The following is a 57,671-nucleotide window of genomic DNA, read 5'->3' as shown; positions in this document are numbered from 1 at the left end:
GGAAGATGATCTGGCCGAACATGCCGGTGTGCAGAAAGTGGCGAATATCGTCATCGGTCACCACAATGCCCAGATGCTGCGCTTCCGCCAGCTCGATGCGCTGCTGAATCAGCGCCTGGCCGGCGCGCGGCACCATGAACGCGGCATACTGCTCAGGCAGCTGCTGGCGCTGGATCAGCCGGTTGGCCAGCTGCTGCACCTCAGTCATCGTAATTTCGTCTTCTGCCGGGAGAAACCTCCCGATCAATCCGCCGCGGCGAATCGTGGCATAGGTGTCAGCCGACGAAGCCTGATCGTTGAAGATGCCGGGAACCAGGAAGATGACCATCAGAAGGCAGGTGACGGCGATGATGACAATGAAGATTGCCTTCGTGAGGGGGCTGTCTTTCTGCAGGAAGCGAATCATGGATGAGTAACGACCTTTGCTGTCAAAGCGCTCCCGGCCACTTTGAAAATGCGCCCGGGAGGAGAGATATCCTGATGTGGCAGGAACCGTCTTTCAGTATAAACGAGTACGCCTGCTGCAAAGGTCCGATCAGACCGGCCTTCGGCCCGCACATTTTTAAGATTAAGATAAACGCGGCTCAGACCAGCGTGAAGGAGGTAATCTCCGGCGGGCAGAAGAGCCGGAACGGAAGCCCGACCGCGCCGATGCCGCGGTTCACATAAAGCTGCGTCCGCCCCACGCGAAAGAATCCCTCGACATAGTTCTTGCCCAGAGGCGGAAGCTGAAGCGGCGGCAGCAGTGGAATACGGACCTGCCCGCCATGCGTATGCCCGGAGAGCATGAGATCGGCGTTGTACTTTGCCACCTCCGGCAGAATGTCGGGCTCGTGCGCAAGAACGATGACCGGCTCGTTGCCGCTGACAGCAGCTTTGGGGATCGCGACGTCCGGATGCGCCAGTTTTGTGCAGGCCGATCCCAGTCCGGCGAACCAGAGCCGCTGTCCCTGCCGCTCCAGCGGAACCGCCGTATTCATCAGAACGGGAATGGTGTTCGATTCCAGCGCATCGATAACGTACTCGGGACCGACGATGCAGTCGTGGTTTCCCAGCACCGCATAGCGCTGCGGACAGTGAATTTCGCGCAGCAGCGCGGCGCACTCCCATATATGGCGCCGGGCAAAGGAATACGGCAGAGGACCATAGCTGATAAAGTCGCCGGTCAGCACCACCACATCGGGCCGAAGGCGGTTGACGTGCTCCACGATGCGGCGCACAAAAAAGGCCTCGGTGTACTCGGCATAGTGAATGTCGGAGATCTGCACGATGTGCATCCCCCGGAATGCCTCCGGAAGACGGTCGAGGTGTACCGGATGTTCTTCGATGCTGATCTCGTGACGGGAGATCTCACCGGCATACGCACCCATGGCGAGCGCGGAAACACCCGCCAGTTTCAGAAAAGAGCGCCGGGTGAAGTGCTTTTTCTGCGTTGGCGCAGACACATCCATTCATTCATCATATATGTCCGGCCGGGAAGCAGATTCTTCCTGGCAACGCCCGCGTATCTTTTAAAAAACGAAAGGCCGGACGCGTTGTCCGGCCCTCTCTCTGTCTCATTCGCTCTTACCGCGGATAGGAATAGTAGCCGCCGTAGTAGGGATACGGGTAGCCATAAGGACGCGGCCCCGCGTAGTAGGCCGGCCTGCGATGGAGCTGCGGCACATTCGACGCCAGCCGCCGCGCCTCCTGCCAGGAGACCGGCTGCACCGTCACCGGCGTTGCCAGGTGAAAGTCCAGCAGAGCCTCAGCCGGCAGATACAGCCGCGGGCCATTGGTTGCGGCCGAGCCGGCCATACCGGCGGCAGCTCCCACACCGGCGCCAACTGCAGCGCCCGCGCCACGGCCGATGATGCCGCCGATGATTGCGCCGATCGCCGCGCCGCCGACGGTGTTACCCGCGGTATAGCCCGCCTTGTTCGGTCCCTTGCTCGACCAGGTATCCGTCGCCAGCTCATAGTGGTTTGCACCCAGGTTCAGCGCGGTCACCTGCAGCGCAAGCTCGGCATTGCCGCCCAGCTTGCCCGAGCCCGTATTCTTCGCATCCACCACGCTGCCCTGCAGTGTCGCTCCACGCGGAATCGCAAGAACATTGCCCACGTAAACATCGTTGGCCGCCGTCGCCTGGAAGACCGCTCCGTCTTTTATATGAGCCGTATCCAGCGGCTCATCGAGCCGCACCTGCACCAGCGTTCCCACAGGAAGAGTCACCGGTCCGCTGATCGGCTGCTCGGGCGCATTTGAATACCCCTGCGGATTGGGATTGCCATAGTAGCCGGGCTGTGCCGGATACGGCGCGCGCGCAGGCTGATTCGGCTGGTCCGGAGGAGGTGGCGGCGGAGGCTGTCCGGCACTGGCCGGAGCGGGTGGCTGGGTATTCTCGTCCGCCGGAGGAGGCACGCTTCCCTGCTGCGGCTGCGCGGTGTTCTGATCCGCGCCGCCCGCCGCCGTAATGCTGTTCTGAATACCGCTGACTCCGTCCACGCCCGCGGCCAAGGTCTCCGCCTGCTGGCGCTGCTGCTCGGTCTGCACCGTTCCGCTCAGCGTCACCTGTCCGTTCGCCGCGGTGACGGTCACCTGCTGGTTCTGCAGCGACGCATCGTGTGTAATGGCATTGGTGACATCCGCCTGAATATCGGCATCGGTGCGAGTCCCCTGCTGTGCGCCCGCGCCGGAGTTCGCATCCTGCGCAAACCCGGTAACAGCGGCCGGAAACCACAGACAGGCCCCGACGGCCAGCGCGGCAGCTCCCCGTCGAAGACCACGAGAAAGAAATACAGCATTGTGACGGCTATCCATATATGTGCAACCTCTGCGCCTCGTTTCGTTTACCCTCATGCCGTGGATCACGAGGCGCACTCGAAGCGTCATTCTATTGGACACAGGAGCAGCAGAAAAGTTGTAAGCAGAAGGGACAGAAGATACGGGCAGATGCAGCCGGTCAAAAACCCGCCTGCGCCTGCCCGCTCTGAAAAACGCTGCCGGGTTTCGCCCGGCGGCAACCCCTTCGGCTACTGCCCGCGCTGCTGCCGGTAACGATCGATCAGTGTTGTGGTCGAGCTGTCGTGTTTCCCGCTCTCCGAACCCTCCAGCTCGCCGACAATGCGCTTCGCCAGAACCTTGCCCAGCTCCACGCCCCACTGATCGAAGGAGTCGATCTGCCAGATCACGCCCTGGGTAAAGACCGCATGCTCGTACAGCGCAACCAGCCTGCCCAGTGCCTCCGGCGTCAGCTCGTCCAGCAGCAGCGTATTCGACGGCCGGTTGCCCTCGAAGACGCGATGCGGCACCAGCCAGTCCGGCGTGCCTTCCTCCTTCACCTCTTCCGGCGTCTTGCCGAAGGCCAGCGCCTCCGTCTGCGCAAAGACATTCGCCATCAGCAGATCATGATGATTGCCGAGCGGATTCAGCGTCTTCGAAAAGCCGATGAAGTCGCAGGGGATGACGCGCGTGCCCTGGTGAATGAGCTGATAGAACGAGTGCTGACCGTTCGTGCCCGGCTCGCCCCAGTAGATCGGACCGGTGTTGTAGCCGACCCGCTCCCCCGAGAGCGTGACATGCTTGCCGTTGCTCTCCATCGTCAGCTGCTGCAGATACGCCGGGAAGCGCTTCAGATACTGGTCGTACGGCAGCACCGCGACCGTCTGCGCATCGAAAAAGTCGTTGTACCAGAGCGACAGCAGCCCCATCACGACGGGCAGGTTCTTCGCAAACGGAGCCGTGCGGAAGTGCTCGTCCATCTCGTGGAAGCCCGCCAGCATGGCGCGGAAATTCTCCGGCCCCACCGCCAGCATCGTCGACAGCCCGATCGCCGAATCCATCGAGTAGCGGCCGCCCACCCAGTCCCAGAAGCCGAACATGTTCGCCGTATCGATGCCGAACTTCTCGACCTCCTGCGCATTCGTCGAGACCGCGACGAAGTGCTTCGCGACCGCCTTCGGGTCTTTCAGCGTCTCGAGCGACCACGCCCGCGCCGTCTGCGCATTGGTCATCGTCTCGAGCGTGGTAAAGGTCTTCGACGAGATGATGAAGAGCGTCTCCTCCGCGTCCAGGTCCTGCGTCGCCTCGGCAAAATCGGTGCCGTCCACGTTCGAGACAAAGCGGAAGACCATATCGCGGCGGCTGTAGTGACGCAGCGCCTCATAGGCCATCACCGGGCCAAGATCGGAGCCGCCGATACCGATGTTGATGACGTTTTTGATGGTCTTTCCGGTGTGTCCCTTCCATGCGCCGCTGCGGATGCGGTCGGAAAACGCCGCCATGCGGTCGAGGACTTCATGCACCTCAGGAACCACGTTCTCGCCGTCGACGCGAATCACCGCGTCCTTCGGCGCGCGAAGCGCGGTATGCAGCACGGCGCGCTTCTCCGTGATGTTGATCTTCTCGCCGGTGAACATTGCGTCGATGCGCTCGCGCAGACCGCTCTGCTCCGCAAGATCGAGCAGCAGACGCAGCGTCTCGTCGGTGATGCGGTGCTTGGAATAATCGAGGTAGATGCCGGCGGCGTCCAGCACCAGACGCTGGCCGCGGCCAGGATCATCCTGAAAGAGCTGACGAAGGTGAAGGCCGCGGACGTTCTCGGCATGCGTGGCAAGAGCTTTCCAGGCGGGAAGCTCCGCAAGGGGTGTCCGGGTAGCTGCGGGAGATGTGCTCATCGTCGTGCCTCAGTTTCAGATAAGGTTGGGGATCGTTGAGGTTTACATCACTGATTGAAGCGCAGAGCGCGGAGAATCTCAAACCGGCGGCTGAAATTTAATCTCCGGTCGGAATGATCCCGGCGTTTTCCACCATCAGCATGACCGTGCGCTGCGGTGCGCGGGTGTGGTGCAGCGTGTTCTTCGGTACAACAAAGCCCTGTCGCGGAGCCAGCTCCACCACGCGGTCTTCGAGATCGATCAGCAGCTTTCCTTCGACCACGTAGAAGAACTCATCGTCGTTCTCATGCCGGTGCCAGTGGTACTCGCCCTCGATGATCGCGACGCGCACCACCGATCCGTTCACCTGGCACAGCGTCTGATTGAACCATCTGTATTCGCACCCGTCCGAGAGAACCTTCTCATCAATGACTGCCAGCGGCGGGTAGAGAACGTTCAGACGCGTCTCATAAGGATAACCGGCAACGGAATCAGACATGGGATCTCCGTGAAGCTTCCCCTCACATCCTACGCCCGCCTGAAACGCTCAGCACCGAAGGACGGAAAGCGCGAACGGAGCGATCTCCGTCTCCATCATTCATTCGTTCGCCGATCCTTCCGGAGAACGCGCCGAGGCGGAGCGGAGAACGCATCGAGACGGAAAATGCATCAGAAGCCTTTACACATTCGCTGGCAGAAAACATGCGTGCCGCGATGCAGGCGCAGAAGCGGAACATTTCTGAACAGCACCAGCCCGCAGAAAAACTACGGCCGATTTTTAGTATTGCAGTCCGCGGCGGACTCTATGCTACTATGTTGTTCCCACAACTTCCCCCTTGCATTTAGTCATGTGTTGCCGTCCCGCGTTGTAGAACGATAGTAGAGCCGGTACAAATGAATCTATCTGTTCGGGCCCCATTGAAAGAGCCCCATTTACTTTGTGTCTGCCCCGGTTACACCGTGACGCGGACTTTTATGTGCTGGTTTGCATGTCTTGCCCTCGCTGCTGCCGGCGTGGGGATGGTCGCATGCGATTCGCTTCCCGATCCGCCCCCGGATACCGCAATCGCCTCCAGGCTGAAGGCATTCGATCCGCCTGCCGCTGCCGGAACGCCGGCCGGCGATCTCGACATCTATCTGGATGGCTCGCAGTCGATGCAGGGCTTTACCGCCGATAAAGACTCGAACTTCTGCGCGCTGATCAAAGAGATCATGCTGAATGCGGAGACCGCGCGCTTCCGGCTCACGAGCTACAGCTTTTCGACAACGACCAGAACTCTGGACCATCCTCCGCTGGCTCAGCTTGAGAGCGCCGGATTTTATACGGGCTCCGATACTCCGCTGGCAAAACTCCTCGAGACCATCGGGCAGCAGCCGCAGCATACCGCGGTCATCGTAAGCGACCTGGTACAGTCTGAACCGGGCCGCGACAACCAGGCGCTGGTAAGTGCTCTGGCAGCACTGGGTGGATCGCGCGTCATGGACTTACTCGCTTACCGGTCCTCTTTTTCCGGAAGTTACGACCCGGAGAATAAGTACGCGGCGCATGCAGGTCTCGTCAGGCTGAATCAGAGCCAGAAGATACCGGGCCAGGGCAGACCTTTCTATCTGCTGATTCTTGCGCCGAATGCAGCCTCGCTTGCGCGGGTGAAAAAGGACCTGCTGAGGGACGAGCCGGCGTCAAGTCCTTCTGAAGAGTTCGATGCCGCTCAGCCTCCGTTCCGCATTGTCGGCGTGAGCCTGAATCATCGCGCGGCGGCCAGCTCTTCCTGGCAGGAGTATGCGCCACTCGTCTCTGAGCCGGCGAATGGATTCCGCACAACATTTCTCTGGACCGGAAATGACGCGTCACCGGGCATGTCTGCCCTTCCGCTCTCCATACAAATGGAGGCCATTGCGCCTGTCCGGCGGCTGGAATCTCTGGATCTCGAAGGAACGAGCGGCCAGTGGACCGCAGGAGCCTTCTCCGGTGGAGTGGCCACGGGAGCGCCTGCGCTCGACGCCGGCGGGCAGGCTTCGCAGGGACATCCGCTCAACCTGACCGTGAACCTCCCGGCCAAAGACTCCTGGAGGGTTTACCGGATCGAAGTGAATCCGGGAGAAGCCAACCTCGATCTTCCCCCGTGGGTGCGGAACTGGACGACGGACGACGATTCGACGCCTGCTCTGGGCAACCGGACCTATCAGCTGGACTGGCTCGTGCGCGCCATGGTGAATGCTGTCTCTGAGCACAGAAACTGCGGCGACTGGACTCTGGAAATCGGAAGGGGGGCATAAGAGCGGAATATGGGACATCTCTTCGACTGGCTTAAAAGCCCGGGCGGACTCATCGATTATCTGGTCTGGCATCACTTCCAGGAAAATCTCTCCGGCATCGTGCTGCTGACCGTGATCCTGACGCTGGCGGCGATTCTGCTGGCCTATGCCATTGCGGCGCGGTCGCTGCGCATCGAGCTGCCGGGCGACGTCTTCAGAAGCTATACGCCGCTGTACTGGCTGCTGCTGTCGGTGGCAGCCGGTCTGATCGACGCCATCCTGTGCATCTCGCAGTTGTCTTTTCTTGTCAGCCTGGGGACGAAGGTGGATATCGCTCTCGAGGTCTTTTTTATTACTGCGGGAACATCGGCCCTGCTCGCCTACCTGCTGATTCTGTTTGTACAGCCCTTAACGCCGGCCAGGTTTCGATATCGGCCAGCTTCTTTTCTGTATCGGGATTAAACAGGCTGCGCGACAGCAGCGAGGGGAGAGAGGGATGGATACGCTGATCTGTGCCGGAGGGTCCGGCGCGCGAATCCTCGAATCAGTGCTGCATCTTTGCGCCGCCGGGCTTGGTCCGCCGCGTCTGCGCACATTCATCATCGACCCCGACGCGACAAACGGCAGCGTGCAGCGGGCGAAAGATGCGGTCACCGCCTATATCGCCTGCCAGAAGGTCTTTGGCGACGGACCCTTCTTCCGCACTGAAATCGATCTTCTCAAAGGCTCGAACGAGGTGCGTGTGTGGAGTCCGGTCGACCGCGCGCAGAGATTTCAGCAGGTCCTGAATTACGAAGGGCTTTCTCCGGATCAGCGTCAGATCGTCGACCTTCTTTTCACGAAAGAAGAGCTCGAGATGACCATGGACGTCGGCTTCCGCGGTCATCCGGCACTGGGAGCAGCGGCGCTGTCCCTGCTGCCGCTCTTCCGGAATGACACCCGGAATCCGCTGTGGAGCCAGTTTGCGACCGATCTGCAGCACGATGTGACCAACGGCGAAGCCCATGTGGTGATTGCCGGATCCGTCTTTGGAGGAACAGGCGCATCGACCATTCACCCCCTGGTGCGATACCTGCGCTCTCCCGATCTGCTTTCGTCGAACCGTGAAAAGCTGAAGCTCGGCGCCGTGGCCCTGGCTCCTTATTTTCAGTTCAGCGCTGCAGATGCAGCCGCGCAGAACGGCGAGGCGACGGAGGCAGAAAAAGCTGCGCAGTCGGAGCTGTTTCCGCTGGCCAGCCGGTCGGCGGCCGAATATTACGAGCACCTGCGCAGAAACAGCGACTGGGCATTCGACGCGATGTACTGGATCGGGGATGATTCGCCTGTCAAGGTGGAGTACTCCAAAGGCGGGTCGAAGCAGAACAATCCGGCCCATTTCGTCGAGCTGATGGGCGGACTGGCCTGTCTGGAATTCTTTTTCGGCGGCTCGCCGGCTCACGACTGCTGCTATGCCGGTCCCCAGGCCAGTACGGAGCTGCCCGACAGGAACCCGGTCACGTGGCGCGATCTGCCGCTGTCTCACCTGGAGCGCAATCGGGTGCGCGACTCGATTCACTGCTTCCATCTTGCCGGTGCGGCGCACCTCGGCTTTTTTGACAGGCTGCTGGCCGACGAGCGGCTTGAGCATCACTCTTATTTCGTTCCCTGGTACCGCGACCATTTCACGAACGGCTCCGGAAAACTGACCGGCACCGAAGCCCGCACGCGGAACAGCTCGCTCACGGAATACTTCAACACTCACTACTTTCCCTGGTGGGACCAGATTCACACGGCGGACGGCGGACGCGTGCGGCTGCTGAACCGGAGCCTCTGGGATGGAGGCGGCAGCTTGTCGCATGTCCGCCTGAACCAGCTGGGAAGCATTCTTTACCAGGAGAACGGGCGGGCGCCGGTACACGGCATGGACTCCTTCTTCGACTGGACGGTAAAGGTGTCGAAGGGGTCGCCGGCCAATGTCAGTCCGTCAAGCCGGTACCTGTGGATTCTGGGCAAAGCGGCGGAAAAGTTCGTACAGCAGACTCACGGAGACAGCCGCAGCGAATGAGGCAGAGGAAGAAAGAATGGCAGGCAATAACGAAGCAAATACCACGCGTTTCTACCTCAATGCATTAAAGCGGACAGGGAACAGTCTTTCGGCTCCGAAGCGCGGGATATGGAATCCGAATCCGAATTTTCTGGCCAGGTATGTGGAGTCCGTCGACGTAACAGGAGAGCTGACTGCGGACCGCTCCACGCACAGCGTGCCGTCGGTCTTTCAGCGCCCAATCCTCTTTTACCAGGCGCTCAGGGATGCGAGTAATCCGCTGCACCGGGCCATTCGCGCCGAATGGCGCGGCCTTATGGCAACCCTTTGTCTGGCCCGATGGCTCGATCTGCATATCGAGACCGTGCCGTTCAGGGTGCCGCAGATCACCCCGAAAGCGACGAGCACCGTCGGCGCCACGCCACCCGGCGATCTCCACTTCGGCGCCATGCTGCGCAATCAGCTCCCGCTTCGTACGGCGCTCGATACGGAGGGCAGAGAAATTCAGGTTACGGACTGGGAAGACTGGTGGCTTATCCGCTGCGGGGGCGCGGTCGTCGGCGCAACATCGCCCTGGACGCTGCTCTACACATCCTCGCAGCCAAAGGCTCCGGATTCCATTCCCTGGCAGAGACAGGGACGGCTGATCGATCCGATCGCGCACTACGATCCGAGGCGCGAAAGATCATCCTTCGAGCTCTCTCTTCTCTGCAGCTGGGTGCAGGCCCTGCTCGCAGGCAGAGGCGACTGGAAGCTTCCCGACCACCTTGCCGAGCACAATAACCTGATCTACAGCCAGCTTGTTCTGTGGGCGGCGGATCTCGACCGGTACAAAAACGCGGACCTGCGTATCGTTCTGGGCGATAGCCTGTTTCCAGGAGCGCTGTTCTCGAGCATCGTTCGGCCACCCGGACCGGTGGACGGAGAGCAAAGCGAGCTGCTTCTGAACTCCGATAAGCCCGGCCGGCCGGTGCTGGTGCTCTCCACGCAGCTTGACCGGCAGCGGCGCGTGCTGCGCGGCATCTTCAGCGACCGCATCGATTATGAGAACCTGAAAAGCGAGGGCGAGCAGTTCCAGACCAAAAATCTGATCACCCTGAGACACTCCTACATCGTTCCTGAAAAACTCTTCTTTCCGCCCAGGCTGCTTCGCATCGCGAACGTAAAGAAAGCGCTGACGACCGACGCGGGGGATATCTCCATCCCGCTGACCTCCGCTTTTTTTCGCTATTTCAATTATGAAAACCTGGATCGCGTGAAGCTGAGCCGGTCGGGCAGCGGATACACCGCGCAGCTCACCATTCCGGTGAGCGGCGGAGATCCGATCGTGGTGACCCGTAAGTACGAGGAAAAGGATGTGGTGAGCCTGTCCGGCGATTTTCCAGGCTTTGCCCTGTGGCCCGACAGCGAAGATCCGGAATGGATCGAAAACTTCGCCGCTTATACCGCTGCCCAGGGCGTCGATCTCCAGGTGCGCCCGCTGCTGGCCAACGGACAGCTCCTGCCGGATGCCGCCTGGGCCGATCCTCATCAGAAACTGGTCCGCATCTGGACATGTCCTTCCATGCCGGTTGGATTCGCTCTGGAGACGCCCCTGGAGAAAGGCGGACGGCTGGAGGCAGGACTGCTGCTGCGCAAAAAACTGATCCCTCCCCGCCCTCTGGACGCGCGTGAATCCTGGAGCATCGGCGTGGACTTCGGCACATCCAGCACGATGGTCATGGTCGACCGCGGACAGGGGCCGGAGGATATGACCTTCCACGGGCGAGGGATCTTCCTGGCGGGAGGATCGGACGCAGAAACTCAGATTGCCAATAATCTCTACCCCACCACGGAGATCACGCCGCCATTCCGCACTCTGCTTTATCGTTCAGCCGCCACAATCTTTAACCCTCTGGTTCCTCCTTATACGCTGCGCTTTACCACCTCTCCGCAGGACATTCTGCAGACTGTAGCGGACGTAAAGTGGGGGAGTCAGACGCGTGACGGCGGTGCAAGTCCGCTCTTTGCCTATCTGGAAGCTCTTGTGCGCTACATCATGTGGGAGGCGCGCATGGCGGGCGTCCAGACCGTGCATTTTCTGTGGTCCTATCCCCGATCTCTTCCCGCCGGATCTTTCCGCATTATGGAGGATTTCTGGCAGGGCAGGGTCAGGCACAACTACAGCCGCCACGGCATCGTGGTTGGCGATGTACACGGCATATCGGAATCGGAAGCAGCCTGCCGGGCCTTCGCGAACGCCAAAGCCACGGTCGCCTCGAGCGGGTTGAGTATCACCGTCGATATCGGCGGCGGTTCCACCGACATCGCCTTCTGGAGCGCCAACGAGCTCCGCGACCAGGTCTCGTTCAAAGTGGCGGGAAACGACATTCTCGATCCCACGTATCTGAAGGAATCGGCCTTACGCGAGATTCTTCATATCTGCTTCGGCAACCATGAGGAAGAGCCCTACCTGCAGAACATCGCACAGCGTGAGGCCATCTACCTGAACGGCGCGCTGACCGAAGCAAAGAAAAACGGCATCCCGTTCCGGGATAAAGATCCCAATATGCACCCCATCCCCATGCACATCATGGGCAACAATCAGCAATCCGTGCCGTGGATTCATCTGCGCTCGATGATTTACCTCTTCTACACCGGATTGTCTTACTACCTGGGCGTACATGCCCGCTCGCTGAAGGTCGCGGACGCTGACATCAAGGTTTATTTTGGCGGACGCGCTTCGGCCCTGCTGACCTGGATGTCAAGCCGGGCCAGAGCCTTTCTGCCTGCGATGAGACGCTCTCTTCAGATCGGCCTCACACGCACCGCCGATGCCAATACGCAGATTCTGTTTCCCGGACTCGGCGTCGATCCGGACTTCCTGGGACTTGCCGTGGACTATCATCCGGAGTTCCCGCAGCTGAAAACGGAGGTGGCGAAAGGGCTGCTCGTAAAATCCACCGCACTGCGGGATCTTTCAGAAAAGCTGGATGGATCGGTCGCCGGAGAAATAGGCTGGACGACACGGCAGGGTCAGAAAATTGACTGGCAGACGTGGCTGAAGCCAGGAGACTACCAGAACCTGATACCGCCGCCTGATTTCGAGAGCACAACCATCGGACATTATCGGGCCGAGCTGCTCGCCCAGGAGAGCTTTGGCCGGTTTCATCTGAACCTCGATGACGACAGACTGAAAGCTCTGCACGTCGATCGGGGTTATGTGCAGCAGCTGATCAGCGACGCTGCGGACGCCAATGGACATGCATCTCAGCCCCTGTTCGCCTATGAGCTGAAGGCGCTGATGAATGCGTATGCGAATGCAGTCTCTCAAATCGTTGCGGCCCCGGCCGGGACAAACTGAAACGGCGGTCCGCTATGCGATGGCTTCCCGTATTCGCGATCGCCGCTCTGGCACTGGGTTCCACGGCCCAGGCGCAAAGGGCTACCAAACTGACGGTGGCCCCTGACAACAAAGGCCATCAATGGACGCTGTCGGCCACGCTGCGGGGCAATCCACCGCAGGGGAAGGGACAGGCAAAGCTCACCATCGACGGGAACGACTCTTCGCCCACCGGCGATCGCGTGCAGTACACCATCGATAAAAAGCACTTCACCGCCGACATTCTCTTCAAGCAGATACCGAAATATCCAGCGATAACCCGTGCAACGCTTTGTTCTTTTGCGTCGAGCGAACCGATCGGATACCGAATCGATATTCATCTCGGCGCAGACGCAGAAACGGCAGACAATGCCGCGGCGGCCTCACAGCCAGACACCTGCGCTCCGGAGAATGCGGCCGCGTCCGCAGCCGCCCCAATCGAGTCCGCTTCCGGCACGACACCTTCTGGCACGACAACCCCATCCGCTACAACATCGGCTGCACCCGGTTCGGCCGCACCCGGTTCAACTGCATCCGGTTCAGCCGCACCGGCCTCATCCACATCCGCTTCGTCCACACCCGCTCCGGCGGCGATGAACAACGGCGGTGAATCATCCACTCAGTTCGATTGGCTGATCCACACCACCTCTCCTTTATGGGTGACGCTGCTGCTTGTGCTGGCCGTGATCGGGCTCTTTGCCTGGACAGCGATCTCTTCCGACCGCTACCGCAGAGCGCAACGTAACATTCCTTCCGAAGGCTGGGTTGCAGACATCGTCAATCAGCAACTGCGCCTGCAAAGGCAAACGCCCCTGGCCGCTCCGGGAGATACAAAAGCCGACAACGCCCTGCGCCAGGCCGGAGACGCGCTCCATACCTCCCAGGCGCTTCTACCGCGCCTGAAAGAGCTGGAGGAGCAGGCGCCAGCCGTGAAAACCATCGAGGCAAACCTTGGCCTGCTTAAAAATGAGTGGGCACTGGTGTCGGGCCGCCTGCGCGAGTGGAAGCAACGGGAGACGCGTCCGGCACCGCCTCCTCTGCAGACTCGGATACCGCGCGAAGCCGCGGTACTTGTGGCGGTGATCAATCGGTGGATGGAGCAGCAGACCGGAGAAAGAGCGCAGCTGGAGCAGATAGCGGCTCAGGTGGAATTGCTGGTGATGCCCGCGGTTCACGGCGATCTGAATCGCGTCTTTCGCGACCTGACTACATTTGAATACCCATTTGAGTTTGCCGCGGATGGACCATGGCTTCTGGCCGCCATCCCCGGAACCGGCGACTACTGGGCCGCTCCGGTCGATGCGCGCAGCTTCAGCATGGGGTATGCTCCGCAGCTTCTTGACCGGTTGTTCCTGGGCTTTGAAAACGCCCGCACCGGCTTTCAGTTTGAAACGATCTATCGCCCCTGCCGGCTTCGCCCCGTGCCCGGAGGCCCGGAGCTGTACAAGGTCGTCGAGCGTGGACTGATCCGGCTGACAAATACAGCAGCGCCCACAGAGCCGCCGCCCGTTGCGTATGAAGCCTTCCTGCCCAGATCCTCATCCTCCGGCTCGGGAAACGGGTTCTCCGGCACATCCGGCTCTATGCTCGCTGAATGGATCTTCCAGACCTGTAAGCAGCTGGACAGTCATGTGGAACAGCTGGGCAGATTAGAAGAAGACCTGAAAGGGCTGGAGACGGATCAGAAGCAGGTTATCCGGAACGTCGTAAGCCAGCTGCAATCGCAGATGGATCAACAGTTCGCTGCGCTGAGACAGAAGCTTCAGAGTCTTGAGCAGGCTCTGGAAAGCCGGCAGCCCGAGCCAGCGCGCTCTCTGACGGAGTCTGTACCCGTCGAAGCCGCTGCGGTGCGTCCGGTAAGCACCGATCTGCCTGCGGCGATTTCGCACCTGGCCAGTGACGTTTCCTCGCAACAGGCTGTTGCCGGTGAAAGAACCGGAGCACCGCCGGCTGCTTCCACAGTTACTGATGCCGTGACCGCTTCGGCAGAGACTGCTTCTCCGGCTGCACGCATTCTCTCTTCGCCGGTTTCACCAGCAGCTCCGCCGTCAACTTCTCGCACTACCGTGCCCGCGCAAAATCGGGCGCCCTCAGGGGATGAATCTGCCGTTTCCGGAACATCGGGTGAATTCCGAATGCCGGACAAATGGCAGCAGGCTGTCGCGCGCGCCGCTGCCGGCACCAGCAGCGAGCCGGCGGTCAGCGGCATGCCCTCGCCGGAGTTATACGTCATGAGGACACGAAATCTCGCCACGGCGCTGGCTGCGCTGAAATCCCGGCCTGCCGCGGCGGTCGTGCACGTGAAGAAGTACAAAGTGGAGGGCCAGTTTGAAGTTCACGAGGTCAATACCGATACCGACGGCCGCACCTCCTGCGTGAACTGCGGCGAAGGCGTGCCCTGGCAGCTTGCCGTACGTGTGGGAGCGCCGGATGCGGCGCAGATATTTCTTCTCTTTCCCCTCGGCATGCTCGGCAAAGGGCACTATGCTGCAGGTTACTCCGCCATCATCGATGAGGCGCTGCCCTCCTCTTTCTGCATTGCGGGCATCAGTGAACCGGCGATTCTGCGCCGCACCGATGAACCCTCGCGAACCTACAGCGTATTCCGCAGGATGTCCCTCTCTGCTCCGGCGGAGGGCTGACACACGCTCATGACAGGCCTTTCCTGCAGACACTGTCTGGCTGCCCTGCCTCCGGGCGCCGTTCGCTGCAGTGAATGCGGCCGGGCTACAACCGGCTGGCCGCTCTCGCGTCTGGCTCGAGCAGCGGTTGTGCTGCTGCTGCTTTGCATCGCAGCCTGGGCGGTGTGGTGGAGCATACACCGGACAGCAGCGCAGCATCATCCTCGATATGCGCAGGAGATCCAGTCGACAGAGGGAGCCAGCGCATTTGAGCTGCCTGGAGTCTTTACCCTCGATTATCTCGATAAAGGCGAAACCGTCGAGATCGGCATTCTTACCCAGGCCGATCCGGTTCTTTATGTCGACGTGAATCAGAACGGGCTCGCGGATACCGGAGACCGAAGTTATGCCGCCGACGGAGAATCGCCGTGTGTCCGAGGCGCCGGAGCCGGTGAAGAATATGCGCCCTGCAACAATGTGCCGACCCACGCTGTCGTACATTCGCGGCAGTCCGGGAATATGCACCGCGTTACCTGGATCATTCCCAAAGCCGAGCTTCTGAGCACCGGCAACGGAGCAGACATCGCGATCGAGATCTTCCATCCGCTCTCACAGCGTGGCGAAATCTATCCGGATAAACGGCTTTTCCAGCACGTCTTTCATTTGGCCTTCATCGGCTGGCCGGCTTTTGTTCCGTCAGCGGAAGCAATGCCATCTCGTGCACCGGCGTCTCCTGCTGCGCCAGCTTCCGTACCATCTGCCGGAAAACCGCTGCCGCCGGCACCTTCCTCTGCTGCAGCCGGGGGACAGAAGCCGCCATCCATCCCTCCCCTGATCGATACATTCGAGGCGGCTTCGCAAAACATACCCTTCGGCTCCGGAGTCAAGCTCGACTGGTCGGTGAGTCATGCAGAGTCCGTCGACATTGAGCCCGGTGTGGGAATGGTGCCCTCTGCGGGAGAACAAACGATCACTCCCACGCAGACCACGCTCTACACGCTCACCGCGAAAGGAGCCGGTGGAGCCTCCTCGCGCCAACTGACGATCAGTGTGCAGCCGGCGCAGGCCCCTCAGGTCGAAAGCTTTCTGAGCGATGCGGGCACGGTAGCTGCCGGCGGCACGGTACGGCTCAGCTGGTCTGTAACAGGAGACGTGACAAAGATTACGCTGACTCCCGGCTTTGACGGGCTGCCGCCGAAAGGAGAACGCACGGTGACCGTGGGCCAGACAACGGACTACGTTCTCGCCGCTGATGGCCCGGGCGGTCACGTCACGGCAAAGCTGACCGTCCGCGCCGAGATCGCTGCTCCGGCCATTATTCTCCAGGCCAATCCGAACAATCTCCATCCCGGAGACGCGACCACCCTGCAGTGGAGCGTAACGGGAGCGGACCGGATCGCCCTCTATCCTGCAGTGGGAGCCGTGGCAGCGACGGGTTCAATAGTGCTCCGGCCAATCCGCGACATTCGCTACACACTGACCGCACAGGGTCCGGGTGGCACTTCGGTCGCCGATGTGACGGTCTTTGTCACGCATCCGGCGGGCGCAAGCTCAGGACAGATCGTCTGGTCCGGCGTCGTTCATGGCTCTCAGCTCGTGTCGATCGACGGCAACCATGCCGACGTTGGACAGCTGCAGGGCGCACTGCCCGGTCTGCCATGTATCGTTCAGCCTGCCGACGAGAAAAATGTGAGCATCGCTTCGACTCCGGGTCCGCGCAACAACTACACCCGCCTGGTTCTGCGCGTAAAGGGCAAGGGCTTTACAAAGGTGGTCCTGAACTGGTCACTGCAATAACAGGGAGGTTTGCATGATGCGGAGATGGAAGAGGCATCGGCTCCTTGCGGGGCTGATCTGTACGGGCATAGCGCTGATGGCTCCGGCGCAGCAGAACGCCCCGGAACCGCCCGCCGCGCCTGCCCCCGGTTTCGGCATTCATGAGGAGACCTTCGTCGTAAAGCTGCTTTCGCCGTTAAGCACCAGAACGGCACGAGCCGGTGACAGCTTCACCGCATCGGTTCAGACTCCTGCAAAGTATCTGAATGCCATCGTGGAAGGTCATGTTACCAGCCTCCGAAAGCCTGAGAATGGTTTTAAGGCCGGCAAGCCCGAGATACAGATGGCATTCGACTCGATCACCTGGAGCGGCCTTACGGAACCGATCAGCGCGGAGCTGCATGACGTCAGCAATTCGCAGGGCGTGAAAAGTGTCGATGACGAAGGCCACGTGATCGGTCACACCTCCGCAAAGAAACGCCTTGCCGGAGCAGCCGGCGGCGCCGGCATGGGGGCGCTCGTGGGTACTCTGCGTGGCGGCCTGGCGGGTGGAATCATCGGCGCGGTGGCCGGCGGAGTGGCCGGCTATCTCATTACGGCCAAGCTGACCTCAACCGGCGAAAATATCGAATTCAAACCCGGCTCCCTCTTCACGCTTCAGGTCTCAGACGCGAAGCCGAGACGCGCGCGGCCCTGACGCCATTTCCAATCCCCTGTTAAAGCGCGGGTTTCAAGCGCATATTCGCTTTATATTCGCCTATAATGGTCGGCAGTAAAAGCAGACACGGCTGAACCGTGCCTCTGAAGGATTATCCGGTCGCCGAAGATGACGTCTGAATGTGCAACGGACCGTTCCACACTCACCGCTGCGCAGCTGCGCCGCGAGATCAGCACACGCAATATTCTGCGTGCCGGGAAGTTTGGGCATGAGCTCTCGTTCAGCGCGCAGCCGAATGTCATCTACTGCGAGTGGGAGGGGATACACGGCAACTTTCTCGCCTCGTCTTACCGGCGCATCATGGCAAACCCGCTCTGGAAGCAGCGCCTGATGAAGTCTTACACCGCAAGCCGGTATGTGCCGCGAGCCGCGGACCGCAAACGGTATGAGCTGGAGTGCGCCTGCAGCTCCGACGCGCTGCTGATGAACATCTTCTGTTATCCGAAGCTGCTCAGCAGCCAACCGCTGTGCACCCTGCTCGGGGTGGAAGCCGGACTGACACCGGAGTTCGGTGTCCATCCCTCTGTTCCTCTCACTGAGAACCGCATCGATCGCACAGAAATCGATATGCGGCTCGGACACCTTCTTACCGAGGCGAAGCTGACGGAGGGTGATTTTCAGCGCGCTTCCGTGAAGCTTCTGTCGCGCTATCGTGACGTCGAAGAGGTCTTCGATGCGGCGCTGCTGCCCATCCGCAACGGGATGGTTCAATCCTGGCAGCTCATTCGCGGCGTGCTCGCCGCTCACGCCTCATCTGGATCGTTTCTTGTGCTTTGCGACCGGCGGCGCGCCGATCTCATCGACCGCTGGTTTGACGTGATGCGCGCCGTCTCTCACTGCTCGCTGCGCAGCAGACTCGGTATCCTCACCTGGCAGGAGCTCTCCGCTGTCGCGCCCAAAACAGTGCGGCTCTTTCTCGAAGAGAAATACGGCATCTGCTGACGATCCGCCGTTCCGTGAATGCGAAAACCGCAGGCGCGTTATGTGGCGCAGTGCGCGTTCGGGTCCTTGATCACGCTCAGCTGGGGAGAAAGCAGGAAGTTACCCTTCCCGTCCCCGATCATCACGTCAAAGGTGTACCCGTCGTCGTCGCCATAGACGACGGCCAGATCGGGAATACCGTCGCCATTGAAATCCGCAGCCGAGATATGCGGCGTGGTTCCCGGCATCCGCAGCGAAGAGGACCAGCCCTGGCGAAAGGTGCCGTTACCGCTCCCGAGAAGCACCGTTACGCGGCTCGCATGCCAGTCCGAAATCGCAAGATCCGGAATATGGTCGTGATTGAAATCGGCCGTCGTCATCGAGACCACCGAATCCACATGCGCGATCTCACCGGCTAAGGCCAGGCGGCCCGTCCCGTCACCGGTAAACAGCAGCACCGACCCATCGTCATTCCCGACAACCACATCCGGATTGCCGTCGCCGTTGAAGTCGCCGGTAACGATCACTTTGGGGCTTGAACCGGGCTCTGCAATGGTGCTCGCAGCCTGGTAAGCCCCCCCGGACTGCCCCAGCAACACCGTCAGCCAGGCGCTCCCGTTGCGAATCGTCGCTCTCACAATATCTGTGGCGCCATCCCGATTGAAATCCGCCATCGCGGTAAGACCGGCGTGAGCGGAAGGGCCATCATCGTCGTCTGCCCGGCATGAGGAAGGCATGAATGTGGGAAGGAGAATCGCGACAGCGATGGGAACGACAGCGTAAGCGGCAATCCAGCGTCGCAGCAAACAGACCGCTCGAGCCATCCGATCTTTACCTCCCCGGGCCGGATTCACCTGCGCATTCCATCGCGTCAGTCCGAATATGATCAGGCTGCGCTCACCGGAACTCTCAGGTTCACTTATAGTCCAAGATTATTCTCCGAAGACCTTCGACTGCAACCGGCTCAAAACTCAGGTAAAAGCTTCGACCTCCTTCGCAGGGATTGGCACGCAGCATGAACCTGAAGACTGAGATCGATTGGCGGGGTGGTGCGCTCTCCATGTTCAGAATGCACAACCGGCCATGCAGGAGTAAATACACGACGACACATGGCATTTACAGCGAGACCGCAGGAGTGATTCTGCGGCCTCGCCGGATCATCTGCAGGGATGAGACCTGGCAATCACAACTACTGAAGGACCCTGAAGTTATAAGTCGTACTGGATGGCGTTACGGAAGCCGATGTTACATTGCACACCCGCCCGGTCGCCGTACCGGCTACCGATGCATAAGCCGACCACTGCAATCCCGCACCGGGGCTGGCGGCCGGGCTCACACCCACAAACATCGAGGTTGTGAGGCCGGTGATGGCTGCTGTCGGGCCATCCACGCAGGTGTTCGCGGCAATGCCGGTTCCTGAGTTATTCCATGCCGCCGATGTCCCTTTCAGAGGAGCGGTGATCTGCACTCCGTTCACCGTCAGTGTACCGCTCACGGTCAGGTTAGCGGTATTGCTGCCGGTATCACGAACGCTGAAGGCCGATACCCAGGATGTGCCGTTCCAGATATCGAACTCCCAACCCCCTTTGGTTCCGGACGGCGTATAGAAGGGGCCTCCTTCGTCGCACATCCGGTACTGGGCATGACCCTGTGACGGCCCCACGTCGTACCAGCAATCGGCGTTGGCAAACTGGTGCCCATACGGAAAGCTGCCGAATGGCCCGGACCCCAGAAGAGTGGTACTCGATGCCCCGTAAGGCTTATAAAGCTGGTTTTCAAAGAAATAGGAGTTTGAGGCTCCGTTGTAACTGTAGCCGGCGCCGTACGAAGGATTCGAGTAACTGAGAGTAGAGTAGACGCCGTTCGAGTACTTTACCGCGGCGACGAGTGGATATACCCCGCCATTGCTCACCAGGCCGGTGCTCACATTGCTGGTTTCGCCATTCTGTTGAATATTATCGGCGCTCGAAGCCACGACGTTGCATCCCTGGTTGCATTTGATCCAGCCTTCACCCAAAATCTCCGCAGCCGATCCCGTACTAGGAATCAATTCATCATTGATCGACATAAGGCTGGTCGCCCCCTGGCTAAATGCACCCGCAATGCCCACTGGAAAAACCAATACACCATCAGGCAAAGCACCCATAATATCCATACCGCATTGATGAACGCTGGAATTTCCTTCAGAATCATTGCAATAGGTGAAGTAACTCGAATTGCCTGGATTGATTGTCTCAAAGTGATTCGCTTCTGTTGTCAATTCCGGACCGAAAGTATTGGTTATTAACCACTGTAGATAGCTCCCGGAAGTCCAGGCCGGGTAAACTCCGCCGATCCCAAAGCGCTGCTGGACATAAAATGTGTTTCCTGCGAAGCTGCCGATTACTTCTTCGCGCTGATTCTGATTGACTCCTGGAACGATGCTTGGACTGGAACTACTCGGATTGTAGTCCGGCGGGTAGATATAGAATGATCCCGCCGCGTTCTCGAATACCGGGGAATCTTCAACATTCCCCATCCACTGGGAGCCATTTGCCGTTCCGCCTGCGACCGTTGCCGAACAGTTGTCTCCTGCCGTACAGGAATTTGACCCCGGTAATCCCGAAGTGAGCAGCGTATAAGGAACTACTCCGTTTACAACGATGGAAGGACCGAGCCCCGGCTGTCCATTGACTGGAGCATTCTCGCAATAGACGTTCTGGACCGTAACCACCTGCGCATTGAATACTGTTACGCAGGAACTGTTGCGGACAGCTTTGATCGACCCACCGTTGACCTCGACGTTAAACCCTGTAAGGGCCACTCCAGGATGAGTTTCCGGAACAAATGCTGGTTTCCAGGTTGGCGAGGTCAGTGTATTACTGCCAGTGCTCGTGTTGGTAGTCACCACAACAAACGATGTGCTGCTGGTCGTAGTGCAAGTCGTCCCTGAAGCCTGGCTGCATCCATTCAGGACCGCCAGCGCCTGAAACGTCCCATTTAGTCCGGTAATGCTGCTTCCCTCAGCGTTGAACCAGTTGCCCGGATAGACAGGACTTGTGCTGCCATTTCCCAGTATGCACTGCGCCGCCGGAGCGCAACTCACCTGATAATAACCATTCGTTCCGTCTGAAGATGCTGCATTGAGCGTCATCGTGCCGGTCCAGTCCCAGTTGATGCATGCGCCCATATAATTCGTGGCTGAGGTGCCGTTGGCACAATTTGATCCCCACCCATCCGAGGTACCGTTAGTATTGGTTGTTGAGGTTTCCGGATTATCTATATTTAACTTATAGAAGTGTCCTTCATTGCCAGGGCCGAATAATGAATACCGCACGTCTGATATCTGCAGATTATAAGCACGCATCCGTTCCGTTCCGCTAACTGCGTTTAGGCCATATCCGCCTGAGTTGTACAGGTTCACATTTTCGAGTTCGTAACCTGCGCCAATGACCTGCAGCAGCGTACCTGAATGCATCGGGCCGCCTTGCGTTGTAACTCCTATATCCCGCAGACCGCCCTCGCAGCTTGCCAGAGGAAAACCCTCCGTAGCACTCGGGAATACCTGCGTATTCATCACGTCGATGCCATTCGCCGTGTTGGTCGTCTGTTCGATGGTACTCGCATAGGGACCGTCCCCACGGATAACCACGTTGCAGCTTACGATCCATGGCTGGCTGATCTTGTAGGTTCCGCGCGGTACGTAAAGAGTGGTGTAGCTATCGGGTCCGGAGAAGCTGCCCTGATAGGCATAATCGGTCGCGGCCCAGAATGCGCAGGTCGAGTCACTGGCACCCGTAGGGTCTGCAGGAGTGGAGCATGTCTGCAGATTCGCGGTCGCAGTATACATTCCTCCGATTCCTCCGCCGGTCAGCGTAACTACCGGCGTGACATATCCCACACCGTGCACCAGGATAGTCAGTGGCGACTGGACCTGGCTATTGACGCAGGCGGCAGAAGCCACGGCCTTGATCGTCGGACTCCCCGAGCTGTCGGTAACCGTTACGGTCGGCATGCCGGTGCAGGTTGCCGTCCCTGTAATCGTGATCGACGCTATCTGGCCTGTAACATTGCCGAAGTCCGTATGGGTTACATCGACGCGCGGCAGCTTCAGTGCGGTATAACCCGTCGCTGCATTGAATTGCGCATTGGGAGAGGGGCTGATCGCAGACCCCGCGGATGGGTAGTATCCCAGCGGATAGGGCTGCGTGCTGGGGTTAACAGTGCCGGAGCCTTGTGCGTGTGCGAATGGCAGAAATGCAGACAGCAGAACAAGACAGAGAATGCGTCTCACTATAACTCTCCAGTAAAGGCTTGTGTTTACAAGGCGTCCTCGAACCTTGCGGAAGAGACGCAGGAGAATCTTCCAACGCGAAACTTACTCACGGAATATCGCTCTGCCAGAATAGTGAGCACTTCTTTTGGAGGTATTACCCTTGTATCAATTTTCCGCACTAAAGTAACATCGCCGAGATGGATTTCTGCACTTTTTCTGAAACCTGTTAGCCGGCAGGCCGGAATCAAAGATCACTTTTTACAATGCACTGCATTTAATTGCCGGCAAACTTACAGGCAAAAAATCAATCATTTACCGGCAAAGACGAATGGCCATAACTTGTGCGTGCTTCAGATCGAATCGATCCGGCCTTTTTAGCATTGCATTTCAGCCAATGCTAACTCGATTACATCTCCACGAACTCCGTCTTTGCGCTTTCCGGCCTGCTGCGAAAATGCGAAAAGATGCCGTGAAAAATCTAAAGAAGTTCATACAGGCAACGTGATTTCTGCACGTTCCAGTAACAAAGGCTCTCCGGGTTGCGGAGAGCCTTCGTTCACTACTGTTGTCTGCTGTTTATTGCAGCCCTTCGACCGTTACGGTGAGGTTCACCGCATGCGATTCTGTTCCCGTAAGGTTGGTGGACGTTCCCACTCCGGTGAGCGTGACGGTCGACGTGCCGGAGGCTGCATACTGCGAGTGAGCCGTTAAGCTGCCTCCGCCGCAGCCGGTCAAACTGCCGGCCATGCCGCAGAACAGAACAAGAAACACCAGCCCATACAGAACACGTGTATGTTTGCCGAAGCGCCTGCGGTTGAAGGCGATCAGCAGGCCGGTTAATCCTCCCGGAAGCCAGAAAATGGCCGCCTGCAGTAAGCGGCTGTTGCCGCCAGGTACAAGCGCCCCGACAAGCTGAGCGCCTGCGTTGGTGTTGACCGTAAGCGTAATGGTGGCGGGCATTCCTGTTCCGTCGACGCTGAACGCGGAGGGCGTGAAGATACAGCTCATGTTTGCCGGCAGCGTACCGCAGCTCACGGATACGGACCCCTGAAAATAGTTGACTGGAGTCAGGGTCAGCGTCGTCTGTCCGGTCTGGCCGGGCAGAATGGTAAGCACCTGCGGATTGGCGGAGATGGCGAAATCAGGTACGGGGCCCCCGCCGGTAACGGTGAGGGTTCCCGGCGCCAGCGTGAACGTGTAATTCACCGCCCCCAGGATTCCCTGAGCAACGGTAATCGGATAAGTGCCCGCCGGGGAGCCAGGCACAGCGGTGGTTGCAAATAACGGAAAGCCGCCGACGACGGATGAGTTGTCTCCATTCACGAAACCCGTGATCGTAGCAGTGAAGGCCGGGTTCATCACATTGGTGGGGCGGCTCACGTTGTTGGCTGTCACGGTCAGAACGGCAGGCGCAACCGTGATCGTCTGTGCGACCGGCACAGCAGCGGCGTATGCGCCCTGGCCCTGCTGGGTCGCCGTTACCGTCACGGCTCCGGCACCGGTAATGTTCAGGGAGGAGCCGGTCAAAGTTGCCGGGCCGGTAACGGTAAAGCTCACAGGCAGACCCGATGTGGAGCTGGCCTTGAGGCTGACGGGACCGACGCCATACGTCAGCGTCGGCACCGGAGTAAAGGTGATGGTCTGCGCCGTCCCCGCAACCACGGTGATGACGCCGTTGACGAAGTTGAAATTGTAATTCGCCGCCGCGAGCGTTCCCTGGGCCACATAGAGCGTCTGTGGACCCAGCGCCGACGATGGGCCCGCATTCGTGGTAAATGCCGGCGCTCCGCTGACGACCGAAGATGGATCGCCATTCACAAGGCCGGTGATGGTATACGTGAAGTTCCCCGGCGTCGTGCCCTTCGCCATCGTCTGATCGTTGGCGGTCACGGTCAGCATGGCTTTGTTGACGACAAACGACTGGGAGACCGGAGCCGCCGCGGCATAGGTGCCGTTTCCTGGCTGCTCCGCAGTGACGGTAACTACGCCCGCTCCGGTAACAGTCAGTATCGATCCGGCGACCACGGCCGGGCCTGTCACCGTATAAACGGGCTGCAGGCCTGAGGTCGCGGTGGCATTCAATGCGACCGTCGCTGCTCCGTATGTCACATTCGAAAGCGAACCGAAGGTGATGTTCTGGGCCTCGCCTCCGGTGACGGTCACGCTCCCCGGAACATAGGTAAAGCTGTAGTTCTGGGCGGTAAGCTCCTGGGTAGTGAAGGTCACAGGATAAGACCCCGCCGCTGAGCCGGCGGTCACCGTCGTCGCCAGAGCCGCTGTGCCGGAGACGACCGTTTGCGTGTCTCCATTGACGAAGCCGGTGACCTGATACGACAGCGGGTTGGCGGTAAGACAGGCGGCTATCTGGCCCGCCTGGCATGAAAAGCTGTTTGCCGTAACCGTGAGCGGCGCCTGGGCGACGGTAAAGGATTGCGGTATCGACTGCGCCGGAGCATAGGTCTCGTTGCCGAACTGATACGCCGTGACGGTGATCTTCCCGGCTCCATTGATGATCAGCGTGTTGTTCGCGAGCGTTGCCGGGCCCGCGACCGAGAACGTGACCGGCTGTCCGGAAGTCGCTGTCGCGCTGAGAGTAATCGGTTTTGTTCCGTAGGTGAGGTCAGGCAGAGACCCGAAAGTGATCTGGTTGGACTGATTGCCGGTCGGTGCGGTGCCGCTCAGAGAGATCACATTCGATCCGCCGGTGGCGTTGCTGGAGTCGTCGGCGATGTTCAGGCTGCCCGTGACGGCGCCGCCCTCCTGGGGAAAGAAGGCAAGGCCGATCTGGCAGAAGCCGCCGGGAGCGAGCGTCTCCGTGCCCGTGCAGTCGTTTCCGCTGCCGGAAGGCTGCTGGACAAAATCGCTCAAAGAAGAAGGGATCGTAAGCCCGGTAATGTGCAGGGGAGCGCCGGTGGTATTCGTGACCGTGACGGTCTGCGTATATGCGGGGCCGGCGGCCGCGGCCGTATAGTTGAAGGCCGTCGCTGCCCCGGTCACCTCCCGCAGGTATCCGTCGTTGGATTCCTGGATATACAGGTTGCCCTGGGCATCGAACGCGATCAGGTAGGGATAGTACAGGTCCGCGCTGGTGGCCAGACCATTATCTCCACTGTTCCCCTGCTGAAGTATCGTGCCGGCGATGGTGGAGATGTTGCCCTGGGGGTCGATCTTCCGCACCGCCCAGTCCTGCTGATCCGCGATATAGAGATTGCCGCCCGCGTCGCCGACAATGCCGCCGGGAAAATTGAAGAGCGCCTGAGTGGCCGGCCCGCCGTCTCCGCAGTTGCCGGAGTAGCATGCGATGCCGAAGGTTCCGGCGATCGTGTGAATGATTCCGGTTTTTGCGTCGATTTTGCGGACCGCATTCAGGTCGAGCATGTACAGATTTCCGGAGGCATCCATGTACAGGGAAGGTGCAAAGAAGAGCGCAGCGCTGGTCGCAGGGCCGCCGTCTCCGCAGGCCGTGGTAAGAGAGGAGCAGTAGCTTCCCGGTATGCCGGCGACGACAGTCATCACTCCGGTGATTGCGTCCACGCGCACGATATCAGCGTTGTTGTAATCGGAGATATAAAGATCGCCGCCGTTATCCGCATAGAGATAGGTAAGGCTATCTGAAAGCGCGGGAGCGCTGGTGGGCGCGTTCCCGACAGCCGGCGTCGGCGTGGGATTGATGACGGTGATGTTATCCGTCCGGGCATCGATCCTGAATATTCCGTCCGTTGACAGGATATAAAGATTCGATGCCGCATCGGCCGTTACATCGTAGACTCCTCCGATCCCGGCATTGACGGCGGGACCGGGAACATTGCACGGGTTGCTGCTGGAGTTCGTACAACTGGAAAGAGCCACCAGATATGTCGTTCCGGCGATGGGGTTGGAGACACCTGGGATGATTCCCTTGCCGGATGCTATGACATAAAGGCCCGCATTGTTCGAAGAGTTGTAGTAGTAGATGTTTCCGTTGTTATCCGCATTCACTGACCCGGCAAAGATGCCGCCGCCCACGGTAGAGATAATGCCGGGAGTCAGCATCGCCTGCGGCGCGCCCGAAGTGACCTGAACCGACACGCCGGTGGAGAGCGCAGCCGCGAACGCGCTGTTTCCGCTATAGGAGGCGTAGAGCGTGTTCGCGCCCACCGGCAGAGAGCTGACGCTGAAGGCCGCGCTTCCTCCGTTGAGCGTGACTGAGCCCAGAACAGCCGAGCCGTCCTGGAAGGTCACCGTACCGGTGGGAACGGTCGAGCCGGTGTACGCCGCGACCGTCGCGGTCAGCGTGAGCGCGGCGCCCTGGCCGATGGTCGGAGCCGATGCCGTAAGCGTGACCACGGGCACCGGAGTGGCAGAGATGGTCAAAGCGTGAACATACGAGGCGCTGGGCTGGCAGTTGCTGTCTCCTCCGTAAGAGGCGTAGACGGAGGAATAGCTTCCGGCGGCCAGGCTGGAGGTAGTGAGGGTCGCCACTCCGTTGCTGCCGACCTGAGCTGTGCCCAGGGTAGTCGTTCCATTCAGAAAGGTGACGGTGCCGGTGGGTGTCACGGTGCTGCCATACTGGCCCGACACGGTTGCGGTGAAGGTCACCGGCTGATTGACGTTGGCCAGCGTGGTGCTGACGGTGAACGCGGTGCTGGTCGTATCCTGCGTGGCCGTGCCCGTCAGGGTAATGGTGTTTATTCCGCTGGCCGCGTTCGTGGCGTTGCTCGCAATCGCCAGCGTTCCTGTGTTCGTGCCCGCCGTGGGGGCGGTATAGCCGATCTGCACCGTGCAGCTGGTTGCGGGAGCCAGCATGGTGGAACCGCCGCAGTCGGAGCTGCCGGTGGGTACCTGCGCGAAGTCAGGGCTGACGGTCAGGCCGCTGAACTGAAGCGGCTGAGCGCCGTTGTTATAGAGAGTCATCGTCTGGCTGGTGGTAAAGCCTACCGACTCGGTAAAGTTCAGGCTGGTCGCAGAGAGGCTGGACTTGTGCATCGCCACGCCCTGATTGTCGTTTCCATAGAGGTTTCCCGCGGGATCGAGGAACACCCCGGCCATAGACTCGAAAAAGACCTGGCTGGACGGGCAGCCGTCGCCCAGGTTGTCCGTCGTACCCGAACAGAAAACCGGACTGGGGTTGTTGAGCTGCGCTCCGCCCATGGCAAGGTTGATGATGCCGTTGGCATCGATGCGCTGTATGGTTTGCGTGGACTGCTCCGCAAAATAGATATTGCCGGCTGCGTCGATGGTAACGGCCAGAGGAAGGACCGCTGTCTGACTGGCCTGGCTGCCCTCGACGATGACGCTGGATGGATAGCTGCTCGTGCCCGCAACGGTGTAGATGCTTCCAGCCTCCGGGTTGGAAACGCCCGGCAGGTTGCCCCCGGCATAAACCGCCCGAAGACGATGGTCTTCTGTATCGGAGATGTAGAGATTGCCCGAAGGATCGAGATGTACCCCTTGTGGATCACTCAGCAAAGCCTGATTCGCGGGACCGTAATCCCCGCAGTCGTCCGGTCCGTTCGCCCCGGAGTTCGTACAGCCTGAACCTAACTGGCCCACGATGGTGTAGAGATAACCGGCCTGCGGACTTGACGGCAGACCAATGACGTTTCCCTGGCCGGAATAAAGCACTCGAATCGCGTTCGCAGCCGCATCCGCGATATAGACGTTGTTCGAGGTATCCAGAGTGAGAGCCACCGGCTCTTTCAGCTCCGCGCTCAGTCCCGGACCGGCATCGCCTGCGTTGCCGGTGGTTCCGTTTCCCGCGATCGCATAGATCATTCCCACAATGGGGTTGGCCGGGAGATTGGGAATCGTTCCTTTGGCATAGATGACGCGGATTTCGGTATCGTCCTGGTCGGCCACAAAGACATTTCCCCGCGAGTCCACAGAGAGAGCGCCCGGACCGTTGCCGATCCAGGCCAGCGTGGCATAGCATCCGTTGCCGATGGCATTACCGGTCACCGTGCAGCCCGCTCCGACGGTGGGGTCGTTTGTGCCGGTTCCGCCTACTTCATAGATATAGTCCGCCACCGGACTGGCCACGTAATTGGGCTGGCCGGAATTGGAGAGCACCGGAATCGGGTCGTTCCCCGAGGCGATCACATGGATCGTGCCATGGTCCATGAAATAGAGGTTGCCGGAGGAGTCGAACGTGCCGGCCGTCGGACCGTAGGCGTGATACCCGCTCGCCGGGCCGGTGTAGTCCGGCTTGGAAACGATACTGCGGGTGGTGTTCGCCGGAATCACTGCGGTAGCAAAGCCCGGGTCCATGGCAAGCTGCTGCGCGCCGGCCGGAAGCCACGCGAGGGTAAGAACCAGAAGCAGAATCCGGAGATACACAGGAAAACCGGTAATGGAAGCTGTGCGGCGCGTCATAAAACCCCTCATCATCTGGTGTTGCATATTGCGTTTTCCCTCAAATGCGTAGCGAATCGTCGGTTCGCTGTCCGTTTCGCGAAGTGTCATTGCTGATAGAGCAGAAAATCGATGATGGCTGTACCGTCCGGGGTGACAGGATTCGCCACTTCGACGAACAAAACATATTTGCCGCCGGGATTGCCGGCGACGGCTACGCCCGGAAAAGTGCAGGTCGGATTTCCCGAGGCATCGGTTCCGGCATAGGGTGTGCTCACGCAGACCTGCCTGGGATCGGGGATGGTCGCGGTAACCGAGGGATAGATGCCGTTGTGGCTCGGGTCCTGCGTCCCGAGATGGATGGTGAAACTGGTGCCTGGCGTCTGCGAAGGATCACCTGAAGGAAAGACTCCGCCCACCATCTGCCCGTCCGCCGCATTTGTGGCGGAAAAGTACATCGGCTGTGTGAGCTGGCCGGGAACGTTCGTGTCCTGCGGGCTTATCGCGGAAGCATCGTACTCAAACCCCGCGTAGCTGGCCCCGGTCAGCGCGCTGGTGTCGATCGCGCTGCCGGGCTGAACCACGCCGGCGAGCGACGGCGCGCCTGCGCTGTTCATGATGAAGTAGCCGTTGGGGCTGATAGCGACAGTGTCGACGCCCGGAGTTCCATTCGTCGTCGTGGGAATGGTCGTGACATAGCCCTCGGCCGCCTGCGCGCAGCTCCCGTTGCCGAGCGCTGCCGGCTTCTCATCCGTGCCGTCGGTCTGCAGTATGTCGAAGCCGGAGAAGCTCCAGTTATTCTGCGATGTGCTTACGGTGACCCTGCCGTAGCCATTGCCGCCGATCTGAACAAACTGATACGTTGTCGGGCTGCTCATCAGGGGCTGGCAGCCGTTGCTCTCGGCAAAGACAGCAGGAGGTAATTGCTCGGTTATCGGAGGGGCGAACTCGAGTACAGCCGTGTCGCCGGGGACTTCCAGCGCGTAGAGCACCTGCTTCGTATATTGCGGATCGTCCGATACCGTAGTGTTGAAATATTCGAATGTCTTCGGCGTCGTGATGTTGCCGATAAAGTTGACGTAACTCCCTCCTGGATAGCTGACATCGTTGAGATTGAAGTAGTTCGTGCTGTGATCGGTCGTCAGGCCATAGACGCCGCCTAATCCACCACTGGAGGCCTGCGTGCCGACATAGGTATGAGCCTGGCTGGATGTGGGAATCGAGGTGTTCTGCTGAGTCCCGCCGCCGCCGCATCCGGCCACGCCTGCGCAGAACAGAACAACCGCGCATGTCTGCTTCCAGTAGCCCGTCCGTCTCGTTTGCATCTTTGCTTCTCTCCGGATCACCGCGTTCTCTCTCGATCTCTCTCGTTGCATGGGTTTGCCCAGGTGGAATCGAAGGGGTTAAAAGGCCAGCCGCAGACCGAACTGAATGGTTCGCGGACGGTGCGCATCGACCGGATGCAGAAAGGAGTTGCCGGTAAGGCAGCCTTTGTCCGTCGTGCCGTCGCCCGGATCGCCGGCCGAGAACTGGTCGCCCGATCCCTCCGCTCCATAGCAGCTCACGGTGTTGTTTGCCTGGTTGCCCAGCACCGGGTCGTAGATGCGGAACTGCGTATGGTTGAAGACGTTGAAGGCTTCGGCGCGGAACTCCAGGTTCCGGCTCTCGCCCAGCGGAAAGGTCTTGTCCAGCGTCGCGTCGAAGTTCCATCGCTGCGGATTGTTCAGCGAGTTGCGTCCGGCGTTGCCGAAGGTCAGGCCGCGGGGCGCGGCAAAGGCGCCGGGATTCAGCAGCAGTGGTCCGAAGTTCGTCGCCGTTCCCGCGACCTTCGGGTGAGGTCCGTGCGGATCGCCCGCCTTGTCGGGGTAAGAGCCGATGCCGACTCCGTTATAGACCCCCGCATTGTCTTCCACGCCGACGCCGTTGGCGCTGCCGCCATTCAGAACCGTGAATGGAATGCCCGTCTCGAAGAGTGTGAGCCCGGAAAGCTGCCAGTGATCCAGCAGAAGCTTCGACATACGCGACTGCAGAAAGTCGCCGGGTTTGGGATTGATGGCCGCCGTATTCTCGGGGTTCGGATCGCTGGATATTCCGCTGAGAAAGTGCTGCAGCGCGCTGCGCAACGGCATGTCGTAGATGTAGCTGATGTGCAGCAGCTGCCGCTGATCGAAGTTTGAGCTGGCGCGGTTCGACTTCACATCGTAGGAGTTCACGAACGTCGTGTCGGAGCGGTCGGAGGCGTCGTCGATGGAGTGGCTGTAGGTATACGCGACGCCCAGCGTTAACGGGCCGCTGATGTGGCGCAGCGTCGCCTGCAGGGAGTGATAGCTGGCGTTGGCGGTGTTTTCGAGCGAATAGATCTGTCCCATGCCCGGCGCATATTTGCGGAGTGCGCTGGGCGCTACCGTTCCGCCCTCGCCGAAGCCGTAGCAGGCGACCTCGAGATTGACGTAGGCCGGGCTCTGGGGCTGGATGACCGTGCCGTTGGGCAGATTGAAGTTGCGCTGCCCGTCGAATCCGCCGCCCGGATCCAGATAACTCTGGCAGGTACGAGTCAGCATCGGATCATGCGCGCCGAAAGGGTTGATGGTATTGGAGGCCGGAAGCAGCTGATTGAGCTGCCTCTCCAGCGCAAGGTGCGTTCCCTTGCCGCCTACATATCCAAGAGTGCCGAGGGTATGGCCGGAGACCTGCCGCTCCACGCTCAGGCTCCACTGCTGCACATAGGGCCATGTCGCGCGGGTTGGAATGGAAGTGACATTGAGAGGAAAGGCTCCGGTTCCGCGCACACAGTTCACTCCGCAACTGCCGATGGACTCGGACTGTGCAGGATTGAGATCTTCCATGCTCAGCACCATCGGAGCGCTTCCTTCCAGCGATCCGGTATTCGCCTCGTTCGCCGTTCCGTGCTCGAAGAAGATGCCGTAGCCGGCACGGATGGCGGTTTTGCCGTTCCCGTCCGGGTTCCAGGCGAAGCCGATGCGCGGCGCCGGATTCCAGAGATGGCCGCTCATGCAGCCGGACGGCACTCCGCCGGCTCCGCACCGCACGATGCCGTTCAGAATGACGGGATTGACGCTGCCGTCCTGCTCATAGATGGGCACACCGTTCCCGGTGCTCACGTTGACCAGGTATCCCTGCGTGGGATTGACCGTCACAGCCTCGGACGTGGCCGCGCTGTACCGTGAGGCCACCCAGTTATAGGCGTTATGGTTCTTTTCGCCATAGGTGCCGAAGAGACTGACCCGGATGCCGGCATTGACGGTCAGCCGCGAAGTGACCTTCCAGTCGTCCTGAAAGTACGGCTCGACGATCTGATAGCGCTGGTAATACCTGCCCTGTCCGCTGTCCTGCTGGAAGGCCGACGGACCGCCTCCGCTGTTGTCATCCCAGTCCACGAAATCCGCGAATGCATTGCCGGTCGAGAAGGACGAGCTCTGGTTGCTGAAGGTCAGCAGCCCCTGCACGTCGCCGGTCGCCGCTCCAATGGGTCCGTTGATCTGGTTGCGCTGAAAGATAATCCATTGCGCGCCGAACTGCAGAGCATGCCTGCCGAAACCCTTCGAGATGCTGTCGCTGAAGCTGTAAACGGGATTGGTATGCGCCCACGGCATGTAACCCGGATCGGTCGCAAAACCGAAGCCGCCATACGCGGCATTGTTGCCCGCAATCCGAATGCCCGGCAGCTTGCCGCCGAAGCCGTTATTGAAGATATAGCCAAGCCCTGGTGTTCCGGAGAGAGCTGCCGGTCGCGCAAGATACACCGCCGCTCCTGGAATGTCCGCGAAGGTAATGGTCGAATCGGTATAGCTGGCCGTGAAATCGTTGATGAGCGTCGGCGAGAACGTCGAAATCAACCGCGCCACCATGCTCAGTCCGGGGCCGTACACGCGGTTCTGTATGGTGGGAAAACTGTTCTGCACATATCCGTACTGCGGCACCGGCACGGTATTGCTGTATTCATCGTGGATATAACGAAAGCTGGCCTGGGTTTTGTCGCCGATGGCCTGATCGATGCGGAAGAGCTCCTCCCGCCAGTAGGTCGGAAGGGAGACCTCGCTGTTGTAACAGGAGCCGGCGGTCGAATTGCAGCCGCTGATCGCATTGGGGTTGGGAATAATGCCCGTGCCCATGAGCGCGCGATAGACAGGCGCAATATTGGTGCCGCCGATCTGGTTGCCCGGGAACGTGACATGTGTGGCGTTCTGGTCCTGCGCGCTGGGACAATCCGGATAGGCGGCCAGGCTGAAGGCGGTCGAGTATCCGTAATTCACATACGGGCATACATCGCTGAAATCTCCGTTGCGCTCCGCCAGTGAAGGCACGCCCTGCCGGTAGGCATAGGGATCTTTCTCCAGCCGCGTCTCTTCCGAGAAAAAGAAGTGCGTCCTGCCTTTGGCGTCGTAGAGATGCGGAATCGAAAGTGGTCCGCCGATCGTTCCGCCAAAGTCGTTGCGCCGGTACAGCGGCGCGCCGTTGGTCACATCGAAATAACCTTTGGCATTGAACATCTCATTGCGGATGAATTCGTAAAGGTCGCCGTGATATTGATCTGTGCCTGATTTGGTCGTGACGATCGATGTCCCATCGCCCGTGCTGGGATACTGCGCGCCATAGTTGGAGGTCAGAACTTTGATCTCCTGAATGGCGTCGATGCTGGGCGTGACGATCAGCGACGTGTGATCTTTGTTGATGCCGACATTGAGCGTCTCCGAGCCATCCACCTGAAAGCTGTTGTATTCAGTGCGGCCGCCGTTGACGGAGTAGCTTACGCTGCCCGCCATGCCCACCCGCGCCTCGTCCTGGCCCGTCTGGTTGCTCACTCCGGGCGTGAGGGCGAGAAGCTGCGTGTAATTGCGCCCATTCAGCTGGATACCCGATACTTCCTTGCCGGTGATGATGCCGCTCACCTCTGCGTTCTCGGTATCTACCTGCACTGCGGACGAGATGGAGCCGCCTTCGACGGTGACGCTGGACTGCGCGGCTCCCACCGTCAGCTGCACGTTGTAGACAAATGCCTGTCCGGCCGTGATGGCGAGATCGCTGCTCTGGGAGCGGCCGAAGCCTTTGGCGCGGACCGTAATCTGATAGCGGCCGGCCGGCAGATAAGGAGCCGCATAGCTGCCCGTTGAATCGGTTCTGATCTGTCGCGACTGCATCGAATCCAGATTGAGGATTTCAACCTGTGCATTGGGAATCGCAGCTCCCTGCTGGTCGGTCACCTGACCGGTGAATCTCGCTGTCTGTCCGAAGGCAGATACAGCCGTCGCGATCAGGAGACACGCCAGGCCTCGTAGAAATTTCCAGTGCATTGGACCTCGTTTTTCTTATTGCTTCTTGCTGATGAAAGGCCGGTCGCCTGCAGCATTCGGCAGATCGGGGGCAGTCGACAGGGAGCTGGTAATGGAATGCAGCCGTGCAATCGCAGCGAGCAGTTCGGGCACCGTCGCCTCCACCGGGCGGGCCTGGCCGTCTGTCGAGGCCACTTCCCGGCATAACGCGAGATTTTGAGCGGCACTCGAAAGCAGCCCCGCACGGATTGGGGCAGGCTGTTCACCGTCGTCTCCCCCTGGACGCGTGAATCCGATGCCATGCAGCAGACTCTCTTCATGCTCCAGCGCGGCCTCGACGTTTCCGCGATGATTTGCGATCAGAACGGTAAGCGCAGTGCGGGCCTGAGGCGTCAGATCGCTGCCCGCGGAGAAGTGCTCAAGAAGGTCGGCAATCTCCTTGCTTTCGCGATCCGCCGAAGCCGCGGCCAGCACCAGATCCTGCGCGAGCTGAGCTGCCTGCTCACGCGTCTGTCCCTGCGGGACGAGGTATATCTCCAGCGGCGAGAGCTGCCGGACGACAGATGCAGTCCTGATGCTGGTGATGCCGTCTGCTGTGGTCCTGCCCCGCGCCATCTCGTCAAAAGTGAACACCAGCGGAGTTACATGATGCAGGCGCACGAGCTGCGACTCTATCTCCTCTTTGCGCTGTTCGCTTTCGACCAGGCCCCGCACCTGGATACCGTCTCCATTGCGCGTGACCTCGATCTGCTCGCCCTGATCGGCATGGAGCCGATTGAGAACCAGCAACGCGGAAAGCTCCGCCTCGTCCAGCTCCGCCGCCGAAAGCAGGTGCGGCAGATGAGCAGCCAGAGACGGATGAAGGCGTCCGGGAATCGCCGCGCCGCCCACCAGGGGCTCGAACCAGTCCTGATTTACGGCTCCCCATGGAAGCACGTCGTAATTCAGCTCGGCGATCTCGACCGTGCCGCTGTCGCGCAGCACGATCGTCCGGTCCACCGTGTGGAAGTCCGTGTCGCGAATGGTCAGCGTCTCTTTCACAACCGCTGACTTCGAGAGAGGCGTAGTAGTGAGGGTCAGCAGATGCACGCCCGAGCGCGTCACCTCGTCCCGCGTCGTCCCGGAGCCACGCCGCCATGCCGCATAGTCAGAGGCGGAAAGCGGCGCATCCCAATTGATTCCGGCACTTGCCAGTGTGCTCCGCAGCAGCTCGTCTTCGCGTGAAAGCTGTTGCCGGCGCGGACGGCGCACGCCCTGCGCGTCCCGGTAAATCGTCCGTTCGACGGTACGGCGCTGCGTGCGGATAGAGACCTTCTGGTAGATCACTCCGGGAGATTTTCCCGACACGGCGCCTGCTTCTGTCGCCTCTGCGCGGAGCAGCAGCACGTTGGCGGACATGCGGGGAATGCTGCTCCACCAAAGCAGGAACAGAGCAATCGAGACAACTCCCAAAATTGTGGCGGCTGCAAACAGGGGATTCATCCTGGGAACGAGCGAATCGTGAGCATCGACGATCCATGTCCTCACTTTTTGCCATAACGCGCGCCATCCCGACGGACGCGCCGGAGCGGAAGCGGCTGCCGGCCAGGCGGCAATGCTCTCGGGCGCTGCGCTCTCCGGGTCCTGGTACGAGACCTCGATAGCAGGCCAGGTCTCGCCATAGCGAACCGTCGCGGCCACGATTCGCTCACCGCTCATATGCAGTTCGCGCCGCAGCTCCAAAGGCTCGCCGGGTTCGATCTCCGGCACGAAGAACGACAGCAGGCAAACGCCCTGCTCGCTCACGATCTCGATCAAATGCACCTTTTCATCGGCGGCCAGCTTCAGCGCGAAGCGATTGCTCGGCAGCGTCAGATCCTGCTCCGCGCGCTCGATGCCGTCGATGCGGATCAGCAGCTTATGCGGCTCATGGTGCTCGATGGCCTCCACGCGGCGCCGTGCGCGGCGGAGATCAAAAGCCCGCTCCGTGCCCGCTCCGCCTGAGCCGGGTCCGTTTCTGCGTCCGCGGCCATCCACTTCGGCGTCATGCCGTTCCGCGAGCAACGGAAGGCCCAGCAGATCATTCGCCCGATCGAGGCACGTGCGGCACACGGCATAATGTCCCAGCAACTCCGTGGAGACCTCGCCGTATTCGGCGCCTGAGTATATCTGCTGCAGCACTCGCCGCGATGGACAATGCCGCCTGCCGAAGCTCAGCAGATGCTCCCGAAGAGCCTGCAGAAAATCCTTGCGCCGCGCGCTGACCTGAATGCGCTCCATCCATGCAAAGCGCTGCTCGACCGCCGCGGCCTGCGGGGCACTCAGGGCCAGACGCACTTCAGACTGCGCCTCCTGCAGCCACTTCCGGATCGTCGGCTTCGAGTTCCGCGTCAGCGCCGCCAGCTCATCGATGTAATAACCATGTACGAAGCGCAGCAGAAACAAAGCGTGCGCCCGCGATTCATCTTTTTTCGAGAAGGCGAACTCACAGATATGGACCAGCTGCTCGCAGACCAGCGACACCGTGGAAGCAGGAGCCGAGCTGAGGCTTAGCTCCGCCGACTCGTAATCAACGACAGCCAGCTCGCCCAGAGGGTCGCGCATGCCGCGCCGCACATGCGCAAGGTGAAGGTACTTGACCATCGAGAACAGATACGCGTCCAAGTTCTCGATCTGTCTTAAATCGGGCTTCGCTCCGGTGAACTGTACGAACGCATCCTGCAGAAGGTCATCGGCGAGATCGCGGTTGCCGCGCGTCAGCTTGACTGCATGCGCCAGCAGCGTCCGGTAGCGGCTCACGAATGCGTCCTCGTGCGCGGCGTCCCGGCTGACGATCAGCTGTAATGGAGAAAAACCCTTCACTACTGAATACGTGTCCCGCAGAAGCTCTGGAGGAAAACAGATTCGATTAAGAGTCTGTGAATCGTTTTGCCTCTCTCACATGGCCACGTCATGGAAACGGCAGTCTTTTCCCCTCAGCCTCCAGAAGAGACACTTTCTGTTACGGGAGAATGAAAGATTTTTCCCGAAACCGGATGCAGAGCCCGGCTCACGCGGATCATGAGGCTTTCTGTCGAAGAAGTCTGCGATGGGGGATCTGCCCGCCCGGTCGCTTCGACCGGACCTTCCATCTGTGCAGAGCTGCACCGGCTCAAATAATGATCCGAGCCAGTCCGCATCGGCCCTTCCGGCTTATGGTCCTGGCTTGACAGTGCACTTGCCGGCTTCATACCATCCATGCATCATACCCAAGGCTATTTGCATAATCTGCAAAACGGCCCTGACACCGTCGAGAATCCAGGGAGCACCATGATGTTCCGCATGAAAGCCGCAACGATCCTGTCCTGCGCCGCCCTGCTTGCCGTGCCTCTGCTGCACGCCGAGGCCGGTCCTACCTTCATTCCCGATGCGACATTCAGCGGATCGGCACTTGCCGGCTGGCATACTCTCGGCTCCGCCTCGTGGAAGGCGAACGATGGAGAGATTACGGCTAGTGGCGGCGAGGGCTGGCTGGTTCTCGACAAGCCCTATCAGGATTCCGCGCTTTACACCTCCTTCCGCTGCACCGGGCCGTGCAATACCGGCATTCTGATGCGCATGGAGAAGCGTGACGAGGGTTCAACCGGCGTGATGCTCGCCGTCGAAGGCGACTCTCTGGTCTGCTATCGCGTGATGATCGACGCGAATGGAAAAATCACCAGCAAAACCGCGCTCCGCAGGGCCGGCGGGCAGGCCCGCTACGCACCACCGCCGCCGCCGCCCGGAGAGACTCGCCCCGCGCGCGGAGTTCCTCCGCCGCTTCCTCCTCCGCCCCCTGGAGTCACTCTGATGTCGCATCCGCCACGTGGTCTGCAGCCCGGGTGGAATCAGATAGAGGTGCTGCTCGACGCTGAAATCATCCGCGCCTTCCTCGACGACGGCGGCGGCGAAGCAAGTGCAGCCGCTGAAAATATGGATGAGTACGGCCCCATGGCTCTCTATGTCGGCCCTGGCAGCGAAGTCAGCTTCAAAGATGTCGCATGGAAGAATATCGCCATCAAATCGCACCCGGATGAGGTGGTCGGCGCGGGCTTTCGTATGCAGCGCATCAATGAGTTCTTTTATGGATGGTCGGCGGCGGCGGCGGACTTCAACCACGACGGCAAAATCGATATCGTCAGCGGTCCGTTTATCTATTACGGCCCGTCCTTCCGCGACTCAAGCGAAATCTATCCGAACGAGGCCTACAACACTTCGACGCAATACCCGGCGAAGGACTGGATCGAGCGCGCGGCGGACTTTAACGGAGACGGCTGGCCCGATGTGCTGACTTCAGGACGCGGGGTCGGGGCCGATCTGTACATCAATCCCCATGGAGAGATGCGCCGCTGGAAGCATTACCATGTGGTCGATTCGATCTTCGGCGAAGAGACGATCCTTCGCGATATCGACGGCGACGGCAAACCGGAGCTTATCTACACCTCCGGCGACGGCTACATCAGTTATGCCAAACCGGACCCGAAGGACGTCTCCGCAAAGTGGATCATCCATCACATCTCCGAGCGCGGCCCGTGGCCTCCGCATGGCATTGGAGCCGGAGACATCAATCAGGATGGCCGCATCGATATTCTCGACGCCGAAGGATGGTGGGAGCAGCCCGCCGCCGGCGCGGACAGCGGACCGTGGAAGTTTCACCCTGTCCCCTTCGGGCGCTGGGCGCGCACCTCCGCGGGCGGATGCGATATGGCCGTGTATGACGTGAATGGCGATGGTCTGCCCGATGTGGTGACCACGCTTCAGTCCCATGGCTGGGGCCTTGCGTGGTTCGAGCAAAAGCGCGACAAAGCGACGGGAGAGATCAGCTTCGTCAGGCACGATGTGATGGGGATGCACTTCGACAAAAATGCCGGCGGCGTTTCCTTCTCGCAGCCGCATGGAACGGCGATGGCCGACGTGAACGGTGACGGCATTCCGGACTTCATCGTCGGCAAGCGCGTCTTTTCCCATCTCGACGACTTCTACGATCCCGATCCATACGGCCCTGCGGTCCTCTACTGGTATCAGACCGTGCGCGATCCGAAAGCACCAGGCGGAGCCAGGCTCGTGCCACATCTGATCCATAACCGCTCCGGAGCAGGCTCTGACATTCTGGCCACCGATCTCAATGGCGACGGCAGAGTCGACATCGTGGTGGCGACACGCAGCGGCACATATATCTTCTGGAACGAAGCAAAGGGCGCTCCCCGCACAGAAAAAGCCGCGAAGAAGTAAACCGGCTCAGAAGTTCGCGTTGTTCTCGGATTCCGGATGGAGGATGCGTTCCAGATCGCCATCCTCCGCTGTGCCGAGCACCACACCGGCCTGCGAAAGAGTCCTCTGTCAGGATCGGCCGCGCTTATGACTGGATGCCCGGAGACATCAGCCCCCTGGGACATCAGACCCTGGACATCAGACAGGAACAGGCGTCTGTTTACTTTTGGACATTGAGCTCCGCAGCCATGCCCGCGGCGGCATAGAGGTTCAGTCGAGAGTAGACACCGAAGGCCGAACCATTATCGAGAAAACCGCCCCCTGGCCCCTCGGTCTGGGTAAGGATATGATTTGCCTGTTCGGGGCTGAGATTCGGAAATGCGACGGTCAAAAGGGATGCGGCCTCGGGCGCGAGCGCGTTCACGTCTTCCAGTTTGTTTGCATTCTGCGGATAGACGACCGGCAGCTCGTAGGTCTGCGTGGATGCATAGAACGCTTCGTCGGCAGCGGAATTGTTGAACCGGCCTGTGTCTTCGCGAGCGCATTGCGCGACAGGCTTACCGCACGCATCCTGCAGCAGCCGTGTGACCACCTCTCGCGTCGTTATCACCTCGGCGCGGAAATCGTCGATCACCGGAACTCCCGGCTTTTTGAAGTCCTGGCCGACATAATCCTGGTTATTCGACAGAAGTTTGGCCATGTCATAGAGAGCTAACGTTCGCCCCGCCACTACATCCATTGCGTAGTGCGCTCCCATAAGGATGCGATTATTTCCATATTCGGCGCCACGCACAATCATCTGCTGGTACCTGTCCGGCACAAGAACGGCAAGCATCACAGCAGCCGTGTAACCGAAGACGGTGTGCCCGCTTGGATAAGAAGGACTCTTAGTCAGGTCCATCATGATTCCGCGGTTGTAGAGTGTGTTGGTCGAAGAAATATTGAAGTAGTCGACGCCTGCGATTTCCATCGTTTCAGGCAGTGTCTGAAATGGCCTGGAGTTGCCGTAAGGATCGGCGCCGGGTTCTCCTGCCTCGAGATGGTAGGCCTTGCCGTAGATATCGGTCACTCCATCCGCGGCCCTGAGAATGTTCTTCGCCTGCAGCGAGACTCCGACTGTCCCGTCTTTCGTCAGGTTGCCGAAGAAAAATTTGGCGGAGTTCGCGTTCAGGCTCGTCGTCGTATGCGCATAGGCAATGAGGCCGGAGAGCTCCGCCGACAGGTTCGTATAATCGGTGCGGCTGGAATAATGAGCGCGCGCCACATAGGCGCCGCCGAGAGTTGTCCCGAGACCATCTGCAAACCCGGCCAGATTGCCGGTGGTCATAAAGGTATCCTGAAGCGCCAGCTGCTGCTGCTCGGTAAAGGGCAGCAGAGTCGGCTGCGTAATTTTACCGGTGTGGATACCTTCGGTGATGGCGAAGTTAGCGCCGAGCGCGGATTTGCCGTTAGCGTTCGAGTCCAGTAACAACGTCGCTGTGGGTACAAGGCCCTCGAGAGCGGCCATATCTGTCTTTGACTGCGCTTCGACACGGACAACCAGTGTGGCGCACAGTACTGCCGCCGTGAAAAATATCCTGCCCCTCATATCTCCTCCCGTTATCTTCACGAGCGAGCGGCGCGCTGCGTCTGACCGCTGCAGCGCACCACTCAGGAACAGAGACTCAGGAAGCTCAGAAATTCAGCTTGCCCGAGATGCGAAGGACGCGCGAGTCCGCTGCGCTTCCAAAGGTAGAAGTGATGTGGCCGAAGCTGGAAGACGACACGCTGTTGCCCGGCAATCCAAAATTGGGCGTGTTCGTTGCGTTGAAGGCCTCGCCGCGGAGCTCAAATCGCATGCTTTCGGTAATCGGAAAAGATCGTCCGATTCCGAGGTCGAGGTCCGCGTCTCCAGGACCGCGCAGAGAGTTGCGGCTGGCCGTTCCGAAGGTTGGCGTGGTGACGGGAGCAAACGCGCTCGTATCGAACCAGGTCGCGGACTTGCCGATACCGCCGAGTGTCGAAACATCATCTTTGACCTTGTTCGCTACCTGAGTGTTGAACGGCGCGTTCAGTGAGGTTCCGGAAGCCAGTGGCGTAAAGGGCAGGCCCGTGTACTTTGATATGACCGCATTCACCGTCCATCCACCTGCGATCCAGTTGACGAGGCCGGAACCGTTCAGGAACCGTTGCCCTTTTCCAAACGGCAGGGCCGCGGTCGCGCCGAAATCGAAAACCTGGCTGCGGTTGAAGTCGCTCACCGCGCGGTTTCGCTTCTGATAGGCTACGGCGTTAAACAGCGGAGTGCTGTCGTCGTCCGTCGCTTCATCGATCGATTTGCTGTATGTGTAGGCCGCGGTGAGAAGAACGCCGTTTTTGAACGGGTGCTTCAGGTTCAGCTGCAGCGCGTTGTAATTCGCCGTATCGAAGGGAAGAACGATCTGCGTCTCGGCATTTCTTCCGAAGGTGGTGTAGAGCGGCTGGCCTGCTGCGCCGAGACCGGGCGTCTGGCCTGCGTTGGCTTCAAGAAATATGGTCTGATGAATGGTCTGCGTGCCCACGTAGCCGGCCGTAAGGTCGAATCCCGCAGGAAGGGCTCGCTCGATCGTCGTGTTCCACGACTCGACATAGCCTCTCGGGTAGACGCCCGCAGGAAACGTCTTCGTGTAGGCGGCCAGAGGAAGCTGCGCGACTCCATTGTTGATCACCGGAGCGACGGTCGCGAAGCCGGGGATTCCTGCGGTGAAGGTTCCCGCTGCCACATACGCATTGTTCGCATTCACAGTCTGCGCAATGGTGACCGGATATGGATCGCGCATCGCGCGTGTGTAGGGATATGGATCGATGCTGATGCCATAGCCGCCGCGGAAGACGGTCTTTTCATTCAGGCGGTAGGCGAGCCCGAAGCGAGGCGCGAACTCCAGTTTGCTGACCGACAATCCTGCCGCGGAGGGCTGGCCGCCGATCCCGCCCAGAATCACTTCGTTATTCGTAAGGTCGTATCGTTCAATGCCCTGGTTGCCGCGCGTCATCATCGGGTAGTACTCCCAGCGGAGACCGTACGTAAGCGTCAGCCTTCTTGAAGCCTGCCACTGGTCCTGAGCATACAAGCCGTACTGCCACTCGATGCCCGTCATCGGGTTCAGATACTGATAGCTCTTGCCGAGCGAATCCGGCAGTCCGAGAAGGAACTGCGCGAACGCATTCGCCGACGTTGGAGCCGAGCCGCCCTTGAGCGCAGTTACACCGCCGGTGAAGGTGAAGCCGCCGCGAGGTCCGAAGCCGCGCTGCGGCTGATATTCATTCAGGCGATTGTTGAGCATCTGGAGGCCAAAGCGAAGGGCATGTGTCCTCACGATGCGGGTAACGTTGGCGACATACGTGTAGGTATAGTCGTGCTTCACCTCCGGGGTATACGCATCGGCGTTCCCGAAGGGCTCCAGCCCGGTAACGGAAAATTCCGGCAGTCCCTTTTGATTCGGATCAGCACCGTAAGAGCCGTTACCGTCGCTGTTGGTGCCGGGGATTCCGAGGCTCGGTCCGAGATCGGGACCAAAGTCGTTCTCGAACCAGTCGAGATGGTTGTGGCCGATTCCAAAGTTTGCGTCGATGAGCAGCCGGTCAGAGAAGGCGCGCGTGTAGCCGATTCCTCCGACGAGCAGATTCGTCTGGCTGTATCCCGATCCGGAGTTGCTTCCACCGGGGCTGAGTCCCGTACCGCCGCCCACTCCAAGCGTACTCGGACTCTTTACCTGCGCAGACATGGTGCTGAGCTTCACGAAGATATTCGACTTCGGATCAATCTGCCACGTGAGCTTTTCATCGAACGAGTAGCGATCGAGACTATAGGTGCCTGCGACAGAATAGTTATTTGCTGTTCCGGAAAGATTGGCGTGCGGAATAAGGGCCAGCATCCTCATGGCAGCCGGGCTGATCCCGCTCTCGATTGCGTTTCTGCCATCCGTGTTCTCGCTTGCGAAGGTGACGCGCCCCGATCCATCCGGGTTTCCTGTATTCGGATCATAGAGAAGAGGCTGGCCGCTGAAATCACCCGTCCGCTCCGCGTCGGTCGGAAGCGAAGTCAGCTCGGGATAAAGCTGGCGCTGAGAGAGTCCTTCGAATCCGGAAAAGAAGAACAGTTTGTCGTGAAGAATCGGTCCGCCGATATTCGCGCCGAACTGGTTGAGGATGTTTTTGGGAACGGAACTGCCGGCTTCGGCGAAATAGGTTTTGTTATAGAAGTAATTTCGCGCCGCCATGGACGAATCGGTATTGAGCTCCCACAGCTCTCCGTGAAACTGATTGGTTCCGGATTTGGTAAGCACCGTCACTACGGCGCCGCCCGCCAGGCCCTGCTCGGCAGTAAAGTTGTTGGTCACGATGTCGACGGATTGAATGTTCTCTGTGGGAGGGTTATAGAGCGTATGGTGCGGCAGATAAACCTGCTGAATCGCCGCTCCGTCCACCGAAGTTACATTGTCGTTCCGCGAGGCGCCGTTGATGTTCGTCGTCAGCGACCGTGAGGGTGTATCCATCACGGAATTCTGAAAGCGCGATGGTGTGGCCCCGGGTAACAGGCTTAACAGGCTCTGATAATTATCGAAGCCGCTGATGGGGAGGTTGCTGAGCTCTTTGCTGGAGATTTCTCCGTGGATCGAGCCGCTGTCGGTCTGCATCTCAGCCGCCGACGCGCTGACCTGCACCGACTGTGTCACCCCTGCGATGGCCAGCTTTTCGTCAGATCGCACCGTCAGATTGGCTCCCACAACCAGCCCGACAGTTTTCGCATTCGCGAAATTCGCCGCGCTCACATTCACCGTATAGATGCCGGGCGGAAGATCGGGAAAGCTGAAATCGCCGCTGGCGCCTGTCGTTCCCCGGTGTTCGACGCCGGTCTGAACTTCCGTTGCCGTGACTGCGGCGCCGGCAATCGCGCTTCCGTCAGGCCCTGTAACGGAACCGAGAAGGGTTCCATAGAGAACCTGTGCGACCGCGATCTGCACGGTGAATACAAACAAAAGTGCCGCTAATCCAGTGCATATTGACTTCACAACTCGGCGTGCCATGGTCTCTCCTGTCAAAGTTGAAGCGACTGATGCTGTTGCGGGTACGGCGAAAGCCGAATATCAGCTCGCTGGCTGGCTTTTCCCGCAGTATGTACAGCGGTTGTTACGATTTGTTTTCAGTCCTGTTTCTGCCGTATCGAGCGCAGCATGAGGCGGTTTTCAGGGTGGAAGGAGTAGCCTTCGCCCCAGGCCATGATGAGCCAGGGCGTTTTGCATCCTGTTAATCGTTCGTAGCTCTGAACGTAGTCCTCGCGATGGGGGACAGCATGGGCCAGTTCGTTTTCGTGCCCGGGAATGACGAGGGCGGGGTTCACGCTGGTGATGGTTTGCAGCAATCGCGGGTTCCACGCGTTAGGCAACAGAACATCCACGTGGTATTTCCTCGCGAAATCTTTAAAAATCGCATCCTCGGAATGATCATCGGGCGATGAAAACTGATCGCCGAGGTGCATGACCGTGAACCCCTCTGGTGTCGTTACGAGGTAGAGGTCGTTCTCGATCGGCGGACCCTGGTGCCCGGGAAATGTCCTGACCAGGATGGTGCGCTCTGATCGCGTGACGGCGATTTTCTGAATATGCAGTGGATCGCGGTTCGCGTATGTCAGCCGGCCGCTGAAGGATGGATCGTCCGACCAGAGCCCGGGCGGTGCAATCACAGGTTTATTGAGGGCAAGGAATTCCGCGGCCACGCCTTTATTGGCGTGATCCGGGTGCCAGTGACTGATAAACATTGCATCGGACAGCTCCGCGAGCTGCCGGACCAGGTTGTGCGGAATCTGGAAGCTGGTTTCGGGAGCGCCCGGAACCAGATCGAAGCAAAAGGAAACGGTCGCCGTCTTGACGAAGAAGCCGTGGTTATAGAGCTTCCAGATTCGCATTCCGCTGGTCACGCGAGTCGTCCTGATCTCCTCGATCGCGTGCTCGATTCGATGGATGTAGAACTGGCGGACGACCGGATCGTCGGGAGCGGACTGAATGTGCAGAATATCGTCCAGCCTCTGGAGCGCGGCGCGCCGGGCCGGATATTCCGGAATCGCAGGCGGCATGCTGTTAAAGATGAAGTCGCACCAGGCCAGGGAATTTTCGATCCATTCCTCCGGAGCCTCCTTCAGCTCGGGAGGAACCAGGAGCCGCCGGGCGGATGTGACGAAGCCGGGGTGGGAGGCATCATCGGGAATGAAGGACTGCTCATCGAGGATCAGCCGTTCCGCCGTTGTGGATTCACCGGCGGACTCCCTGTGATTCGATTCTCCATCCGGCTGGCTTTGGGTCGCCGGCGGCAGCGCGAGAGAACCGATGACGAAGAATAAAACAAACACTCCCGCAATTCGATGTGCCACAGCGAATGCTCTCGCGGAGACGATCCTCTCGCGCCAGCCAGCCAGTCTTTGATTGCCTGCCATGCGAAGAATATGGTCGATTGGCAGCCGGATGGGCAGGGGCCTAACGGTGATTCACAGGGATTCACCGGCGTCTGTTCGATATAACCCGCCTGTTTCCGGCGTTTCGGTCTGCACAGCCGTTCCTGCGCCAAAAATGATTAACCACGGATTCACGCCCTCCGAGTAGACTGTGCCTGACAGTGTCGGAGATTGTTTCTGTGCCTGTTGCACCCCTTAAAGGAATCCCGGACACACAGCCTGCGGCGTCTCTCGAAGGCAATCCCAGATGGGAGGCTATCCAGTGCGTCCTGCAGACGCCGAGCTTTGCACGCTCGGCAAGGCTCTCCGCTTTTCTCGAATATGTAGGCAGGCGAGCCATACTCGGCCTTCATGACGAAATCACGGAACAGCAGATCGGTATCCACGTTTTCGAGAGAGAGCCTGACTACAATCCCGGCGACGATGGCATCGTTCGCCAGAATGCGCGCCAGCTGCGGCAGCGCCTCGCGCTTTACTACCAGGAAGAAGGACTGCGCGACTCCATCCGGGTAACGATTCCCAGAGGCAGCTACGTGCCGGTCTTTGAATCGACCACCCAGGAGGGTCCTGCAGAAGCGTCGATACAGGATTGGGAAATCTCTTCTCATGCGCCAGAAGCGAATCCTGAGACGCAGCAGACTGCGCCTGAAGCCGGGCTCCTGGAACATATTGATGCAGCGATAGCTCCGAGGCCGCGTCGAAAGTGGCTGATCGCGGCTGCTGTCCTCATGCTTCTGGGGATTTCCGGCTCCGTCGCATACGTTCGCTACGAGCAAAGCGTTACGAACCTGGATCTCCTCTGGTCCTCGCTGTTCCAGCCCCGGCGCACCACATATATTGTTCCCGGTGACGCCGGAATGAAGCTCTTCACCAATGTGGCGCATCGCACTGTGTCGGTCGCAGAGTATGCATCGCGATCCTACCTCGCTACCCCTCCTGGACAAAGCTCACCCGATTCAAGTCCGGCGAGCGATTCGATGGCGCAGCGGCGATACACCACCATGTCCGACGTCAAGCTGATTGTGGCTCTTATGCGCCTGCCCAGGCACTACTCAGACCAGATACAGGTCATCTTTGCGCGGGAGTTCAGTCCGAACGATCTGAAGACGGGAAACGGGATTTTGATTGGCGCTCCGGAAGCGAATCCCTGGGTACAGATCTTCGATTCTCAGGTCGATTTCTCCGTGGCATACGGCCGGAACTACACGATTCTGAACCGGAAACCGAAACACAACGAATCGCAGACCTATTCGACCTTTGACTCCGGCGACACCCGGTATTCCTATGGGATCGTGTCTCTGACGCCCAATCTGGACCAGACAGGACATGTGCTTTTAATCGAAGGTCCTACGATGGATCAGATTGAAGCGGCTGAAGATTTCCTTCTGAATCCGGTCAAAATGGTGGCAGTGCTGAAGCAGGCAAGAGGGACGAATGGAGAGCTGCACTCCTTCGACGCACTTCTTCAAACGACTTCCTACAAGGGCGGCAGCCTTGAGGCGAAGCTGGCCTCGCTGCACCTGCATCCCTGATCCGGACTGAACGCGAGCGTGCGGCTCGTCAGGATCGACCTGGCTCCCGGGCTGGTTACGGTCAAAGGGATGACCGGCTTATCGCTTATAAACAGGAAAGCGGACAGCGACAGGTTTATCGCCGTCCGCTCCTGCCGTCCTGACGAACTTATCAGACGGACAACGCCGGGAGCCCGTATGTCCGGGTAAGCACTTCCCTGCCCTGCTTCTGCAGGTCCTTCAGCTGCTCTGTGAGAGTCTCCGAGATGGTCTTGTACGTGTCGATCAGGGAAGCGTACTGCGCATCTCCGATCTTCTCTTCGACCCACGACTTTGACGCGGCCTTGATCTTGGCGGCGCATGCGTTGATGGCATCCGTCAGGGCGTCGATGAGCGCAATCTTCGCGTGGCTCTCGGCCTCCTGAGTGGAGAATCGAATTTCATAGGCGTAAATGTATTCGAGAATCTTCTCCTTCTGCAGAAAGCCCTGCGAATCATAGGCATCGCAGGCCATGACGGTGAACATGTGGAAGCCGTTGCCGAGCGCCTCCTGTTTGTACTGTGTCTTGAAGGTGATGGAGTTGGAGTTGCCGAAGGCCTCGAGCACTCCGCTCAGAACGACCAGAACGCGCGATGCCAGATAGAGCTCGAGGTTCTCCATCGCGGCCAGCGCCTTGCCGATATCCGGGGTGATGTCGATGTCGATTCCCTCAGGCTTGCTCGTACCGCCGAAGATCGCACCGGCGACGATGTTGATGACCTCCTTCAGTTTCTCCAGAGACCACACCGAAGAGTGCATAAAGTCGATGTTCTCTCCGCCGATGAACTTCTCCGATGTCCAGCCGTTGTGTTCGTAGAAGTTCTCGATCTCTTCCGACAGCTTGTCGAACTGAGGCTTCGCTTTCTCCTGCAGCTTTTTGGTGATCTCCTCGAGATACGCCTGAAACTTTTCGTTCTCTTTCTGAAGCTTGTCGATATCCTTGCTCTTTCCCATAATTCCTCCAGTTGGTGCCGGTGAATAGAAGACGAACGTGCACGAACCCGTGCGTCTCGCGGTCTTCAGAAAAGACCGCGACGTTGCCTCGAGGCGAAGCTCCCGTGGTGATATGGCTCGAGGCCCGGCACGGAGACGAAGGGCATGAAGCGAAGACTGCCGTTCGTGTACCCGCTGAACAACAATCTGCCCGAATATTGATGTGCCCTTCGGCTGCCCACAAGTGGGAACGGGGGTGAGAACTCCGGCATCGCGGGGTGAGCAGCGTTCCTCACGGTCAATACAATTGACATTTAACCCTGTATTCGCGAACGCGCCGGACAGCTCATGTTTAGAATGAATGCGATTATTCAGATGATTGCGAGACGTGCGAATCATGGATCGCGAGCTTGCCCGGAATCAACTCCGAAGAATCCTGTTAAGCGCTGAGTTCGTTCGGGCTCAACGGATGTCGCGCTTTTTGTCTCACGTCGTCGAGAAGAGCCTTCTCAGCGATCTCGATTCTCTGAAGGAACGGCAGATCGGAATCAGCGTCTTCGACCGGCCGGAGGACTGGGACCCCAAGCTCGACAATATTGTTCGCAGCGAAGCCCGGCGGCTGCGCGCAAAGCTGGAAGCCTACGCGGCGGCGAACGACCCTGAGGAGCGGGTTCGCATTACGATCCCCAAGGGCAGCTACATCGCGACGTTCGATGTGAGAAACATTCCCGAGCCTGCCATCGGCCGCGGTCCTCACGATTCGCCCGTGCTGCCTCAGAGAACCTACATCGGCCGGTTTCGCGACGCGAGGCTGTGGGCTCTCGGACTGGCGCTCGCTGTCACCTTCACGGCATGCGTCGGCGTGCTCGCCGCCGCGCACGATTATGCCGTATCGGCCAACGATCGCCACAGGTACGGCGCCACCTGGAGCATAGCGCCGTTTGCCGTCGACTCCGGGCGGCAGTTCAGCCCGGATATTTCTCCCGACGGACGCCTCATCGCATACGTTGCTGTGGATGCTGATAACGGCAGCTCGAATTCCTCCGACATCATTGTTCGCCCGGCCACAGGAGGCTCAGCCACAGACCTTATCCACAATGGACACTACAATCTCCATCCGGCATGGTCCCCATCCGGAGATCGGCTGGCTTATCTGCAGAAGCTCGATACAGAGAGCCGGCTGATCATCAGCGGCCGCGATGGCAGATCGCAGCGCCAGGTGTCGTCGATTCACGATGCGACCTCCGAGTGGACATCCAGCGGCCCCCTCGCCGACTGCCAGAAACTGTCCTGGTCGCGCGATGGCAGATCCATCTATCTGACTTCGCAGGTCGCGGACCTTCCGGATTATGGGATCGTCTCCGTGTCGACCGCAGATGGCCGGCAACATGCCGTGACGATGCCTCCCGGCGTCGACCAGGACTGCTATGCCCGCATCTCGCCCGACGGACGCACACTGGCCTTCGCGCGTTTTATAAGTCACGGCGTGAGCGATATCTACGTCGTCTCGCCGGAAGGCGGGACACCGAAAAGGCTGACCTATGTCAACAGCGAGATCCGGGGTCTGGACTGGTCCGCTGACGGTGAAAGCATCATCTATGCAGTACGCGACCTGAACCGCTCTGAGCTGCGGGTGCTCAATGTATCCACCGGTTCCTTCGGGGTCCTTCCACTCAACTCGGCGTGGGCTTCCGACCCGGTCTTCTCGCCGGCCTCGCAGTCTCTGGCCTTCGTCGAACAGGAAGACAGATGGACGATCTGGCGGGCGCGGCTCGATCATGGCCACATCGAAGATGCAAAGCCATTCCTTACAACGTCGGGGCAGAATCATTCGCCCAGCGTGTCGCCGGATGGAAAGACCGTTGCCTTCGTATCGGATCGGTCCGGCGCGCCGGAGATCTGGTTCGCTTCTCCGGATGGTTCGCAGCTGCGGCAGATGACCCACTTCGGCGGCCCCTGGCTTGGAACCATCCGCTGGTCGCCTGACTCGTCGCGGATCATCTTCGACGCCAGGCCTGGAGGCCACGCCACGATCTTCATGATGGCAGCCGAAGATTCGGCTCCTGCGCCGATCCTTCAGGGTGACTTCGAATGCAGGAGACCCTCCTGGTCGCGGCGGGGAGACTATATCTATTACGATTCCACGAGCCACGGCCGGTCGCAGCTCTGGACCCGATCCCTGCCGGACGCTCAGTCAACCGTCATCGGACCCTCCGGGTCGCAGGACGCGCAGGAGTCGAAGGACGGGAAGGATGTTTTCTTCCTTGTCCAGAACCCCGGCTCTTCCTCCAGTCTCTGGAAATCATCGACCGCGCCTGGCAGCAAGGCATCTCCGTTGTCTATCTCTCCCACGCCTGTGCTGGACTGGACCGTAGCGAACGACACGCTCCTTTATACACAGCAGCACAGGGACTCATTCAATCTCGTCTCTTATGATCCGCGCTCGCGCAGGTCTGTCGTGCTCGGAGTGATGCCCCAGGACCTGTCTCCCGGAACGCCCAGCCTGGCTGCTTCGCCGGACGGCAAGTGGATCTTCTATGCTGTCGTGACCCACGTCCGGAGCGATATCTCCCTCGCCACTGCCCCGCGCTGATCGACCTGCCTTCAGCAGCAACGATTCTCCCGAAGTCCGGAGCCAGACAGTCAGCCAATCAGACCCTTCGCGCAGAGGTGAAGAAGTCTTCTCACCTCCGGCAGACGTTCCGATCCCACGTACCCACCACTTTTGCGATGCACTCCTTCCGGAAAGAATTGTGATCGTAACTTCAACGATCACTTACCGGCGCGCATGCGATATGTAACTGTCCATGACGCCAAAAGAAGGAGTGAAGCATGAATCGGAGAAATTTCGTGCAGGGTCTTGCGCTCGCAGTCGGTGCGGCGCCATCGGTGAATTATGCGTCGGCCCCGGCTGCCGAAGAAGTTGTACAGTCCGGCTCCCCGGCTCAGGCATGGACTCCCGGCACCCTCGATATCCATCACATTTCCACGGGATGCGGGGCAGCGGCTTTCATCCTTTGCCCGGACGGGACGACGATGATGGTCGATACCGGAGCAATCATTCCGCAGCTCGATCCCAGTCGATCCAGATACCTTATTCCAGCAAAGCCAAACGCCTCACTTCGGCCGGGACAGTGGGTTGCGCGTTACGTTCTTCGGGAGCTGCAGGCTGCCGGCCGGCGCGAGATAGACTACTTCGTCCTGACACACTTTCATGCCGATCACATGGGTGAGATAGCGGAGCACGACCTTAACAGCTCGCCGATGTCAAAGTATGGGAAATATCAGCTCGGCGGTCTCACTGACCTGGCTGAAGAGGTGCCCATACGAACCATCATCGATCGCAACTTCCCTCGCTACGACTACCCGCAGCGCCTCGATTCCTTTATGGACCGGAACTATCGCGCCTTCCTCGAGTCGTTCCGCCAGCGGGGTGGGACCGTCGAGCGTTTCGAGCCAGGGCGGGCGGATCAGATTCTCCTGCAGCACGACGCCGCGCGTTACAACTCATTCCACATCCGGAACCTGGCGTCGAACGGCGCCGTCTGGACCGGAAGCGGAACAGCGGTCAAAGAGCAGTTTCCCTCGCTGGCCGGTCTTCCGCAAGAGAGCTTCCCTGACGAGAACAAGTGTTCCCTGGCGCTCCGGCTTGCGTATGGCGCCTTTCGCTACTACACCGGTGGCGATCTTGACCATGACACATACTACGGAACCCGCCCCTGGGCCGACATCGAGACCGCCGTCGCGAAGGCCTGCGGTCCGGTCGATGTAGCTGTGGCCAATCATCATGGATATGTGGACGCATGCGGCCCGGCCTGGGTCCGTGCCCTCAGCGCGAAGCTGTACATCATCAACGCGTGGGACTCGGCCCATCCTGCCATGCCTGGTCTTCACAACATGCTCAGCACCCAGCTCTACGGCACCGGCAGAGCTGTGCTTTCGACCGCCATGAAGCCGGAGAACGCGATCGCCATTCGCAGAATCGCGGAGATGGCGAGCACGAACGGCCACATCCATATTCGCGTCCCCGCGCCGGGCAATACATTTTCCGTGAATATTCTCGACAACACGACAGAGACCCGCAGCGTCATCCGCTCGCTCGGACCATACGTGTGTGGTGAAAAGCCGGCCTGAGCCGGTAAGTGCTTTTTCCACGACGCGGTTGCCGCTACCGGCCATCCTGTGGACAGGGCCGGTCAGGCGGCCGCGCGCGCAATGTCACTCCCCTGACGAGGAGGCAATCTGCGGGGTGACATGAAGAGTCACACGCGGGGGTGAGACTGCGTTTCCACTTCCGGCACGCATGCAATGCCCCTATGGTTTCTCGAGGGCGCCGCAGGTCGCAGCAGAGGAATGCTTCGAATCATGAGGCGAATCTCTCTGGAGGGATCGTATGTTCGGGATACGGAAGTTTCGCTGCTTTGTTTACGCCGTGGCTGTATTTCCATTGTTCTTTACTTCCATTGCGCGACTTGATGGCCAGTGCAGAAACCTGACCATGACCAATCCTCGCGCTCGAGATGGTTCAGACTGGGACCTCGTCAAGCTCCAGAGGGAGATGCAGAGGCCGGTCGATCGCGAGAACCTGATCCTCGTCACGGCGCATCGCGGAGACTGGGACATCTGCCCGGAGAACACCATCGAAGGAGCGATGATGGCGATGGACCAGAAGCTCGAGCTCGTCGAGCTTGACGTCCGCGTCACCACCGATGGCATTCCTTACCTCACGCACGACTGGGATCTGCGCGGCGAGGCCCTCAATGCCAACAGAGATGAGGCCACGGAGAACAACATCTACAAAATTGAGAGTGGTACGCTCGCGGCTGAAAACCGCGTAAAGCCCGACCGCCACGGATACCCCGGCAAGTCGGGTGGCGACGACAGAACCATTCATTTTCAGACCTTTCGCCAGTTTCTCGAAACCTACCTCGACCGCGTGCAGCGTCTCGACCACGGCGTCGTCGACCATGTGGTGCGGCGCGGTGCGGGTATCGTCGTCGATATTAAAGGCGAGGACAGAGTAGTCACCGACCTTGAATATGAACAGTCGCTGCAGTACACCTCTTTGCAGAAGATCCTGCGGGAGGTCCACAGGTTCGAGCAGCAAAAAGGTGTCTCCCTGAAAAATGTGCTCATCTACAAGGTAAATCTCAAGTCGATGAGGCAGATCACAGAGACCCCTGTGCCAAATGCCCACGACCGGAAGCCGCTGACGGCCGACGAGTTTAACGAATTCCTTCGAACGGCGGAGATAGGCTATACTCCCGGCCTGATCTTCATCGTCTATCCCGAAGACTGGGTTAAGAGCGGGCCCAAAGAGACTTACAGTGTCTATCATCCATGGCTCGAGGATTACAGAAAACACTACGAGAAGTTACTCGCCGTAGACTGGCAGACTCGCTACCCGAATATCAATCTTGAAGCGGAATCCCTGGACGACGTCAACAACGACCGCGGAGTCGGCGCCTTCGTCTCCTATAACCCCTTTCCGGAAGGCGGACGGCGCTCCGACGGCACCTGCACCTTCCAGGGTAATCCCGATACCCCTGTTCGGGACCCTAACCTCGGCACCATGTGCCTTCAGCAGGGGCTGAAGACGTATGCCTCGGCCTCGATCGAATTCTTCTTTCCTCCCAGGGACAGTGGTTTGCCGCTCTTAGCCACCAGCCTTACGACAGACATGTACGAAAACGCGGTCAACTACCTCAGGATTATGGGCCGCCGGCACACGGATCCTATTAAGTGGACAGGCGGGGATGAGAAGGGAGCGGATGACAGGCAGGGCGTGCTCGGCCTTCCTCCCGGGGAAAAGATCATCGACTGGAACTACGAGTCGCGCGGGCAGTGCCGTGTGTTCGATACTGTTTCGGAGGTTTGCGCCCACCTTCCGGAAAATGTGCACCTGAATCAGGATGTGGGAGGTTTCGCCGTTGTGACGAATGAACCCTCCTCCACGGCAACGATCATGCGCCTTAACGAAGGCGATATGAAGACCGGCTTTACCGTTGCCATCGAGCTGCCGGAGGGTGTGGCCAACAACGTGACAAACATAAGCACCGTAATCACCGTTCTGAACAGCCATGGGCAGCCGGCATTCAGTGTTCTCAGGGGGCGCGATGGAAGCTGGTACGCAGGGAAGCTGATCGACCGTGTGCTGGATCGGAGCTTCGATACGAAACTCTGGGACCCCGTCAGCCCCTGCAGTTCGCAGAAGCCGTGTGCTGCCGAGATGGTCTATGTGAGCGTGAGTCCTTACGGCGAGGTAAGGATTGACGATTTCGGCATCTACAAACAGAAACTTCACAAGGTATTCGGGAACTGGCAGAGCACGTTGCTCAACTACGGCATCCCCGTGACGGAATATCAGCCGGGCGCCGATCGCGAATATCCCAATCAACCGACGGAGAACCCCAGGTTCATCGAGATCTCCGGTGTGGGCATCGGCAAGCTGGCGTATGACCTTTACGGTGCGGACTCGATCTACAAGAATCCGAACACCACTGCATTTGTTTCGCTTCCCATCAGCCGCTTCGCCGTGTGGAGGGAAGGAATGATCGGGGAAATGCCGGAGAAATCACCAAGCCTCTTCCGCGGGGTGGAGCAGGCGATCCTCCGCGACATGCAGGCCCGATTCAACAAGTACCAATTCGACCCTATGTGGCTGCCCTGCAACAGCGGACAGTATGAGGTCAACCGACAGGGTGAAGGGCTCAACGGGCCAACCACGCAGTACGATCCGACGGATATCGCGACCCCGTGCACTCCGGATGGACGTGCGGTGCCTGTTCCTTCTTTGAAACTGCAGGCCGGATCAGTGACCGCAGACGAAGACCCTGAGTAGCGAGTCTCCGCGAAGAATGGTTTAAACGGTGCAACTCATGGAAGTGCGCAGTAGCTTCAATCGAGCGAGCGTCTCACATGGACGCTCGCTCTTTGCTTTGTAAGTCCAGCACCGCTGCGGGCGGTTGAAGAATGCAGCGGCCTCTTTTCGCGCTCTGGCAATCGCAGTTTCGCAGCTTCTGTTCGGCGGCGCTACGCCGCGGGTGTCGGCCCATATTGCGCACCGGACGGCGCTTGTACTTCTGCTGCACTGCGCGATTGCATTCCTTCCATAAGCCCTCTGATCTCGTGTGTGATTTCAAGGGCCATACGATAAGGAGAATGGAGGGCCTGATGGAACTCAAAGGCGCATCCACCCGTGCGGATTCGCACCATACGGATGATCTCCTGCGAAAGCGGCGTAACCTTCAGGAGTCCTCGTTCCGCTACAGAAAGCCGCACCTCTCCGCGGCCTTCCGGAAGATGGAAAATAACTTCTCGTTCCGTAACGACACAGGCCGGAATCTCACTGCCTCTCTGACGGCACAGATCCCGCAGAGCGCGGCAAAGACCGCGCCAGGCGGGGCCGCGCCGATCTGCCGCCAAATCCGGGCGGATGATCGGCTTCTCTTCCGCCGCCTTCTTTAGCTGCCTGGTCCGCCTCCTTTCGTTTCCGTCTGCCGGATCACGGAGCAGCTTCTGGAACCATGCCGGATCAATCCATTTGCCGGTGGCTTCGATCATGGCAAAGAGACAGTCGCGCGCCTCTTCGTAATTCGAAGCGTTGAATCGCCCGGTCAGGCTTCCATTGATGCTGTGTGCGCTTCCCTCTACCTGGAAGTGCACGCCGTTGCCGTTGCGGTGAGGGCGGATCGCGCATTCGATGCCGATCTCCGCGGGAGTGCGGCGCCTGTCGCGCTTTTTATCTACGTATGCCGCCAGCGCGCCCTGCTGCTCGATCAGTCCGGCCCGCTCGATGAGGATTCGCTCGTACTTCTTCGCCAGTTCGAGAGCGTCGCCGCCGCGGAAAATGCGTCCGGAAATCTGTCGAATTTCAGGGGCGGGATGTTCGGGCAACCCGTCCCGCGTCAGTATGGAATCGGAAGGCATATCCTTCGTCCGCGGTTACGTCTTTTCAGAATGCAGATCTCTGTTTCAGGAAAATGAGCGTTGTGCCGGATAGCCATTGCTCCGGTATAGAGCACGACGCTCTTTGAGGCTGCCCTCTGTGTGCTGCGAGGAAGGCTCTCCGTGGTTGCGGAAAGCCTCACCCGGTTATCGCGGTCTCTCGTTTCATAAAGTCTGCATCTGAATTGAATTGGCCTCAGCTAGAGCACCTGTATGCTGACCGGCACCGTGTTCGTTGTGCCGTCCTGCCCCTTCGCCGTGACGGTGATGGAGTAGGTGCCGGGAGCGGCGTTGGTTGACGAGGCCTTGCCTGAGCTGCTGCCACAGGCCGCCAGTCCTGCAAGTCCGGTCAACAGCACCGCCAGAAGCATCAGTTGCAGCATCCAGTCCTTCTTTGCGAATTGTTTGCGGCGGAACATCAGGAACAGACCCATCACCCCGCCAGGAAGATAGAACATCGCCGCTTCGATTCTCAGCCCGCCCGGCAGATGGCCCGTATGATCCAATCCCGCGACCATCGCGGATCCGGTAGTGGTGGAAATCGTCAGCGTCGTCATCTGCGTCGTGGCAGTGCCATCCGGGCTGACCGTTGCCGGTGTGAAGATGCACTGAACATTTGCCGGCAGCGTGCCGCAGCTCAGCGTCACCAGCCCCTGGTAGTAGTTCTGAGGATTGAGGGTAATGGTGGTCTGGACGAAATCTCCGGACACAACGGTCAACTGCTGCGGTGTAGCCGTCAGCGTGAAAGCCGACGCCGGTCCGCCTGAGGTGACCGTCAGCGTGCCATTCACGAATGCGAAGCTGTAGTTCGCCGCGTTCAGAGCGCCGGCCGTCGGAATGATCGGGTACGTTCCAACCGGAGAGCCCGGCGTTGCGGTTGTTGTTAATTGAGGCGTACCCGAGGTGGCGCTGCCCACAGTATCGCCATTTACAAAGCCGGTGAGCGTGTATGCGAAAGTGGGATTCGGCTCATTGTTCATGCGGGTCGCGTTGCCGGCTGTGATGGTCAGGACCGCAGGCACCACGGTAAAGCTCTGGCTGACGGACGCGGCGGGGCCGTACTGGCCGGCTCCGGGTTGTGTAGCGGTGACCGTTACATTTCCGGCGCCTGTAATCGTCAGCACATTCCCGGCCACGGTTGCCGGTCCGGCAGTCACGAGATACGTGATGCCGAGGCCCGAGCTGGTTTTCGCGTTCAGCGCAAACGGCTGCACACCGTACGTGACATTTGCGATGGGCGCGAAGCTGATCGTCTGCGTCTGGCCGGTGATGATGGTCAGCGTGCCCGCAGCGAAGTTGAGCGTGTAGTTCGATGCAGTGAGCGAGCCGGCGGTGATGTTGATCGGATACGCGCCCGGCGATGAGCTCTGTGTGGCCGTC

General features: G+C 59.6%; 30 protein-coding genes (1 of these 30 only partly in view). 13 read left to right on the top strand and 17 right to left on the bottom strand.

What is annotated here, in order from left to right:
• The 5 genes from D0Y96_RS19055 to D0Y96_RS19035 form a co-directional block, all read right to left on the bottom strand.
• Nucleotides 1–406 carry the 5' portion of a peptidylprolyl isomerase gene (locus D0Y96_RS19055; RefSeq protein ID WP_117303245.1) on the bottom strand. The gene continues 1,568 nt to the left of window position 1, outside the view, so only the first 406 of its 1,974 coding nucleotides appear in the window; the start codon lies at nucleotides 404–406; the stop codon falls past the left edge of the window.
• 178 nt (nucleotides 407–584) lie between these two features.
• Nucleotides 585–1,451 (bottom strand): metallophosphoesterase, encoded by an 867-nt coding sequence (locus D0Y96_RS19050; protein WP_117303243.1) that lies wholly within the window; start codon nucleotides 1,449–1,451, stop codon nucleotides 585–587.
• A gap of 115 nt (nucleotides 1,452–1,566) precedes the next feature.
• On the bottom strand, nucleotides 1,567–2,799 hold the full coding sequence (locus D0Y96_RS19045; RefSeq protein WP_158562497.1) for a BON domain-containing protein: 1,233 nt from the start codon (nucleotides 2,797–2,799) through the stop codon (nucleotides 1,567–1,569).
• Between the two features lie 212 nt (nucleotides 2,800–3,011).
• Nucleotides 3,012–4,655, bottom strand: coding sequence for a glucose-6-phosphate isomerase (gene pgi, locus D0Y96_RS19040; RefSeq protein WP_117303239.1), 1,644 nt, complete (start codon nucleotides 4,653–4,655; stop codon nucleotides 3,012–3,014).
• Between the two features lie 97 nt (nucleotides 4,656–4,752).
• The gene (locus D0Y96_RS19035; protein ID WP_117303237.1) at nucleotides 4,753–5,133 is read right to left on the bottom strand and encodes a cupin domain-containing protein; all 381 of its coding nucleotides are present in this window, start codon (nucleotides 5,131–5,133) and stop codon (nucleotides 4,753–4,755) included.
• Between the two features lie 476 nt (nucleotides 5,134–5,609).
• Here D0Y96_RS19035 and D0Y96_RS19030 point away from each other — a divergent pair, with 476 nt between their 5' ends.
• The 8 genes from D0Y96_RS19030 (at nucleotide 5,610) to D0Y96_RS18995 (ending at nucleotide 18,331) form a co-directional block, all read left to right on the top strand.
• The gene (locus tag D0Y96_RS19030) at nucleotides 5,610–6,911 is read left to right on the top strand and encodes a hypothetical protein (protein WP_147325150.1); all 1,302 of its coding nucleotides are present in this window, start codon (nucleotides 5,610–5,612) and stop codon (nucleotides 6,909–6,911) included.
• A gap of 9 nt (nucleotides 6,912–6,920) precedes the next feature.
• Nucleotides 6,921–7,352, top strand: coding sequence for a hypothetical protein (locus D0Y96_RS19025; protein ID WP_117303230.1), 432 nt, complete (start codon nucleotides 6,921–6,923; stop codon nucleotides 7,350–7,352).
• 34 nt (nucleotides 7,353–7,386) lie between these two features.
• Entirely contained in the window at nucleotides 7,387–8,934 is a 1,548-nt protein-coding gene (locus D0Y96_RS19020; RefSeq protein ID WP_117303227.1) for a hypothetical protein, read from the top strand.
• A 16-nt stretch (nucleotides 8,935–8,950) separates the two neighbouring features.
• Nucleotides 8,951–12,256, top strand: coding sequence for a hypothetical protein (locus tag D0Y96_RS19015; RefSeq protein WP_117303225.1), 3,306 nt, complete (start codon nucleotides 8,951–8,953; stop codon nucleotides 12,254–12,256).
• A gap of 14 nt (nucleotides 12,257–12,270) precedes the next feature.
• The gene (locus D0Y96_RS19010) at nucleotides 12,271–14,916 is read left to right on the top strand and encodes a hypothetical protein (RefSeq protein WP_117303223.1); all 2,646 of its coding nucleotides are present in this window, start codon (nucleotides 12,271–12,273) and stop codon (nucleotides 14,914–14,916) included.
• A 129-nt stretch (nucleotides 14,917–15,045) separates the two neighbouring features.
• Entirely contained in the window at nucleotides 15,046–16,692 is a 1,647-nt protein-coding gene (locus D0Y96_RS19005) for a hypothetical protein (RefSeq protein WP_117303220.1), read from the top strand.
• Nucleotides 16,693–16,705: 13 nt separating this feature from the next.
• On the top strand, nucleotides 16,706–17,368 hold the full coding sequence (locus tag D0Y96_RS19000) for a hypothetical protein (RefSeq protein WP_117303217.1): 663 nt from the start codon (nucleotides 16,706–16,708) through the stop codon (nucleotides 17,366–17,368).
• A 129-nt stretch (nucleotides 17,369–17,497) separates the two neighbouring features.
• Nucleotides 17,498–18,331, top strand: a complete 834-nt coding sequence (locus tag D0Y96_RS18995; protein WP_117303214.1) for a PGN_0703 family putative restriction endonuclease — start codon at nucleotides 17,498–17,500, stop codon at nucleotides 18,329–18,331.
• Between the two features lie 38 nt (nucleotides 18,332–18,369).
• On the opposite strand, the gene D0Y96_RS18990 is transcribed toward D0Y96_RS18995, so the two are convergent.
• The 6 genes from D0Y96_RS18990 to D0Y96_RS18965 all read right to left on the bottom strand — a co-directional run bounded on the left by D0Y96_RS18990 (nucleotide 18,370) and on the right by D0Y96_RS18965 (nucleotide 37,027).
• On the bottom strand, nucleotides 18,370–19,134 hold the full coding sequence (locus tag D0Y96_RS18990; RefSeq protein ID WP_117303212.1) for an FG-GAP repeat domain-containing protein: 765 nt from the start codon (nucleotides 19,132–19,134) through the stop codon (nucleotides 18,370–18,372).
• 365 nt (nucleotides 19,135–19,499) lie between these two features.
• Nucleotides 19,500–22,583 carry a glycosyl hydrolase family 28-related protein gene (locus D0Y96_RS18985; protein WP_117303209.1) on the bottom strand — a complete coding sequence of 1,028 codons (3,084 nt, stop codon included), beginning with the start codon at nucleotides 22,581–22,583 and terminating at the stop codon, nucleotides 19,500–19,502.
• Nucleotides 22,584–23,141: 558 nt separating this feature from the next.
• Nucleotides 23,142–28,916: an MBG domain-containing protein gene (locus tag D0Y96_RS18980; RefSeq protein ID WP_158562496.1), complete on the bottom strand. Its 5,775-nt coding sequence runs from the start codon at nucleotides 28,914–28,916 to the stop codon at nucleotides 23,142–23,144.
• An 86-nt stretch (nucleotides 28,917–29,002) separates the two neighbouring features.
• Nucleotides 29,003–30,220, bottom strand: a complete 1,218-nt coding sequence (locus D0Y96_RS18975; protein WP_117303204.1) for a hypothetical protein — start codon at nucleotides 30,218–30,220, stop codon at nucleotides 29,003–29,005.
• Between the two features lie 78 nt (nucleotides 30,221–30,298).
• Nucleotides 30,299–34,207 (bottom strand): TonB-dependent receptor, encoded by a 3,909-nt coding sequence (locus D0Y96_RS18970; protein WP_117303202.1) that lies wholly within the window; start codon nucleotides 34,205–34,207, stop codon nucleotides 30,299–30,301.
• Between the two features lie 15 nt (nucleotides 34,208–34,222).
• Nucleotides 34,223–37,027: an RNA polymerase sigma factor gene (locus D0Y96_RS18965; RefSeq protein ID WP_117303200.1), complete on the bottom strand. Its 2,805-nt coding sequence runs from the start codon at nucleotides 37,025–37,027 to the stop codon at nucleotides 34,223–34,225.
• A gap of 459 nt (nucleotides 37,028–37,486) precedes the next feature.
• On the opposite strand from D0Y96_RS18965, the gene D0Y96_RS18960 reads away from it, so the two are divergent.
• The gene (locus D0Y96_RS18960; RefSeq protein WP_158562494.1) at nucleotides 37,487–39,415 is read left to right on the top strand and encodes an FG-GAP-like repeat-containing protein; all 1,929 of its coding nucleotides are present in this window, start codon (nucleotides 37,487–37,489) and stop codon (nucleotides 39,413–39,415) included.
• A gap of 199 nt (nucleotides 39,416–39,614) precedes the next feature.
• Here D0Y96_RS18960 and D0Y96_RS18955 read toward each other — a convergent pair whose 3' ends face one another.
• From D0Y96_RS18955 to D0Y96_RS18945, 3 genes are all read right to left on the bottom strand, one after another.
• Complete coding sequence (locus tag D0Y96_RS18955; protein ID WP_117303196.1) at nucleotides 39,615–40,982, bottom strand: phosphatase PAP2 family protein; 1,368 nt, start codon at nucleotides 40,980–40,982, stop codon at nucleotides 39,615–39,617.
• A gap of 85 nt (nucleotides 40,983–41,067) precedes the next feature.
• Nucleotides 41,068–44,391, bottom strand: a complete 3,324-nt coding sequence (locus D0Y96_RS18950) for a TonB-dependent receptor (RefSeq protein WP_158562493.1) — start codon at nucleotides 44,389–44,391, stop codon at nucleotides 41,068–41,070.
• 164 nt (nucleotides 44,392–44,555) lie between these two features.
• Nucleotides 44,556–45,779 (bottom strand): MBL fold metallo-hydrolase, encoded by a 1,224-nt coding sequence (locus D0Y96_RS18945; RefSeq protein ID WP_147325149.1) that lies wholly within the window; start codon nucleotides 45,777–45,779, stop codon nucleotides 44,556–44,558.
• A 260-nt stretch (nucleotides 45,780–46,039) separates the two neighbouring features.
• Between D0Y96_RS18945 and D0Y96_RS18940 the strand changes: the two genes are divergently transcribed.
• The gene (locus D0Y96_RS18940; RefSeq protein WP_117303190.1) at nucleotides 46,040–47,392 is read left to right on the top strand and encodes a hypothetical protein; all 1,353 of its coding nucleotides are present in this window, start codon (nucleotides 46,040–46,042) and stop codon (nucleotides 47,390–47,392) included.
• A 151-nt stretch (nucleotides 47,393–47,543) separates the two neighbouring features.
• On the opposite strand, the gene D0Y96_RS18935 is transcribed toward D0Y96_RS18940, so the two are convergent.
• A complete protein-coding gene (locus D0Y96_RS18935; protein WP_117303188.1) occupies nucleotides 47,544–48,365 on the bottom strand; it encodes a hypothetical protein in 822 nt (273 codons plus the stop codon).
• 460 nt (nucleotides 48,366–48,825) lie between these two features.
• On the opposite strand from D0Y96_RS18935, the gene D0Y96_RS18930 reads away from it, so the two are divergent.
• The 3 genes from D0Y96_RS18930 to D0Y96_RS18920 all read left to right on the top strand — a co-directional run bounded on the left by D0Y96_RS18930 (nucleotide 48,826) and on the right by D0Y96_RS18920 (nucleotide 55,185).
• Nucleotides 48,826–50,937 (top strand): TolB-like translocation protein, encoded by a 2,112-nt coding sequence (locus D0Y96_RS18930; protein ID WP_158562492.1) that lies wholly within the window; start codon nucleotides 48,826–48,828, stop codon nucleotides 50,935–50,937.
• A gap of 239 nt (nucleotides 50,938–51,176) precedes the next feature.
• Nucleotides 51,177–52,478, top strand: a complete 1,302-nt coding sequence (locus tag D0Y96_RS18925) for a ComEC/Rec2 family competence protein (protein ID WP_117303184.1) — start codon at nucleotides 51,177–51,179, stop codon at nucleotides 52,476–52,478.
• A gap of 364 nt (nucleotides 52,479–52,842) precedes the next feature.
• The gene (locus D0Y96_RS18920; protein WP_158562491.1) at nucleotides 52,843–55,185 is read left to right on the top strand and encodes a glycerophosphodiester phosphodiesterase; all 2,343 of its coding nucleotides are present in this window, start codon (nucleotides 52,843–52,845) and stop codon (nucleotides 55,183–55,185) included.
• 191 nt (nucleotides 55,186–55,376) lie between these two features.
• On the opposite strand, the gene D0Y96_RS18915 is transcribed toward D0Y96_RS18920, so the two are convergent.
• Complete coding sequence (locus D0Y96_RS18915; protein ID WP_117303180.1) at nucleotides 55,377–56,273, bottom strand: hypothetical protein; 897 nt, start codon at nucleotides 56,271–56,273, stop codon at nucleotides 55,377–55,379.
• Nucleotides 56,274–56,491: 218 nt separating this feature from the next.
• Nucleotides 56,492–57,671, bottom strand: a 1,180-nt coding sequence (locus D0Y96_RS18910; protein WP_286676450.1) for an MBG domain-containing protein, incomplete at its 5' end; no start/stop codon positions are given.

The organism is Paracidobacterium acidisoli, assembly GCF_003428625.2.
GTDB lineage: Bacteria > Acidobacteriota > Terriglobia > Terriglobales > Acidobacteriaceae > Paracidobacterium > Paracidobacterium acidisoli.
This window is presented reverse-complemented; position numbering and strand designations above follow the sequence as displayed.

Excerpts from the sequence above, each read along its gene's own strand:
- D0Y96_RS19050 (WP_117303243.1), bottom strand. The coding sequence starts at position 1,451 with ATGGATGTGTCTGCGCCAACGCAGAAAAAGCACTTCACCCGGCGCTCT.
- D0Y96_RS19045 (WP_158562497.1), bottom strand. The coding sequence starts at position 2,799 with ATGGATAGCCGTCACAATGCTGTATTTCTTTCTCGTGGTCTTCGACGG.
- pgi (WP_117303239.1), bottom strand. The coding sequence starts at position 4,655 with ATGAGCACATCTCCCGCAGCTACCCGGACACCCCTTGCGGAGCTTCCC.
- D0Y96_RS19035 (WP_117303237.1), bottom strand. The coding sequence starts at position 5,133 with ATGTCTGATTCCGTTGCCGGTTATCCTTATGAGACGCGTCTGAACGTT.
- D0Y96_RS19030 (WP_147325150.1), top strand. The coding sequence starts at position 5,610 with ATGTGCTGGTTTGCATGTCTTGCCCTCGCTGCTGCCGGCGTGGGGATG.
- D0Y96_RS19025 (WP_117303230.1), top strand. The coding sequence starts at position 6,921 with ATGGGACATCTCTTCGACTGGCTTAAAAGCCCGGGCGGACTCATCGAT.
- D0Y96_RS19020 (WP_117303227.1), top strand. The coding sequence starts at position 7,387 with ATGGATACGCTGATCTGTGCCGGAGGGTCCGGCGCGCGAATCCTCGAA.
- D0Y96_RS19015 (WP_117303225.1), top strand. The coding sequence starts at position 8,951 with ATGGCAGGCAATAACGAAGCAAATACCACGCGTTTCTACCTCAATGCA.
- D0Y96_RS19010 (WP_117303223.1), top strand. The coding sequence starts at position 12,271 with ATGCGATGGCTTCCCGTATTCGCGATCGCCGCTCTGGCACTGGGTTCC.
- D0Y96_RS19000 (WP_117303217.1), top strand. The coding sequence starts at position 16,706 with ATGATGCGGAGATGGAAGAGGCATCGGCTCCTTGCGGGGCTGATCTGT.
- D0Y96_RS18995 (WP_117303214.1), top strand. The coding sequence starts at position 17,498 with ATGACGTCTGAATGTGCAACGGACCGTTCCACACTCACCGCTGCGCAG.
- D0Y96_RS18990 (WP_117303212.1), bottom strand. The coding sequence starts at position 19,134 with ATGGCTCGAGCGGTCTGTTTGCTGCGACGCTGGATTGCCGCTTACGCT.
- D0Y96_RS18980 (WP_158562496.1), bottom strand. The coding sequence starts at position 28,916 with ATGACGCGCCGCACAGCTTCCATTACCGGTTTTCCTGTGTATCTCCGG.
- D0Y96_RS18975 (WP_117303204.1), bottom strand. The coding sequence starts at position 30,220 with ATGCAAACGAGACGGACGGGCTACTGGAAGCAGACATGCGCGGTTGTT.
- D0Y96_RS18970 (WP_117303202.1), bottom strand. The coding sequence starts at position 34,207 with ATGCACTGGAAATTTCTACGAGGCCTGGCGTGTCTCCTGATCGCGACG.
- D0Y96_RS18960 (WP_158562494.1), top strand. The coding sequence starts at position 37,487 with ATGAAAGCCGCAACGATCCTGTCCTGCGCCGCCCTGCTTGCCGTGCCT.
- D0Y96_RS18955 (WP_117303196.1), bottom strand. The coding sequence starts at position 40,982 with ATGAGGGGCAGGATATTTTTCACGGCGGCAGTACTGTGCGCCACACTG.
- D0Y96_RS18935 (WP_117303188.1), bottom strand. The coding sequence starts at position 48,365 with ATGGGAAAGAGCAAGGATATCGACAAGCTTCAGAAAGAGAACGAAAAG.
- D0Y96_RS18925 (WP_117303184.1), top strand. The coding sequence starts at position 51,177 with ATGAATCGGAGAAATTTCGTGCAGGGTCTTGCGCTCGCAGTCGGTGCG.
- D0Y96_RS18920 (WP_158562491.1), top strand. The coding sequence starts at position 52,843 with ATGACCAATCCTCGCGCTCGAGATGGTTCAGACTGGGACCTCGTCAAG.
- D0Y96_RS18915 (WP_117303180.1), bottom strand. The coding sequence starts at position 56,273 with ATGCCTTCCGATTCCATACTGACGCGGGACGGGTTGCCCGAACATCCC.